The organism is Enterobacter cloacae complex sp. 677-3DZ2D5B, from assembly GCF_004136695.1.
GTDB lineage: Bacteria > Pseudomonadota > Gammaproteobacteria > Enterobacterales > Enterobacteriaceae > Enterobacter > Enterobacter hormaechei_C.
Genome location: NZ_QFLS01000003.1, coordinates 57,672 through 115,099 on the forward strand (window position 1 = coordinate 57,672; position 57,428 = coordinate 115,099).

A 57,428-nucleotide genomic window follows, 5' to 3' on the forward strand; every position below is an offset into this window, starting at 1 on the left:
GCGTGGTCGTGGTTATCTGATGGTTTCCGCTTCATGATAGGCAGCTTAACCGCCCGCATCTTCGCCATCTTCTGGCTGACGCTGGCACTGGTTTTAATGCTCGTTTTGATGTTGCCAAAACTCGACTCACGCCAGATGACGGAGCTACTCGACAGCGAGCAACGTCAGGGCGTGATGATCGAGCAGCACGTGGAAGCGGAGCTGGCAAACGATCCGCCGAACGATTTAATGTGGTGGCGCAGGTTGTTTCGCGCTATCGACAAGTGGGCGCCCCCCGGACAACGTCTTTTACTGGTCACCAGCGAAGGTCGCGTGATTGGAGCCGATCGCAATGAAATGCAGATTATCCGCAACTTTATTGGCCAGGCGGATAACGCCGATCACCCACAGAAAAAGAAATATGGTCGGGTAGAGATGGTTGGTCCTTTCTCGGTTCGGGACGGGGAAGACAATTATCAGCTCTACCTGATTCGCCCTGCGAGCAGTTCCCAGTCCGACTTCATCAACCTGCTGTTTGACCGTCCGCTTTTGCTGTTGATTGTCACGATGCTGGTCAGTTCCCCGCTGCTATTATGGCTGGCGTGGAGCCTGGCGAAACCGGCGCGTAAGCTGAAAAATGCGGCGGACGAAGTGGCGCAGGGCAACCTGAGGCAGCATCCGGAGCTGGAATCCGGGCCGCAGGAGTTCCTGGCCGCCGGAACCAGTTTTAACCAGATGGTCTCTGCTCTTGACCGCATGATGACCGCGCAGCAACGCCTGCTGTCGGATATCTCCCACGAGCTGCGGACGCCGCTCACGCGCTTACAGCTGGGTACCGCCCTGCTGCGCCGCCGCAGCGGTGAGAGCAAAGAGCTGGAGCGTATTGAGACGGAAGCGCATCGCCTGGACAGCATGATAAACGATCTGCTGGTGATGTCGCGCAATCAGCAGAAAAACGCGCTGGTGAGCGAAACGGTGAAAGCCAATCACCTCTGGCATGAGGTGCTGGACAACGCGGCGTTCGAAGCGGAGCAGATGGGCAAATCGTTCACCGTCAACTTCCCGCCGGGCCCGTGGCCGCTCTACGGTAACCCCAACACGCTGGAAAGCGCGCTGGAGAATATCGTGCGTAACGCCCTGCGCTACTCGCACACGAAGATTGAGGTGGCGTTCTCGGTGGATAAAGACGGGATAACCGTCATTGTCGACGACGACGGTCCTGGCGTCAGCCCGGAAGATCGCGAGCAGATTTTCCGTCCGTTCTACCGTACCGACGAGGCACGCGACCGTGAATCGGGCGGTACGGGACTGGGGCTGGCGATTGTGGAAACCGCCATGCAACAGCACCGTGGCTGGGTGAAAGCCGATGACAGCCCGCTGGGCGGGCTCAGGTTAACGCTGTGGCTGCCGCTGTATAAGCGTTCGTAACCGTATGTGCCGGGTGGCGGCTTCGCCTTACCCGGCCTACTTTCTGCGGGAACTATTTCCCCCATAATCTCCGCGAACTGCTCTCGATCTTGCCGCTTATCCGCCGCTTCTGCATCGTTCTGGTCCAGCTGGTGGATAATCCCGCCGCTGACAGCAGACGGTGATACTGATCGTCATCAAACGGCATATGCCAGGCAATTGCGCAGGCCTCGTACACCGACACCTCACTCAAACGCGAAGCCAGCTCAAGCGGCGCATCCGCCGAAACCTGTCCCGCCTGCACAACGCGATACAGCCAGCCGGTTTTACCCGCGTTTTGCAACTGGGCCGACATATCCTGAATGCCGAAATGGTAATTAAGCTTAAAGCACGGTGAGCGCGGCTGGGTGACCTGAATCAAAGCATCGCCCCAGCGGTAAATATCGCCGATAAAGACGTTCTTCTCCGTCAGCCCCTCCGTTGAGAGATTTTCGCCAAACGCGGGGGCGACGAAGAGGTCAGCCTGTTCAGGAAATTCGGTTTTCCAGTGCTGATAGTGCTCGCGCGGATAGTGGCACAGCGCGCGCTCCGGCCCGCCGTGGATCTTCTTTTCGGCCTGCTCGTCACCCGCAAGCCCGAGGTCGGTTAACGTCAGCTCACCGTCGACCTGAATTTTGGCGATGGCGCTCGGGCGGCTGCCGTCGTACTCCCTTACCTTGCCTGTAAATACATTCACCGGATAATGCATCGCTGCCTCCATTACGCAGATACAAAAAAAGCGAGCCATCAGACTCGCTTCTCACAGGCGTCAATGCAACCTTATTTTTTAGCGGCGAAACGCGCTGCTGCTTCGTCCCAGTTCACTACATCCCAGAAGGCTTTGATGTAGTCAGGGCGACGGTTCTGGAACTTCAGGTAGTAAGCGTGTTCCCACACGTCCAGACCCAGAATTGGGAAGCCGGATGCGCCAGAGATAGCTTCACCCATAAGCGGGGAATCCTGGTTAGCGGTAGAAACGACCGCCAGTTTGTCACCTTTCAGAACCAGCCACGCCCAGCCAGAGCCGAAACGGGTTGCAGCGGCTTTTTCGAATTCCGCTTTGAAGTTGTCAACGGAACCGAAGTCACGCTCGATAGCCGCTTTCAGGTCGCCCTGAAGGGTGGTGCCGGTTTTCAGGCCTTTCCAGAACAGGCTGTGGTTAGCGTGACCGCCCGCGTTGTTGCGCAGCACGGTTTTCTTGTCTGCTGGCAGCTGGTCCAGTTTGGTGATCAGCTCTTCAACAGGCAGATTAGCGAACTCTGGCAGGCTTTCCAGCGCAGCATTCGCGTTGTTCACGTAGGTCTGGTGGTGTTTAGTGTGATGGATTTCCATCGTCTGCTTGTCGAAATGCGGTTCCAGTGCGTCGTAGGCATACGGCAGGGATGGCAGTGTATAACTCATAATCCTCTCCATTATTGTCGGGCGGCACAGCTGTTAATGCCGCGTAAGCAGTTGGTTCATTATAGTTAATTAAATGATATTGAAAATGATTATCAATGCCGTAGTTTTTATAAGGTTATTCGGTTTTTGAGAAATGAAGGAATTGTGAGTCTGCTCACGCGGTTAACGTGCTGATTGCCATTCAAAACAAAAGTGCGGCAACCTTCTGAAGGTTCCCAAACCGCCTCATTTTTACACTCATCAAGTCGGCGGGAAGCCTCCGGCTATAAAAACGATGAGGATGTAAAAATGAATCATGCGATTACGATGGGTATCTTCTGGCATTTGATAGGCGCGGCCAGTGCAGCCTGTTTCTATGCCCCGTTTAAAAAGGTGAAAGGCTGGTCATGGGAAACCATGTGGTCCGTTGGCGGTACCGTGTCCTGGCTGATTTTGCCGTGGACAATCAGCGCCATGCTGCTGCCCGATTTCTGGGGCTACTTCTCCTCCTTCAACGCCTCCACCCTGCTGCCGGTATTCCTGTTCGGCGCGATGTGGGGCATCGGTAATATCAACTACGGCCTCACCATGCGCTACCTCGGCATGTCGATGGGGATTGGCATCGCGATTGGCATAACGTTGATTGTTGGCACCCTGATGACGCCAATCCTCAACGGCAACTTCGATGTGCTGATCAACACCCAGGGAGGGCGAATGACCCTGCTGGGCGTGCTGGTGGCGGTGATCGGCGTGGGCATCGTCACCCGCGCGGGCCAGCTGAAAGAACGCAAGATGGGCATCAAAGCCGAAGAGTTCAACCTGAAGAAAGGGCTGCTGCTGGCGGTGATGTGCGGCGTCTTCTCGGCGGGCATGTCGTTCGCCATGAATGCCGCCAAACCGATGCACGACGCCGCTGCGGCGCTGGGCGTCGATCCGCTGTACGTTGCCCTGCCAAGCTACGTGGTGATCATGGGCGGCGGCGCGCTGGTAAACCTCGGCTTCTGCTTTATTCGTCTGGCAAAAGTGAACAACCTGTCGGTAAAAGCCGACTTCTCGCTGGCAAAACCGCTGATCGTCACCAACGTCCTGCTCTCCGCCCTTGGCGGCCTGATGTGGTATCTGCAATTCTTCTTCTACGCCTGGGGTCACGCCAGTATTCCGGCGCAGTATGACTACATGAGCTGGATGCTGCACATGAGCTTCTACGTGCTGTGTGGCGGGCTGGTTGGGCTGGTGCTGAAAGAGTGGAACAACGCCGGGCGTCGTCCGGTTGGCGTGCTGAGCCTGGGCTGCGTGGTGATTATCATTGCGGCCAATATCGTCGGCCTCGGCATGGCGAACTGATTACGCTGCCTTTCGACTGCGATGACGCCACTGAACCGGCGTCATCCCCACCTCACGGTTAAACACCACCGAGAAGTAGTTACTGTCCTCAAAGCCGCAGCGCATCGCCACTTCACTCACCATCAGCTCCGTATGCTGTAACAGGTACTGGGCGTGGCAGATGCGCAGCTGGCGCAGATAGTGGTTTACCGTCATCCCCGTCTGGGTGCGGAACTGCTGGCGCAGCGCGCGCTCGCTGCACTGCTCCTGCTCGCAGAATTTTTCCAGCACGAAACTCTTGTTCAGACTGCCCGCAAGCCGGGTGATGAGCTTATCCAGCAGCGCTTCCTGCATGGTGGCAGAGGGATTATCCGTAGCGTAACGATGGCGCTTCAGGGTCATCACCAGCTGGGCGAAAAGCAGCTCCGACATCTGGTTAGCCGCCGGATCGCTCTTCTGGCTCTCCTGCTCCAGCTGGGAAATCGTCTGGCGCACCTGAGCCATGCCGTTGCTGCTTAAGCGCCAGTGCGGTTCGCCTCTGGCATTATGAAAACCGGGGATATTGCCCGCCCAGTCGACATTCAGTTTAAGTCTGTCGGGGCAATAGATGACGTTCTGCAACACCAGATCGTTAACCGAGGCGTAGGAGTGTTTGTCTTCAGCGCGGATGTAGAACAGGTCTCCGCGCGTGATGCGGTAGGGACGGTCGTTGAGGACGTGCAGGCCATTGCCCCGCCACACCAGCACCAGCTCGCAAAACTCGTGGGTGTGCTCGGCGAAGACGTTTTGCGGGTAGCGGTCGGCCACCGCGACGGCCTGACTCGCGGAGGCAAAAAAATCATCTTTGCGAAGAATGAGCTGAGCAGCCACACCACAACCTCTACGGCGAATAACCGGACATTATTAGCCTTTTTGCAGCAAAAAAACGGTGACTGCCCTCGCGTTACTGAAGCAACGCGTCTTTCCCCTGACGAATATCGCGCGGCGACCAGCTAAACTCCCGGCGAAACAGCGTCGAAAAGTGGTTACTGTCGCCGAAACCGCAGCGATAGGCGATATCGGTGACGCTTTCGTCGGTATGACGTAAAAGGTGACGCGCTTTGATCAGGCGCAGACGGTTAAGGTAACGCTGCGGCGTCAGGCCGGTATGCTGCTTGAGCTGACGATGCAGCGTGCGCAGCGAGAGCGAAAAGTCATCCGCCAGCGTTTCCCAGCAGACATCTTCGGCGAAATGATCTTCCAGCCATGCCATCAGCTGATTCAGGCGCGCGTCGTTATTTTCCAGCCCTTCCACCAGGCTGCTGCGCCGCAGCAGCACCAGCAGCTGCATAAACAGCAGCTCGCGGGTAGCAATGGCGTGCGTTTCCTGTCCATCCTCGCTCTGCTCCATCTGGCTCACCAGCTGACGCACCTGCTGCAACGTGGACTGATTCACCCGCCAGTGCGACGGATAATGGCCGTCCTTCTCCTGCGGCAACAGCTGATTCAGCCCGGAAAGAAACTGGAACGCATCCGGAGAACGATAGAGCACATTGGTCAGGCACAGGTTGTCGGTATGTTCATACAGGTGCCTGTCGTGATCGCGCACGAAGCACACCGTACCGCCGCTGATGGTATACGGCTGACCGTTAAACACGTGGATGCCCGTTCCGTGCTCAACAATCACAATTTCATGAAAATCATGATGATGCTCCGGGAACGCAGCCTGAGGCAGCCGTGGCTCAATCGCGACCGGCGAAGCCCCCGTAGGAAAAAAATCGACGCTGTGCAGTACGGTCATAACGGCCCCCACCAATGAGAAAAGTTCTCAAAATAGTAATTAAGGCCTTTCACGCTCACCTTAAATTTTTGACAGCAAACCGCGCAAAAGCTGTCGGTTTTTCAAGAAACAGGCGGAAAGATCGGGAAATGCGGTCAGCGTCACACTGCCTGCAAACCCCGCCATTACTGGAAACTGTGAACTCCCTCACGTTCATCTTTGCTTTCTTGCCAGCGCGAGATTTGGGCTGTCAGTGGCGAGAAGGTGGCTATTTCTTCCCTTTCTTACACTCCTCGCTAATGACTTAAGAAAGGACCCGACCATGACTTTTCGCCATTGTGTGGCTGTCGATTTAGGCGCATCCAGCGGCCGTGTAATGCTCGCCACCTGGGACTGCGACCTGCACACCCTTACGCTTCGCGAAATGCACCGTTTCGCCAATTGTCTGCAAAAACAGGACGGTTTTGTTACCTGGGATATCGACGCCCTGGAAGCAGAGATCCGCACCGGACTTCACAACGTCTGCGAAGACGGTATTCGCATCGACAGTATCGGCATTGATACCTGGGGTGTGGATTACGTACTGCTGGACCGTCACGGCGAACGCGTCGGCCTGCCCGTCTCCTACCGCGACAGCCGCACCGATGGGCTAATGGCGCACGCCATCGCCCAGCTTGGCAAGGAGAACATCTATGGTCGCAGCGGCATTCAGTTTCTGCCGTTTAACACGCTGTATCAGCTGCGCGCGCTGGTTGAGCAACAGCCAGAGCTGGTCGAAAAGGTGGCGCATGCGCTGCTGATCCCGGACTACTTAAGCTACCGTCTGACCGGCAACATGAACTGGGAATACACCAACGCCACCACCACGCAGCTGGTCAACATCAACACCGATAACTGGGATGAACATCTGCTGGCCTGGACGGGCGCCTCGCCGTCCTGGTTTGGCGCGCCAACCCATCCGGGCAATGTGATCGGCCACTGGCTTTGCCCGCAGGGGAATAAAATCCCCGTTGTCGCCGTCGCCAGCCACGACACCGCGAGCGCGGTCATTGCCTCGCCGCTCGCCGGCAAAGATGCGGCCTACCTCTCATCCGGCACCTGGTCGCTGATGGGCTTTGAGAGCAAAACGCCCTACACCAGCGATGCCGCGCTGGCCGCGAACATCACCAACGAAGGCGGTGCCGAAGGGCGCTACCGGGTGCTGAAGAACATCATGGGCCTGTGGCTGCTCCAGCGGGTGCTGAAAGAGCAGAACATCACCGACCTGCCCGAGCTTATCGCCGAAACCGAAACGCTGAAGGCCTGTACCTTCCTGATTAACCCGAACGATGACCGCTTTATCAACCCGGCGCACATGAGCGCCGAAATCCAGGCCGCCTGTTTTGAAGCGGGGCAGCCGGTACCTTCCCGCCCCGCCGAGCTGGCACGCTGCATTTTTGACAGTCTCGCCCTGCTGTATGCCGACATCCTGAGCGAGCTGGCTGACCTTCGCGGCAAACCGTTCACACAACTGCATATCGTGGGCGGCGGCTGCCAGAACCAGCTGCTGAACCAGCTCTGCGCGGATGCATGCGGCATTACCGTGGTGGCAGGTCCGATTGAAGCCTCCACGCTCGGCAATATCGGCATTCAGCTGATGACCCTGGACGAACTGTCCAACGTCGACGATTTCCGTTCGGTGGTGACGGCGAATAACAGCCTGACCACCTTCACCCCCCATCCCTGCCATGAAATTGCCCGCTACCGGGCGCAGTTTCAGCAAAAACGACTGACTAAGGAGCTTTGCGCATGACCACTCAACTTGAACAAGCCTGGGATCTGGCTAAACAGCGTTTCGCCGCCGTCGGCGTGGATGTCGAAGAGGCGCTGCGCCAGCTCGATCGTCTGCCCGTCTCCATGCACTGCTGGCAGGGTGATGATGTCGCCGGTTTCGAGAACCCGGGCGGTTCCCTGACGGGGGGTATTCAGGCCACGGGTAACTATCCTGGCAAAGCGCGCAACGCCACCGAACTGCGTGCGGATCTGGAGCTGGCGCTGAGCCTGATCCCCGGGCCAAAGCGCCTGAACCTGCACGCCATTTATCTCGAATCCGATGAGCCGGTCGCGCGTAACGAAATCAAACCGGAACACTTTACGAACTGGGTGGCGTGGGCGAAAGCCAACCGGCTGGGTCTGGATTTTAACCCGTCCTGCTTCTCGCACCCGCTGAGCGCGGACGGGTTTACCCTTGCGCATGCCAACGATGAAATCCGCCAGTTCTGGATCGACCATGTCAAAGCCAGCCGCCGCGTCTCGGCTTATTTTGGCGAGCAGCTTGGCACGCCATCGGTAATGAATATCTGGATCCCGGACGGCATGAAGGACATCACCGTAGACCGACTGGCCCCGCGTCAGCGCCTGCTGGCCGCGCTGGATGAAGCCATCAGCGAGAAGCTGGACCCGGCGCACCACATCGACGCCGTCGAGAGCAAGCTGTTCGGCATTGGCGCAGAGAGCTACACCGTGGGCTCAAACGAGTTCTACATGGGTTATGCCACCAGCCGCCAGACCGCGCTGTGCCTGGATGCCGGCCACTTCCACCCAACGGAAGTCATCTCCGACAAGATCTCCGCCGCCATGCTCTACGTGCCGCGCCTGCTGCTGCACGTCAGCCGCCCGGTGCGCTGGGACAGCGACCACGTGGTGCTGCTGGATGACGAAACCCAGGCCATTGCCAGCGAAATCATCCGCCACAACCTCTTTGACCGCGTACATATCGGCCTCGACTTCTTCGACGCCTCCATCAACCGCATCGCGGCGTGGGTTATCGGCACCCGTAACATGAAGAAAGCCCTGCTGCGCGCGCTGCTGGAGCCTGTCGCCGCCCTGAAACAGCTGGAAGAAAACGGCGACTACACCGCGCGCCTGGCGCTGCTGGAAGAGCAGAAATCCCTGCCGTGGCAGGCGGTGTGGGAGATGTACTGCCAGCGTCACGATGCACCTGCGGGCAGCCAGTGGCTGGATAACGTGCGGGCGTATGAGAAAGAGGTTCTTGCCGCTCGTCAGTAAAAAACATCGCCCGGCGGCGCGTTGCTTTCCGGGCCTACAGATAAGACCAGGCCGGGTAAGCGTAACGCCACCCGGCATTTTCAAAGGAACTATAGTATGCAGACCATTACCACTTCCTGGTTCGTCCAGGGCATGATCAAAGCCACCTCTGACGCCTGGCTCAAGGGCTGGGATGAGCGCAACGGCGGCAACCTGACGCTACGCCTGGACGACGCGGATATCGAGCCATTTGCCTCCGATTTCCACCAGAAGCCGCGCTATATCGCCCTGAGCCAGCCGATGCCGCTGCTCGCCAACACGCCGTTTATCGTCACCGGTTCTGGGAAGTTTTTCCGCAACGTACAGCTGGACCCGGAAGCCAACCTCGGCGTGGTGAAGGTGGACAGCGACGGCGCGGGTTACCACATTCTCTGGGGGCTGACGGATGAGGCGGTGCCAACCTCTGAGCTGCCGGCGCACTTCCTCTCCCACTGCGAGCGCATCAAGGCGACCAATGGCAAGGACCGCGTGATCATGCACTGCCACGCCACCAACCTGATCGCCCTGACCTACGTGCTGGAAAACAATTCTGATTTCTTCACCCGCAAACTGTGGGAAGGCAGCACCGAGTGTCTGGTGGTGTTCCCGGACGGCGTCGGCATTCTGCCGTGGATGGTGCCGGGTACCGACGAAATCGGCCAGGCGACCGCGACGGACATGCAGAAGCACTCACTGGTGCTGTGGCCGTTCCACGGCGTCTTCGGCAGCGGCCCGACACTGGATGAAACCTTCGGCCTGATCGACACCGCCGAGAAATCCGCGGAGGTGCTGGTGAAGGTCTATTCCATGGGCAGCATGAAGCAGACCATCACCCGGGAAGAGCTGATTGCCCTGGGCAAACGCTTTGGCGTCACCCCGATGCAGTCGGCGTTAGATCTGTACCAATAACAACATCGCGCCCCGCTCACCGAGACGGGGCGAAAACCACCTGCAATCCCTACAACTAACTCAAGTCAGTGGAGTAAAAGCAATGAAAATAAAAGCAAGCTTGATCCTCACCGTTGCCGCTCTGGCGTTGTCCGGTTCCGCTTTAGCAGAAGTGAAAATCGCCCTGGTGGCGAAGTCCTTAGGGAATGGATTCTTCGAGGCAGCGAACGTCGGCGCGCAGGAGGCGGCCAAAGAGTTAGGCGATGTAAAAGTGATTTATACCGGCCCGACCACCACCACGGCGGAAGCGCAGATCGAGGTGCTGAACGGGCTGATCGCCCAGGGCGTGGATGCGATCGCAATTTCCGCGAACGATCCGGACGCCGTCGTGCCGGTGCTGAAAAAAGCGATGCAGCGCGGCATTAAGGTTGTGTCGTGGGATTCCGGGGTGGCGAAAGCCGGGCGTCAGATCCATCTCAACCCGTCCAATAACGCCCTGATTGGCGAAACCAACGTCAAGCTCGCCGCCGATGCCCTGAAAGCGCTGAACGTGGAGAAGGGCGAAGTAGCGGTGCTGAGCGCCACGCCAACCTCCACCAACCAGAACACCTGGATTGCGGAGATGAAAAAGGTGCTGCCGAAGTACCCGTCCGTCAATCTGGTGACCGTGGCCTACGGAGACGATCTCTCTGACAAAAGCTACCGCGAAGCGGTCGGCCTGCTGAAAACCTACCCGGAGCTGAAAGTCATCGTCTCGCCGTCGTCCGTGGGCATTGTGGCTGCCGCGCAGGCGGTGAAGGACCAGGGCAAGATTGGCAAAGTGTACGTCACCGGTTTAGGCCTGCCGTCTGAGATGGCGGGCGCGGTGAAATCCGGCGCGAGCAAGAGCTTTGCCATCTGGAACCCGATTGACCTGGGCTATGCCGCGACTTACTTAGCGGACGATCTGGTGAAAGGCACGGCCACGAAAGGTGAGGCCAGCATGGGCAAACTGGGCAAAGTGAAGCTGGATGCGGACGGCAACGGCGCGATGGCCGAGCCGTTCGTCTACGATGCCAGCAATATTGATAAGTTCTCGAAAATCTTTTGATCCTTTCCCCCCTCACCCTAGCCCTCTCCCAAAGGGAGAGGGTCGGGGTGAGGGTGAACCAAACGGAGAACTATCATGACCCCATTGCTACAGCTTTCTGGCATCACCAAGGTGTTCCCCGGCGTACGTGCTCTTGAGAACGTGCAGCTTGCGCTGTGGCCCGGCAAAGTGACGGCGCTTATCGGCGAAAACGGCGCGGGCAAGTCGACGCTGGTCAAAGTGATGACCGGCATATACCAGCCCGACGAGGGCGAAATTCTCTACAAGGCGATCCCCGTTCACCTTCCAACGCCGGAGTCGGCGCATAAAATGGGTATCACCGCCATACACCAGGAAACCGTCCTGTTTGATGAACTCTCGGTCACCGAAAATATCTTTGTTGGTCAGTACCTTCACAAAGGCTTCCTGAAAAAGCTCGACTGGCCGGAAATGCACCGCCGGGCGCAGGCTATTCTCGCCCGCCTTGAGGTGCAAATCGACCCGCGCGCAACGCTGAAAACCCTGAGCATCGCCCAGCGTCACATGGTGGCGATTGCCCGCGCGCTGTCGTTTGAGGCGCAGGTGGTGATCCTCGACGAACCCACGGCGGCGTTGTCGCAGCATGAAATCCTCGAGTTTTGCCAGATTGTGGAGCGCTTAAAGCAGGAGGGAAAAGCCATCCTGTTTATCTCCCACAAGTTCGACGAGATTTTTGAGCTGGCCGATCACTACACCATTTTGCGCGACGGCGTGTTCGTCGGTGCAGGGGCAATAAATGAGATCACCGAGGAGCGGATGGTGTCGATGATGGTCGGGCGCGCCATTACCCAAACCTTCCCGAAAATCGACTGCGAAAAAGGCGAGACGGTGCTGGAGGTGAAAAACCTCTGCCATCCGACCGAGTTTGCGCATATCTCGTTCTCCCTGCGTAAAGGGGAAATCCTCGGCTTTTACGGGCTGGTGGGTGCCGGGCGTACCGAATTGATGCAGGCGCTTTCCGGCGTCACGCGGCCATCGTCCGGGGAAATTATCCTCAACGGACAGCCCCGGCGCTTCCGCCAGCCTGCGGATGCGATCAAAGCCGGTATTGTCTGCGTGCCGGAAGAAAGGCAGAAACAGGGGGCGATTATCGCCCTGCCGATTGCCCAGAACATCAGCCTGCCTCAGCTTAGCACGCTCAATCCGAACGGCGTGCTGCATGACGACCGTGAATGGAAACTGGCGAACGAGTACGCCAAACGCCTGCAAGTGAAAGCCTTCAGCTGGAAGCAGGCGGTGGAGACCCTCTCTGGCGGCAACCAGCAAAAGGTGGTGATCGGCAAATGGCTGGCGACGCACCCTGACGTGATCATCCTCGATGAGCCAACAAAAGGCATCGATATCGGCTCAAAGGCAGCCGTTCATCAGTTTATGTCCGAGCTGGTCAGTCAGGGGCTGGCGGTGATTATGGTCTCGTCCGAACTACCGGAAGTGATGGGCATGGCGGATCGCATTATCGTCATGCACGAGGGGCTGATGGTGGCCGAATACCAGGCGGGAGACGCGACGGCGGAAACCATCGTCAGCGCCGCCAGCGGTGCAAAACAGGAGGCGGCATAAATGCTTAGCTCACTCTTAAAACACCGCGAAGCCCTGCTGGGCGCGGTGATTATCCTGATGATCGTCGCCATTGGCAGCCGCGTGCCATCGTTTATCGCGCCGGGCAACCTGGTGGAGATGTTTAACGACACCGCCATTCTGATCGTCCTCGCGCTCGGGCAGATGATGGTGCTGCTCACTAAAGGCATCGACCTGTCGATGGCGGCCAATCTGGCCCTGACCGGGATGATTGTCGCCCTGATTAACTTCCATTACCCGGACGTGCCCGTCTGGGCGCTGCTGATCCTCGCCAGCGCGCTTGGGCTGCTGATGGGCGCGATAAACGGCCTGCTTGTGTGGAAGCTGGGCATTCCGGCGATTGTGGTAACACTCGGCACCATGAGCATCTACCGCGGAATGATCTTTTTGCTCTCCGGCGGCGGCTGGGTGAACTCCAACCAGATGGGTGCAGACTTCCTCGGCCTGCCGCGTGCGTCAGTGCTGGGCCTGCCGGTGCTGAGCTGGTGCGCCATCGCCGTACTGCTGCTGGTGGGCTACTTCCTGCGCTACAGCCGCACCGGACGGGCGCTCTACACCGCAGGCGGTAACGCCACGGCAGCGTACTACACCGGGATCAACGCCGGGAAAATGCAGTTCATCAGCTTCTGCCTTTCCGGTCTGCTGGCCGGGTTCTGCGGCTACCTGTGGATATCGCGCTTTGCCGTTGCGTATGTTGACGTCGCTAACGGTTTTGAATTGCAGGTGGTGGCAGCCTGCGTGATTGGCGGGATCAGCACCATGGGCGGCACCGGTCGCGTGCTCGGCTGTCTGTTCGGGGCGCTGTTCCTTGGCGTCATCAACAACGCCCTGCCGGTGATCGGCGTCTCCCCGTTCTGGCAGATGGCGATTTCCGGCTCGGTCATTGTCATCGCTGTGCTGCTGAACGAGCGCGGCAACAAACGCAAAGGCAGGCTGATCCTGCGCGACGCGGCGCTGGCACGTCAGAAACTGGCGGTGAAACCATGAGCAAAATGATGACATCTGAAGAGTTCAAACCCACTTCTGCGCCGGGCATCTTCCAGCGTCTGCTGTGCTGGGAGGGCTTCCTGCTGGCGGTGACGCTGGCGGTGTTTGTGGTGAACGCGCTCGCCTCGCCCTACTTCCTCAATATCTGGAACCTCTCCGACGCGACGTTCAACTTCACGGAAAAAGCGATCATTGTGTTGCCGATGGCGATGCTGATTATCGCCCGGGAAATTGACCTGTCGGTGGCCTCCACCATCGCGCTCAGCTCGACGGTGATGGGCTTTTGCGCGGCGGCGGGCGTCGATACGCCACTGCTGGTGTGCGTGGGATTAGGCGTCGGGCTACTGTGCGGGTTGTTCAACGGCATTCTGGTGACGCGCTTTAACCTGTCGTCCATCGTCATCACCATCGGCACCATGAGCCTGTACCGCGGGATCACCTACATCCTGCTCGGGGACCAGGCGCTGAACAGCTACCCGGAGAGCTTTGCCTGGTTCGGCCAGGGCTACGTCTGGGGCGCGTTGTCGTTTGAGTTCGCGCTGTTTATCGTCCTGGCCACTCTGTTTGCCTTTGTGCTGCACCGCACCAACTTTGGCCGCCGCACCTACGCCATCGGCAACAACCCGACCGGCGCGTGGTACTCCGGCATCAACGTGAAGCGCCACAACCTGATCCTCTTCGCGCTGGTGGGGCTGATGTCCGGCCTGGCGTCGGTGCTGCTCACCTCGCGTCTGGGCAGCACCCGTCCGACCATCGCGATGGGCTGGGAGCTGGCGGTGGTGACGATGGCGGTGCTCGGCGGCGTCAATATTCTCGGTGGGTCCGGCAGCATGGTGGGCGTGATTATCGCCGCCTTCCTGATGGGGCTGGTGACCTTCGGCCTGAGCCTGCTCAACGTGCCCGGCATTGTGATGTCGGTGATTATCGGCGCGATGCTGATCGTGGTGATTTCGCTGCCGATTATTACCCGCCGGATTATGCAGCGAAGACGGATCTCATAGCCGGGTGGCACTGCGTTTACCCGGCCTGCTTAACCGTAGGCCCGCGCAAGCGCAGCGCCGCCGGGCATAAAATTCACAGTAATTAAGGAGAATTATCATGAGCTTTATGTTGGCACTCCCCAAAATCAGCCTGCACGGCGCGGGCGCGATCGGCGATATGGTCAATCTGGTGGCAAACAAACAGTGGGGAAAAGCGCTGATTGTCACCGACGGTCAGCTGGTGAAGCTGGGCCTGCTCGACAGCCTGTTTACCGCGCTCGACGCCCATCAGATGTCGTATCACCTGTTCGATGAGGTATTCCCGAATCCGACGGAAGCGCTGGTGCAAAAAGGCTATGCGGCATATCAGGATGCGGAGTGTGATTACCTGATTGCCTTTGGCGGCGGCAGCCCGATTGATACCGCCAAGGCAATCAAAATCCTCACCGCCAACCCCGGTCCGTCAACCGATTACTCTGGCGTCGGCAAGGTGAAAAACGCGGGCGTGCCGCTGGTGGCGATCAACACCACCGCAGGCACGGCAGCGGAGATGACCAGCAACGCGGTGATCATTGACGCCGCACGACAGGTGAAAGAGGTGATTATCGACCCGAACATCATCCCGGATATCGCCGTGGACGATGCCAGCGTGATGCTTGATATTCCGGCCTCCGTGACCGCCGCAACCGGCATGGATGCCTTGACTCACGCCATTGAAGCTTACGTGTCCGTCGGCGCGCACCCGCTGACCGATGCCAACGCGCTGGAGGCGATTCGCCTGATCAACCTCTGGCTGCCGAAAGCGGTCGACGACGGTCACAACCTGGAAGCGCGCGAGCAGATGGCTTTTGGTCAGTATCTGGCGGGCATGGCGTTTAACAGCGCCGGTCTGGGGCTGGTGCATGCCCTGGCGCACCAGCCGGGCGCGACGCACAACCTGCCGCACGGCGTGTGCAACGCCATTCTGCTGCCGATCATCGAAAACTTTAACCGCCCGAACGCGGTTGTCCGATTTGCCCGCGTGGCGCAGGCGATGGGCGTTGACACGCGCGGCATGAGCGATGAAGCGGCCAGCATGTCAGCCATTCAGGCGATTCGCGACCTGAGCGCCCGGGTCGGCATTCCGTCCGGATTTAGCCAGCTCGGCGTGACCAAAGCCGATATTGAAGGCTGGCTGGATAAAGCTCTCGCCGACCCGTGCGCGCCGTGTAACCCGCGCACCGCCAGCCGCGATGAGGTCCGCGAGCTGTACCTGGAGGCTTTATGATCCGCAAAGCGTTTGTGATGCAGGTAAACCCGGACGCGCACGAGGAGTACGCGCGTCGCCACAACCCGATCTGGCCCGAGCTGGAAGCGGTACTGAAAGCCCACGGTGCGCACCACTACGCCATTTACCTCGACAAAGCCCGCAACCTGCTGTTTGCAACCGTGGAGATTGAATCGGAGGAACGCTGGAACGCGGTGGCAAACACCGATGTCTGCCAGCGCTGGTGGAAACATATGGCTGACGTTATGCCGTCGAACCCGGATAACAGCCCGGTGAGTGCGGCGCTGGAAGAGGTGTTTTACCTGGACTGATGAATACTCCCCCTGGAGGCCGCTCTACGGGGAGGCATTTTTCAGAATTAGACATGCATTTCATCCGTTTACAGCATCTCTTCTTCATGTAACCATCCTGATTAACCTTAAGATAAATCAGGTTTTAATGATGGATTACTGGCGAAAGCATTTCAACGGACAACCTCGCGTGACTAAATTATCCGATCACGTCAGATTCTCCGCATTTTGTGGCAGGGTAACCCTGCCACTTGCCTTTAGATGAACCATACATTTTTCCGGGCTGCCCCATTACAGGGTGGTACTGAGTTAGCGTATGACACTGCTTTACGACTTCTTGATTAACAACCCCCAACATCATGGATGAATGCACAGAATGGGATTTTTCAGTGTGTATAAAAAAATAGACGGCGCGGTTAACCGGGGTTATGCCCGCTGGGGAAAATGGCTCTGGGGAACACTTATACTGCCGGTGGTGGTTTATCTTGGCTGGTCGGTGTGGGCTGCGGTCTGGGGACCACCGTCAGGGCCGGTAACGCTGATTATTCACAGTGAAATTGACAGACCTATCCTGGGGTTTAGCGTAAATGGCGTGGCGGGGGCGAATGCCTTTGCGCAAGGGGGGGGAGGGGCAACCTGCTGTGGGAATATTAGCGGGGATAAGGCTGAAATAATCTGGACGCTGGATATTACTCATGAACAATATCTTAAAGGTATGCGTCTCGAAACTCGTCGCACAGAAATGCCTATGCCAGTACGGAAGCAGGGCGAAAATGATTTACACGTTCATTTCCTCCCGGGCGATAAAGTCCTGTTGGGATGGAGTGATAACGCATGGTCGCCTTATGAAACGCATCAGGAGAATGCTAATAACAGGGAAACAGAATAATGGGATGGTTCGGTAAATATCAAAATATAGACAGCGCCGTGAATCGCGGTTATGCCCGCTGGGGAAAATGGCTCTGGGGAGCACTGATACTGCCGGTGGTGATTTATCTTGGCTGGTCGGTATGGGCTGCGGTCTGGGGACCACCGTCAGGGCCGGTAACGCTGATTATTCACAGTGAAATTGACAGGCCAATAAGAGAGTTTAGCGTAAACGGCGTGGCGGGGGCAAATGCATTTGCTTATGGTGGCGGTGGAGCAACCTGCTGCGGCAGCATAAGCGGGGATAAGGCAGAAATTATCTGGACTGTAGATTACACACTTGCGCAATACAAGGCGGGGGTGCGATCAGAAGTCCACAAAAAAATATTGCCCATGCCGCAACGTCAGTGGGGAGAAAATTACCTTCATACCTATTTCCTGCCTGAAGAAAACGTCCGGTTATGGTGGAGTACCGGTTTTAATCATCCTGATTCTCGCGATATTAAAGACCAAACCTCAGAATTAAAAAAGGATAAATAATATATGGATATTGAAAGCCTTATCGCCGCGGCAAATCGGGCCCAGCAGGCAGAAGATGCTGGTTTAGGGAACTGTTCGCGGATATGGCATGTTGGCTTCTTCTTTGACGGTATTCACAGGAATATAGAACAGGACGCAGCAGAACGTCGACTTAGCAATATTGCTCGTTTGTTTCGTGCATTTCCTGATGATGCGCAAAAAACAAGTAAAGAGTACTACTCAAAGTTTTACATTTCTGGCCTGGGTACCCCTTTCCATGAAACCATTGCTGAAAAGCTTCACACCATCATGGATGGCGGCCTGGACAGCATAACGGATAATTTAAAAGATCAGCCCGGTGAAATGGCCAAAGAATCGGGTGTGGATTTTTTAAAAGGCAACAGCTGGTACGAGATTTTAAAACATCAGGGTAAGAAACTCCTTAACCCTGTGGAATGGAAATATCTGGCCTTCGACACTGCAAAAAATGCGGCCAAAAAAGTCAGTATCGAAGCCACCCCCTGGCTGCGCGATAACCCCACAATAGCGGATATGCTGGTGACTGGCGCCGATACCCGTATTGTATCGACCAAAATAACGTTTGAAGAGGGATACAAAGAAGCCGTTAAAAAAAGCCCGGTCCCCGTTAAACTCATTTCTGTCTCCCTTTTCGGTTTTGACCTCGGCGCTACCCTGGCACGTAAATTCCTGGACAGTCTGCTGAAAGATATCTGTAAGAAAGAGGGGGATAAATACACCTACCAGGGCATACCCGTCGATATCGTCTTTACCGGCCTGTTTGACTGCTCGCGACGCACGTCGGCCAGCAACAACAACGGCGTGGATTACTTTATCTCTGCGTTTGGCGGGCCGATAAAAGGGATTAGCGTGTTGCTGGGAGACAAGTCCATCGACCAGGATACCCCCTTGCCTGAGTCGGTAAAGAAAAGCCTGCATCTGGTTGCCGCCCATGAAACCCGCGTCTGGCGCTGCCTGTACCGCACCGGCAATAACCCGGCGCACAAGGAAGAACTCTATCCCGGATGCGCGGAGGATATCGGCGGGGGCCTGAAACCTGACGAACAGAAGCCCAGTGCGGAGCTTTGTCGCGTGGCGCTCCACAGGATGTACCGTGAGGCGGCCATGGCGGGCGTGCCTTTCCCTGATTTTCAGTCGTTAAATGAAAGCAACCCTGTTGTTGCCGAGTATTTCATCGTCCAGGACAACGTCAAAAACCAGTCCGTCCTGCAGTGGGCAGAGGCGTACCAGAGCGCACTACCCTTTACTTCATTAAGCACCGCATGCCAGAACCGTCATCTGGACAGCTATATCGACTGGCTGGGCCGTCAGTACTATCAGTACCGCACGGAATGCATGAAATATGAAAAACATCGCGGTGATACGCTGGCCGCAGCTGGCGCATCGGCAGGGTTTGCTGGCATCACGCAGGAGGCGAAAGAGACCGCCGAGCAGTACGCCAGTGAACTGGCCGTATTGCAGCAAAACTGGGGCTGGCTTGATGACGTGAAGGATGCCGCCATAAGAATGCGAAACAGTATGGAACAGGACCCCAGGGACAAACGCAGGGATATCGTTCCAAACGTATATGGACCCGCGCTGTGGCGTGCGAAGCGGTTTCTGGAATACTTCCACGCGGCAAATCTCGGTAAGCCCCGGCCATTACCCCTGGATACCGCACCGCCAGAAATATACGCATGGTTCGTTCACGATCTGCAGACGGTCGACAAAGGGGCGGGTATTTCGCAGGACTTTTTTGCGATCCGCTCAATGGAGATGCCTGAAGCCTAAGTCATGCTGCCGCATTCGCGGCAGCACCCTTCCCTAATTCACCTCCACCGCGCCCCTGCTAGCAGCAATCTCCCGCCTGCCACTCAGCGTAAACGCCGACACCACCGTGATCGCCAGCACGAAACAGCCCAGTATCAGATACGTCTCCTGGAAGCCGACCCGGTCATACATATTTCCGGCAAAGGCGGAGAGGAAGATCGCCGCCGACTGTTTGGCAAACTGGAAGCCAATCAGGTAGATGGTGGCCGACAGGCGCGTATCAAACACCCCGGTGATGTACTTGAATGCCCCCACCAGCAGGAACGGGACTTCCAGCGCGTGCAGCATCTTCAGGGCAATCACCTCCACGGCGGTGGTGGCAAACGACGATCCGATAATGCGCGTCGCCATGATCACCCCGGCAATCAGCAGCGTGTTTTTCGCACCGATGCGGTTAATGATCCACGGCGAGCAGAACATGATGATCGCGTTACAGATTTCCCCCGCTGTGGTGGCGAAACCAAAGGCGCGGGTCCCCTCCTGCGGCGTGGCGAAGAAGGTTTTGAAGAAGGTAGCAAACTGCTGGTCGAAGACGTCATATACGCAGGCCACGCCAATCACGTACAGGATGAACATCCACATTCTGCGCTGGCGGAACAGGTTGAACACGGTTTTGGCAGTGATCTGCGGCTGATTCGCGCCCAGGGCGTTCATTACCTGCGCCGTCTGGTTGGGCTTCGGTTTCGCGACCACCAGCAGCAGCATTAGCAACAGCGCTGCCGCCGACCCCATCCAGAAAACATACGACGGATCGATGCCGAACAGGATGCCGCCCGTTGAGGCGCACAGCCCCCAGCCGAGACAGCCGAACATGCGCGCCTTGCCGTACTCAAAAAAGCTGTTGCGGCTCACGCGTTCAATGTAGGCCTCAATCGCCCCCGAACCCGCTGAGAAGACAAAGCCGATATACAACCCACCGCTCAGCGCCCCCAGCCAGATATTGGTTTTCAGCAGCGGGGCGAAGACGTACAGGAAGAACGGCGCGAACAGGAACAGCAGCACCGAAATGATCCAAAGCAAATGTTTTTTCAGCCCCAGCTTGTCCGAAATGACCCCTAGCACCGGCTGGAAGGCAATGGCCGACAGCGAGATGCAGGAGAAAACAATCCCCGTATGGGTTTTGTTCAGGCCGATGATGTCCGACAGCCAGATCGGCAGGAACGGAAAACAGGTGGCCATGATGAAGAAGTAGAGAAAGAAGAACAGCCCGAAGATCCAGAAGTTAGGGTTGTTTTTGTGGGTACAGGTTGTTGTGTTCATTATTTTTATCCTCAACGGAGGGCCGGTTGCCCGGCCCGTCACCCTTACACGCGTTCCACACCAATCAGAATGGTGGTTTCCGGATCCAGAATCGGCAGCGCAATACCCGCCTGCATCAGCCATTCACCGCTTACCGTTTGCGGCGCGTCCATCCACGCCGGCAGCTTGCGCATGGTGTGCCCGCCCTCGCCCGTAATCTGAATGTTCGGGTGATCGAGCAGCGTGATGCGGTACTGCGCGCTGGCGTCTAACCCCGGCATGCGCAGCGGCATCATCAGGGTGTAATCCGCCATCGCGAGCTGGCTGACCAAAAACAGCCCCTGCGTCTTGTCTTCGCTCACTATACCCTGCGCCAGGGTGGTGGCGTCCGGCATATCCACGCGCCACTGGGTGCCGTGATGAATGACCTCGCGCCACCGCTTATACAGCGCGGCGTAATGTCGATAGCCTTCACGCTCCTGCGCGACGACGGTGAGCGGATCCAGCTCCAGCCCCATGTGACCAAACAGCGCCGTCAGCCCGCGGAACTGAATGCTGTGCTGGCGGAAGGTAGCGTGACACTTATGATGACCTATATGCGCCCCCATCACCTCCGGCGGGAAGAAGTAGCTCATGCCGCGCTGGATAGTGTTGCGCTCCAGCGCGTCGTTATTGTCGGACGCCCAGAAGCGGTGGCAGCGGGTCAGCACTTCATAATCGATTCGCCCGCCGCCGGAGGAGCAGGATTCAAACTCAATGTGCGGGAAACGCTCGCCCAGCACGTCCAGCAGGCGATAAAACTGGCGCGTCTGGGCATCGGCGGCGGCTTTGCCCTTGTGCCCTGGCTGCACCAGCTCGCGGTTCATGTCCCATTTCACGTAGTCGACCGCGTGTTCACCCAGCAGCCAGCTCATGCGCTCGACCAGATAATCAAAGGCCTGAGGAATATTAAGATTGAGCACCAGCTGATGTCGCCCGGTCGCCTGGGCGTAGCCCGGCAGCGCCAGCACCCAGTCAGGGTGCGCGCGGTACAGATCGGAATCCGGGTTAATCATCTCCGGCTCAACCCAGATACCAAACTCCATGCCGAGCTGTTTAACGTGATCGATCACCGGCTTAAGGCCGTTCGGGTATTTTTTCTCGTCCAGATACCAGTCGCCCAGCGCGGCGTGGTCGTCGTTGCGGCCTTTGAACCAGCCGTCGTCAATGATAAAGCGCTCCACGCCCAGCGCTGCGGCCTCGTCGGCCATGCGCATGATGTAGTCCGGATCGTGGTCGAAGTAGATCCCCTCCCAGGTGTTGAGATGCACCGGGCGCGGTTTATCTTCCGGGAAGCGGATAACGTTATCGCGCAGGTAGCGGTGGAACTGCTGGCTCATGCCGTTCAGCCCGTGCGGGGAGTGGCTGGCATACAGGCGCGGCGTCCAGAGCGTTTCCCCCTCTTCAATCGCCATTTCACCCGGCAGGTAGAGCGCTTCGGCCTGCATATAGCGGCGGCCATCGGTTTTCGCCTCTGCGCGCAGGCGATGGTTGCCGCTCCAGCCCAGATGCACACCCCAGACGTGGCCGTGCATTTCACTGAATGACGGCGTACCTGAAATCAGTGCCGGGAAATGTTCGTGGGAGGTTTTACCCCGGCGGTTTTCAATCACGAAGCTGTCGTGCTCAAGCGTAACGCGGTGCGGCTGAAACTCCCTGATCCAGCGTCCGTGGAAGGCCATCACCTCCTGCGCGCGTTCGGCCACCGGCAGCGTAACGGCAAAGCGATCCACCTGCCACGCCAGCGTTTTCAGGTTGGTTAACCCATGGCGCACCACCAGTACGCCGCTGGCATCCAGCGTTATTTCACTGGTCAGGCGCAAGCCTGCATGCTCGTCTTCAGCAGTGATTGTCAGGGCGTTTAACGCCTGCTGCACCTGCGTGGTTTTAAATACCGGCGATCCGTCCAGCCCCTGACGATGCCCCTCGATGCCCGGCGAGCCAAACAGCCCATGCCCCAGCTCTGCCATCAGCGTGACGGGGGAGTCGACGTCCAGCCTGCCGTTAGCAACCGGGCGCGCAATACTCAGGACATCCTGCGGCGAGAAGTGCTGAAGGTGCGGCCCCCAGTAGAGAATTTCGGCGAACGGGTGAGTTTTTAGCACCACGTCAACCGTATTGCTTTCAAGTCGAAAAATGGCATCTTGCATCGGACATCTCCTGTCATCGGGATGTCCTGAGTTTTGATCCGAAACGTTTCGGATACAAACCAAAACGTTTCGGATCTGTGATCGGGTTTGGAATTTTTGGTGTGATTAGGCCGTCTGGCCTGGGGAGAATTCTGGCTGCCAGAGCACCTGAAGGGTGTCAATGTCGTCGCCGTTAATCAACTGGCGCACCATATCGGCAATCTGTTTCCCGACGCCCTGACGGGTAGACTGGATCACCGCCGCGACGTCGATATCGACAATGCTGTCCTGCGGTAAGCCGTCATAGACCACCAGCGAGACGGCATTTTCACCGGTTAAGCGTCCCATCTGCGCCAGGGCCATCGCTGCGCCGTCGCCGTGGGTGTTGCAGTCGGTAATGATGGCCGTGGGCGGCTGCGGCAGGGAGAGAAGTTCTTGCGTGGTGGCATAACCCACGCGGCGCGAAGGAGGCATGGCGCGCAGCCATTCGCTGGAAAGTCCGGCTTCCCGCAGCGCGTCCAGGTAGCCCTGGCGGCGCTGGGTGATGAATGCCTGGTTGTTGCTTTCGCCCAGCAGCGCAATGCGCTGATGGCCTTTCTCGATCAGCCAGCGGGTGGCCTGATACGTACCGGCATAGTTGTCGAAATCGAACCACGCGTACGGCTGCGGGAGCTGGCTGCGGCCGAGCGCCAGGAACGGAAACCCGGCGGCCTGAAGCTGCTCAAGACGCGGATCGTGATCCAGCGTATGCGCCACTATCAGCGCATCCACGCGTCGGCTCTGCACCATGCGCATATAGCTGTGTTTGTCCGCCAGATCGTCGTCAGCGATGAGCAGCAGGTCAATCTCATGTCGCGCCAGTTCGTGGCTAATTTCGCCGACCATGTCCATAAAAACGCTGTTATTGAGCGGAACAGGATGCACCGGAAATACCAGCCCGACGGCGTCGATTTTGCCCATCTTCAGGCGACGGGCAAAGGTATTTGGTCGGTAGCCACGGCGCTGGGCCTCCGCTTCCACGCGGGCGCGCGTCTCAGCAGAAACGTCGTCATATCCGTTGAGGGCGCGGCTGACGGTGGTAACAGACAGCCCCAGTTCTTTGGCAATGGCTTTAAGCGACATGATTTTCCGTATCTTCTTTAGTTTTGTTCCGCCACCAGCAGCGCGTGCGTATCGGGCTCCAGCGCCTTAAAGATATGCGGCTGGTCAGCAGGGTAGCAAATGTAATCTCCCGGGCCGAGTTCTTCCGCCGCGTCGATCAGACCGACCATCGCCCGCCCCTGGGTCACGATAATATGCTCAACCGAACCAGGCGGATGGGGCTGGGAAATACGGTCTGCCCCCGGCTGAGTCAGCAGCAGATAGATATCACGACGCGCGCCCGGCGGACACGCCGCGAGCAAAATCGCCTCGTAGTTCGCCTGCCCGGCGACGACTTTTGTGCCCTCGCCGCGGCGGATCACCTGCGTGACGGGTTGCTGCGGCTCCAGTAACCGGGCAAACGGAATATCCAGCGCCACGCAAAGCGACCACAGCGTTTCCAGGCTAGGATTGCCGTTGCCAGACTCCAGTTGTGAAAGCGTGGATTTGGCGATCCCGGCACGGCGGGCAATTTCCGCCAGTGAGAGCCCGGTTCGCAGGCGTTCTCGTACCAGGCTTTTGGCGATCACGCTGATTGGCTGCGTCATAATAACGGCCTCTTTCTCTCTATAACGAACGAATCGTTCGTCTTGTAAAACGTTTCTGATGCGTTCATTATAATGGAAATACGTTCGATATGGCTAAAATGGTATGAAGAAACACCTCTCCTGTCTGAAAGGCGACACGATAAAAGCGATCGTCCTGGTCTGCCTCGCGGTGGGCGTAGTCGGCATGTCTTATGGCTCACTGGCGATGGCCTACGGTTTCCCGCTGTGGGTGCCGTTTGTCCTCTCCCTCACGGTGCTGGCAGGCGCATCCGAGTTTATGTTTATTGGCATCGTGGCAAGCGGCGGCAATCCGCTGGCAGCGGCCGCGGCCGGTTTACTGGTAAACGCGCGCCATGTGCCGTTCGGCGTAACGGTGCGTGACCTGGTGGGCAAGCGCGGCCTGAGCTTTCTGGGCTGTCATATTATGAACGATGAAAGCGTGGTGTTCGGCCTTTCGCAAAAAACCGCCGAGCAGCGTAAAGCGGCCTACTGGCTGTGCGGCCTGGGCGTGGCAATTATCTGGCCGCTGGGGGCGGTACTGGGGGCGATGGTCGGCAAGCTGCTGCCAGACCCGGAAACCATCGGGCTGGACGCGGTGTTCCCGGCGATCCTGCTGGCGTTAGTGGTGCCGGCATTTAAAAACCGTACCACGCTGATCCGCGCCTGTAGCGGCGCAGTGTTGTCGCTGGCCGCCGTACCGTTTGCGCCGGTGGGTCTGCCGGTGCTGCTCTCTTTGCTCGGCCTTGCCGCGAGGAAAAAATAATGGAAAACATGACGGTCTTTATTCTCGGCATCGCCATTCTTTCTGCCGGAACCTATCTGATGCGTCTTGGCGGAGCGAAGCTTGGCAACCGGCTGGCGCTTTCAGAACGGTCGCAGGCGCTGCTTTCAGACGCGGCTACCGTTTTGCTGTTCTCCGTCGCGCTGGCGACAACGTTTTATGAAGGGGACCATTTTGCCGGGATGGCACGTGTGCTGGGCGTGGGGTTCGCGGTGTTTCTGGCCTGGCGCAAAATGCCGTTAATTGTGGTGATCGTCGCGGCGGCGGTGGTGACCGCACTGCTGCGTCTGGCAGGCATAAACTAAAAAGCGCCCCAGGGGCGCTCTTTCGACGGTATAGCGGAATTATTTGTTCAGTTCAGCGGTCATGTGTACGCGGTTACCGGTGAATGCCTGGGTAATTTTGTACGATGACGCGCCCGCTTCCTGAGCCTGTGCAGCGATTTTAGCTTCTGCACCATCCAGGGTAGAGGCGGATGCGGTCACTGTCTGCGCAGCGAAAGAACCAAAAGAGGTAGCCAGAGCGATTACTGCGACAAAAGTTTTGATGCTTTTCATGAGGTAAACCCTTTCGTTAAGTTGTTTAGATAAGGCGCCGTGCCTTGATGAGATAAATATTAGACCTCATCATGAACAACTAAAAGCGGAAGGATTTGCTATACTCATTCAAAATTACTGATCAACTATCAATCGCTGCGGATGGGTGTAAATAGTTGCTCTACCCGGCTTGCAGAACCCCACCAGCGTCAGGTTGCAGCGCTCCGCCACTTCCACCGCCAGCGTGGTTGCCGCTGACACCGCAAACAGAATTTCCACGCCGCACATGGCGGACTTTTGCACCATCTCATAGCTGGCGCGGCTGGAGACTAACGCCGCGCCCTGCTGCCAGACGTTGCTTTCCCGAGCGCGGCGACCTAACAGCTTATCCAGCGCGACGTGGCGGCCCACATCTTCATGACCGCCGGCAATGTTGCCTGACGGCAATATCCATGCCGCCGCGTGGGTACAGCCGCTGAGCTGACCGATGGGTTGCACGTCGTTCAGGTGCTCAAGCGCCCGATCAAGGTGCGCCAGATTGAACGTCTGGGTGAACGGCAGCGGGATAATGGGTTTGCCGATATCGTTAAGCTGTTCAACGCCGCACACGCCGCAGCCGGTACGTCCGGCCAGCGCCCGGCGGCGCTCTTTCAGCCCCATAAAGCGGCGGCTGGAGAGTTCGATTTGCACTTCAAGACCATTACAGGCATGAACCACATCCATGCCGTAGATCTCCTGCGGATGCGCAATGATGCCTTCCGAGAGGGAAAAACCTATGGCGAACAGCTCCAGATCTTTCGGCGAGGCCATCATCACCACATGCGAAATACCGTTGTAAACCAGGGCAACGGGGACCTCTTCCGCCAGAAAATCCGGCGTGGCATGTGAAATGTGAGGCGGTCTGTGTACCGACAGTTCCACAATACCCGCAGGCAGTGGCGACGCGTGGGCAACACGGTTTTGTTTAGACACAACGGTATTCCTGAACAACCACGGAAGTGAGCCTGCTATTGCAACACAAACGGCAGGCCTTACGCATAGTATGGATCAACTTTTCAGCAACCATTCTCCTACTCAATACGGAGGGGTGCAACCGATCACCTGCTACACCTCTTTAACATGCACAGGGTAAAATGTGGTTGATATCACATTTTATAATCAATGCCGTGATAATACGTTCACTTTGTTTTAACCCCGTTGGAACAGGCGTACCGACATTGTGGTATTCTGGGCTTATCCCTCGGAGAAATGAGGGATTAACGCAAATTTTTCTCCTTTGCGGTTAATTCTCAACCGCAAAGTAAAACTACATAGCAATGTCGTAATGAACCAAGGAGTGACCCATGCAGGTCAGCAGAAGGCAGTTCTTTAAGATCTGCGCTGGCGGTATGGCAGGCACCACGGCGGCGGCACTGGGCTTTGCGCCCGGTGTAGCGCTGGCGGAAACACGGCAGTATAAACTGCTGCGCACCCGCGAAACCCGTAACACCTGTACGTACTGCTCCGTCGGCTGTGGGCTGTTAATGTATAGCCTCGGCGACGGTGCGAAAAACGCCAAAGCATCTATTTTCCACATCGAAGGCGATCCGGATCACCCGGTAAACCGTGGTGCACTCTGTCCGAAAGGGGCCGGTCTGGTAGATTTTATCCACTCCGAAAGCCGCCTGAAGTTTCCTGAGTATCGCGCTCCCGGCTCTGACAAATGGCAGCAAATCAGCTGGGAAGAAGCGTTCGATCGCATCGCTAAGCTGATGAAAGAAGACCGCGATGCCAACTTTATCGCGAAGAATGCCGAAGGCACCACCGTTAACCGTTGGCTCTCCACCGGCATGCTGTGTGCTTCAGCGTCCAGTAACGAAACCGGCTATTTAACCCAGAAATTTACGCGCGCACTCGGTATGCTCGCGGTCGACAACCAGGCGCGTGTCTGACACGGACCAACGGTAGCAAGTCTTGCTCCAACATTTGGTCGCGGTGCGATGACCAACCACTGGGTCGACATCAAGAACGCCAACCTTATTGTGGTGATGGGCGGTAACGCCGCTGAAGCGCACCCTGTCGGGTTCCGCTGGGCGATGGAAGCCAAAATCCACAACGGCGCGAAGCTGATTGTGATCGATCCCCGCTTTACGCGTACAGCGTCAGTGGCGGATTTCTACACCCCGATTCGTTCAGGTACTGACATCACTTTCCTGTCAGGCGTACTGCTGTACCTGATGACCAACGAAAAATATAACCGCGAGTACACCGAAGCCTATACCAACGCCAGCCTGATCGTGCGTGAGGATTACAGCTTCGACGATGGCCTGTTCAGCGGTTACGACGCCGAAAAACGCAAATACGATAAAACCAGCTGGAACTACGAGCTGGACGAAAACGGCTTTGCGAAGCGCGACACCACCCTGCAACACCCCCGCTGCGTGTGGAACCTGCTGAAAGAGCACGTTTCCCGCTACACGCCGGAGGTTGTCGAAAACATCTGTGGGACGCCGAAAGCGGATTTCCTGAAGGTGTGCGAGTTGATTGCGGAAACCAGCGCGAAAGATAAAACCGCGTCGTTCCTGTATGCGCTCGGCTGGACGCAGCACTCCATCGGCGCGCAGAACATCCGCACCATGGCGATGGTTCAGCTGCTCCTCGGCAACATGGGGATGGCAGGCGGCGGCGTGAACGCCCTGCGCGGTCACTCCAACATTCAGGGTCTGACCGACCTCGGCCTGCTGTCTCAGAGCCTGACGGGTTACATGAACCTGCCGAGCGAGAAACAGACTGACCTGCAAACCTACCTGACGGCCAGCACGCCAAAACCGCTGCTCGAAGGCCAGGTGAACTACTGGGGCAACTATCCGAAGTTCTTCGTCTCGCTGATGAAAGCCTTCTACGGCGACAAGGCGACGGCGGAAAACAGCTGGGGCTTTGACTGGCTGCCGAAGTGGGACAAAGGTTACGACGTACTTCAGTACTTCGAAATGATGCACCAGGGCCAGGTCAACGGCTATATCTGCCAGGGCTTTAACCCGGTGGCATCGTTCCCGAACAAGAACAAGGTTGTCGAGTCTCTGTCGAAGCTGAAGTTCCTGGTGACGATTGACCCGCTCAATACCGAAACGTCGACGTTCTGGCAGAACCACGGTGAGTCGAACGACGTCGATCCGTCGAAGATTCAGACCGAAGTGTTCCGTCTGCCGTCCACCTGCTTCGCGGAAGAGAACGGGTCTATCGTCAACTCCGGCCGCTGGTTGCAGTGGCACTGGAAAGGCGCAGACGCCCCGGGCATCGCCCTGAACGACGGCGAGATCCTGGCCGGCATCTTCTTACGCCTGCGTAAGATGTACGCCTCTGAGGGCGGCGCAACGCCTGAGCCAGTACTGAACATGACCTGGAACTACTCGACGCCGGAAAACCCAGCGCCGGAAGAAGTGGCCATGGAGAGCAACGGTAAAGCGCTGGCGGACGTTATCGACCCGGCGACCGGTGCGGTGCTGGCGAAGAAAGGCGATCAGCTCAGCACCTTCGCGCACCTGCGCGATGACGGTACGACGTCAAGCGGCTGCTGGATCTTTGCCGGGAGCTGGACGCCGAAAGGCAACCAGATGGCCAACCGCGATAACGCCGACCCGTCGGGCCTCGGTAATACGCTGGGCTGGGCATGGGCGTGGCCGCTTAACCGCCGCATCCTCTATAACCGTGCCTCCGCTGATCCGCAGGGCAACCCGTGGGATCCGAAGCGTCAGCTTCTGAAGTGGGACGGCGCGAAATGGGGCGGCGTGGATATTCCGGACTACAGCACTGCCGCACCAGGCAGCGATGTCGGGCCGTTTATCATGCAGCCTGAAGGGATGGGCCGTCTGTTTGCTATCGATAAGATGGCGGAAGGGCCATTCCCGGAACACTACGAGCCGTTTGAGACGCCGCTGGGTACTAACCCGCTGCACCCGAACGTGGTCTCTAACCCGGCAGCCCGTATCTTCAAGAGCGATTTTGAAGCGCTGGGTAAAAAGGACAAGTTCCCGTATGTCGGCACCACTTACCGTCTGACCGAACACTTCCACTACTGGACCAAGCACGCGCTGCTGAATGCCATCGCGCAGCCGGAACAGTTTGTGGAGATCGGCGAGAAGCTGGCGAACAAACTCGGCATTGCCCATGGCGATACCGTGAAGGTCTCCTCTAACCGCGGCTACATCAAAGCCAAGGCGGTGGTGACCAAGCGTATTCGCACGCTGAACGTTCACGGTCAGCAGGTGGATACCATCGGCATCCCGATTCACTGGGGTTATGAGGGCGTGGCGAAGAAAGGGTTCATTGCGAACACCCTGACGCCGTTCGTCGGTGATGCGAACACGCAGACGCCGGAGTTTAAGGCCTTCCTCGTGAACGTGGAAAAGGTGTAACGGAGACGACTTATGGCTTATCAATCTCAAGACATTATCCGTCGTTCCGCGACTAACGGTTTCACGCCCGCGCCTCAGGCGCGGGACCACCAGCAGGAAGTGGCGAAGCTTATCGACGTGACCACCTGTATCGGCTGTAAAGCCTGTCAGGTGGCCTGCTCTGAGTGGAACGACATCCGTGACGAAGTGGGTCACAACGTCGGGGTGTACGACAACCCGGCGGACCTGACCGCCAAGTCCTGGACGGTAATGCGTTTCTCGGAAGTGGAGCAGAACGACAAGCTGGAATGGCTTATTCGCAAAGACGGCTGTATGCACTGTGCGGATCCGGGCTGCCTGAAGGCGTGTCCGTCAGAAGGGGCTATCATTCAGTATGCCAACGGCATCGTCGACTTCCAGTCCGAGCAGTGCATTGGCTGCGGCTACTGCATCGCGGGCTGTCCGTTTGACGTGCCGCGCCTGAACCCGGAAGACAACCGCGTCTACAAATGTACGCTGTGCGTTGACCGCGTAAATGTCGGCCAGGAGCCAGCGTGCGTGAAGACCTGTCCAACCGGCGCTATCCACTTTGGCTCCAAAGAGGATATGAAAACGCTGGCGGCAGAGCGCGTGGGCGAGCTGAAAACTCGTGGTTACGATAACGCGGGCCTGTACGATCCGGCCGGGGTTGGCGGTACGCACGTGATGTACGTGCTGCACCACGCCGACAAGCCGAACCTGTATCACGGCCTGCCGGAGAACCCGGAAATCAGCGCGACCGTGAAGTTCTGGAAAGGCATCTGGAAACCGCTGGCCGCGGTCGGTTTTGCGGCCACCTTCGCAGCGAGCATCTTCCACTACGTCGGCGTTGGTCCGAACCGTGCGGAAGAGGAAGACGACAACCTGCATGAAGAGAAAGACGAGGTGCGCAAATGAGAAAACGTGACACCATCGTGCGCTACACCGCGCCGGAACGCATCAACCACTGGGTCACCGCCTTCTGCTTCATGCTGGCGGCGATAAGCGGGCTGGGGTTCTTCTTCCCGTCCTTCAACTGGCTGATGCAGATCATGGGGACACCACAGCTGGCGCGTATACTGCACCCGTTTGTGGGCGTCATCATGTTCGCGTCGTTCATCATCATGTTTTTCCGTTACTGGCACCATAACCTAATCAATCGGGATGATATCTTTTGGGCGAAGAATATTCGTAAGATCGTCGTCAACGAGGAAGTGGGTGATACCGGGCGTTATAACTTCGGCCAGAAATGCGTATTCTGGGCGGCGATTATCTTCCTGGTCCTGTTGCTGGTGAGCGGCGTGATCATCTGGCGTCCGTACTTTGCGCCTGCTTTCTCAATCCCGGTGATCCGATTCGCGCTGATGCTGCATTCATTTGCCGCAGTAGCGTTAATTGTGGTTATCATGGTGCATATTTACGCCGCCCTTTGGGTGAAAGGCACCATTACCGCGATGGTGGAAGGCTGGGTCACCAAAACGTGGGCGAAGAAACATCACCCGCGCTGGTACCGTGAAGTCCGCCAGAAACAGGAAAAGTCATCTGAATGAGTATTCGCATAATCCCGCAAGATGAGCTGGGGTCGAGCGAGAAACGTACGGCGGAGTATATTCCGCCGTTGTTATTCCCCAGACTCAAGAACCTCTACAACCGCCGCGCAGAGCGTCTGCGCGAGCTGGCAGAGAACAACCCGCTGGGCGATTTTCTGCGTTTTGCCGCGCTGGTCGCCCATGCGCAGGAAGTGGTGCTGTACGACCATCCGCTGCAAATGGACCTGACCGCACGCATCAAAGAAGCCAACGAACAAGGCAAGCCGCCGCTGGACATTCACGTTCTGCCGCGCGACAAGCACTGGCATAAGCTGCTGCATTCGCTGATTGCCGAGCTGAAGCCCGAGATGAGCGGCACGGCGCTGGCGGTCATTGAGAACCTGGAAAAAGCCTCAGAGCAAGAGCTGGAAGAGATGGCGAGCGCGCTGTTTGCCTCCGACTTCTCGCTGGTGAGCAGCGATAAAGCGCCGTTCATCTGGGCTGCGCTGTCGCTCTACTGGGCGCAAATGGCGAGCCTGATCCCAGGCAAAGCCCGCGCCGAATACGGCGAAGCGCGCCAGTTCTGTCCGGTGTGTGGTTCAATGCCGGTCTCCAGCATGGTACAGATTGGTACGACACAGGGGCTGCGCTACCTGCACTGCAACCTGTGTGAAACCGAATGGCACGTGGTGCGCGTGAAGTGCAGCAACTGCGAGCAGACCCGCGATCTGAACTACTGGTCGCTGGAAAACGAAGACGCGGCGGTGAAAGCCGAAAGCTGCGGCGACTGCGGGACTTACCTGAAGATTCTGTATCAGGAAAAAGACCCGAAAGTCGAAGCGGTGGCCGACGATCTCGCCTCGCTGATTCTGGACGCGAAGATGGAGCAGGAGGGCTTTGCCCGCAGCTCGATCAACCCGTTCCTGTTCCCGGGGGAAGGGGAGTAATCTCCTGTGAGAATGCCGGGCGGCGCGAGTTTGCCCGGCCTACACCTCGACAGCAATACCTGCCGTCTTATATGCCAGATGCTCTTCAGCCCGTAGTCCAGGATCCGTCTAAAGACGCGTTATCGCTTTAGCATCGCTTCCACGGCAAATCTCAGGCAACATCCGCACTTTATGTCTGTGACGAAAGCAGATAATAAAAAAGCTCTCGCCTTTGCGAGCAGCTTTCAAGACTTTTCCCCTCAATAATATTCTTGTTTTCTTTTGAATCAAACCAGGCTATAAAGCTGTACATTCATACAGTTAAAAGGTGTTTTCATGGCACTGGAAAAGGGTATTGAACGGCTGGTTCAAGGATTTATCGCTGCAGGTCGCCCCTCATCGCGTCGCCAGACAATTGAGGTACGACGAGCAGGCTATATTGCCAGCACGGAGCTTGCCGGGAAGACCGAAACGCGCGTTCAGCTGGAGACGCTTGTTCTTGAGGGTCTTACCATTCGGGTATTTTCACCTCTCAATGCGCCTGAAATATTGCCTGCTGCCATCTACTACCACGGCGGATGTTTTATCAGCGGCGGCTTTGATACCCATGACAACCAGCTCCGTCAGTTAGCCTACTACGGCAATTGCCGGGTGATTGCGATTCAGTACAGACTGGCGCCGGAGCATACCTTCCCCGCCGCACATGACGATGCTGAAAGAGGTGCGAATCTGGTCTGGCAGTATGCAGACGAATTAGGCGTGGATAAGAACCGACTCACCCTCTGTGGAGACAGCGCAGGAGGGCATTTGGCGCTGGTAACGGCGCTGCGGCTTAAGGTTAAAGGGCTGTGGCAACCTGCGCAGCTTATTCTTATCTATCCCATGCTCGACGCCACGGCCAGTTTTGAAAGCTATACCCTCAACGGCATGGATTACGTGATTACTAGCGATACCCTGCTGAGCGGCTATGAAATATATCTGGCTGGAGCCGACCTTCAGCATCCTGAAGCTAGCCCACTGTGGCGGGAAGACTTCAGCGGCCTGCCGAAGGTCCATATTGTTACCGCTGAGTATGATCCGTTACGTGACGAAGGCGAGGCGCTTTATCAGCGCCTCACGGCGCAAGGCGTGAAGTGTACCGCTCAACAATGGCGGGGTGTAATTCACGGCTTCTTCCAGTTGGGTGGAATTAGCCAGTCAGCGCGAGACATTATGCGAGATATTGCCTGGCGCATTAACCATGCCGGGCGAGAGTGAGAAGGAGACTACTCCTCCTCGTTCCCACCCTCTTCATACGCGCCATACGGCTTCGCAGGCAGAACGATATAGGTGCCTTCAAACACCGCGCCTGGCGTTTCATCGCCGAACAGCTCAACCTGCATCTGTACGCGTGCTTTACGTCCACGCGCCAGACGGTCGAGATCGCCGCCCAGTGCGCCCAGGTCAGCTACCGCGCTCGGCTTGCCGCTGATCGGCGCGCTGTAGCGGATATGGGCATCGGCCAGAATAATGGTGCCGCCGAGATGACGTTCGCGCAGCATCAGCCAGATCAGTCCCCATCCGGTGAGCGTGGCGAGTGAAAACAGGCTGCCGGCAAACAGGGTATGGTGCGGGTTCTGGTTGCCGGTTTCCGGCATGGTGGTGATAAATTTTTGTCCGGTATACTGCTGAATACGCACGCCCATTTTTTCACTGAGCGGAATGTGCTGATACCACGCCTGCTGGAGCTGCCCGCACCAGTCGGCGCGATGGAGAATATCGTCCAGCGTGGCGATGGGTTTGATCATCAAAAAGTGACGAATCGGCGTAGTTTGCGGGGCGGTGATTTCCCCCTGATTCACGAAACCAAGCTTGGCAAAGAACTCAACGGCATCTTCGCGGGCGCTACAGGTGACGCGCTTGACCCCTTCCTGACGGGCAACGGATTCCAGCGTCATTGCCATCAGCGTTCCAAGGCCTTTGTCCTGCACGGAGGGATGAACGGCCATAAAGCGGATTGAAGCTTCGTTGTCGGCATTGATGTACAGACGTCCCACGGCAACGAGGTTGCCCTCTTCATCAACCACCATCTGGTGGTGCGCCATCGCGTCCCAGGCGTCGCGTTCAGAGCCTTTCGGTTGATGCAGTGGTTTGCGCAGCATTTCCCAGCGGAAATGGTAATAAGCGTCTAATTCTTCTTCCGTTTGCGGTACTCGAAGGTGATACATAGCTGTACTCTCTCTTGTTACCCGCGGCCATACCGCCAGTTGGCTCATACCTGGAGCCAGAATGTGACGGGGCCATCGTTCACCAGCGAAACCTGCATATCCGCAGCGAATCGTCCGGTTTGTGTATTCATGTCCTGTTGGCGACAGCGCTCAACAAAGTACTCGTATAGGGCTTCTGCGCGATCCGGTGCCGCGCCCTTCGAAAAACTCGGCCGCATGCCGCGTTCGGTATCCGCAGCCAACGTAAACTGGGAAACCACCAGCACGCTGCCGCCCGCCTGCTGAACGTTCAGGTTCATCTTGCCTTCCGCATCGCTGAAAATGCGGTAGCCCAGCACGCGCTCACATAAGCGGTTAGCTTTTTGTTCGTCGTCATCTTTTTCGACACCCAGGAGCACCAAAAGTCCTGGGCCAATTTCACCCGTCACCTCATCCGCCACGGTGACGCTGGCACGGGTTACGCGCTGAATCAATGCAATCATGGTTGGTCTGCTTCTTGTTGTTTTTCAGCTTCTGCTGCTTTTTTGAGTTCGCGGTAGACTCCGAGAGTGACAGTTATTTCGGCGCCAAGCAAGACGATACACCACGTCCAGTAGACCCAGACAAACAAAATGGGGATCACCGCCAGCACACCGTAAATCAGCTGATAAGAGGGGAACATGGTGATATAAAGCGCGAATCCTTTCTTGCCCAGCTCAAAGAGCAACGCCGCGACCAGCGCACCCACCACGGCATCCCGGTTGGGTACGCGCGTGGTTGGTACCACGCTGTAGAGCAGCCAGAACGAAAGCCACGATAAAATCAGCGGGAAGATACGCAGCACGTTATCGATCACGCTGTTTAAGTCGGTCGCCCAGCGCAGCGAAAGAAGGTAGGAGCTGATCGCCAGGCTTGCCCCCGCCAGCAATGGGCCAAGGGTTAAAATCATCCAGTAGACGGCAAAGGAGTAAACCTTCGGGCGGACTTTTTTGCTCCGCCAGATGGTGTTGAGCGCACTGTCGATGGAGTACATCAGCAGCAGCGCGGTAACAATAAGCCCACACGCCCCCACCGCCGTCATCTTGCTGGAGTTTGCGACAAACTGCTCAATGTAGTTCTGGATCACATCGCCGGTGGCAGGAATAAAGTTTGCGAAAACAAAATGGCGAAGCTGCATGCTCACATCGGCAAACATTGGAAATGCCGAAAAAAGCGCAAAAATCACCGCCACCAGCGGCACCAGCGAGAGCAACGACACGTAAGCGAGATTGCCCGCCAGCGTGGTCATGTTGTCCTCATCAATGCGATGCCAGAGGAGTTTCAGCCACGCCCTCAGCGGGCGCGTGTGGTGATTGGCTTTTTGATGAACGGTTTTTAGCATAACTGCTTCGCAAAGTAGTTCGGTATCGTCTCTTTTCCGGTCACCAGAATGGAGGTGATACCTAACTGATTAGCCCCTTCTATATTATCGGCGTTGTCGTCAAAAAAGACCGCATCCGCTGCCGTGAATCCTTCTTCCTGCAATACTGCCTGATAGATGCGCGCCTCAGGTTTACGCATCCCCATCTCCTGGGAGAGATACACTTTATCTGCCGCCGCGTGAATTTCCGGGTATTCATCCGGCCAGAAGGTGGTATGCAGGCGGTTAGTATTAGACAGCACGACAACACGATGCCCCTGCTCGCGCAGCTTGTGCATGATGTCGATCACTTCCGGGCGGATCGCGACAAATATGGCCTGCCAGCCGTGGGAAAACTGCTCGTAGCTTAACGAAAGACCCATTTCCTGGTAGAAACGCTCTGCGAACGCTTCGTCGCTGATCTCACCTCGCTCGTGCAGATGGAAAGTCTCACCCATCGCGAAATTCTGCTTTAACGTCGCCAGCGGAACACGGCTAAAATCGCTCCATGCGCCCAACACCCGGTTAAAATCGATATCGACGATTACATTTCCTAAGTCAAAGATATAAAGCATGTTTATCTCCTTTCGCCGTGGAGAAGTAACTGTAGCGGGAAAGAGAAACTTTAGCTATGCGCCAGATTCAGCTTAGAGAAAGGAAAGGCCCGAATCGCAATATCGGGCCATAGGATGATCAGCCAGCCTGCTGCTCTTCTCCGGAATTGACTTCGACAACCTCAACCTTGCTGGATTTGAGGTGATTTTGCAGCGCCGGGCCGGGCAGCTCATCGGTGAACAGCGCCGTCGCCTGCGCCACGTTGCCGATTTCAACCGCCGCGGAGGCGTGGTATTTCGTATGATCGGCCGCCAGTAAAATGTGGCGGGAGTGGGCAATCATGGTTTTCACCACGCTGGCTTCGTTAACGTCAAATTCCATCATCGCGCCGTCGTGCTCTATCGCCCCGACGCTGGTGACCAGGTAATCTGCGCGAAATCCTGACACGAACGCCGTTGCCGCAGGACCGATAATGCCGCCGTTATGCGGGCGCAGCGTACCGCCGGGCACCATCACCTCAAAGCGCGGGTTCTTATAAAGAATGTGCGCCACCCGCAGGCTGTTAGTGATGATGCGCAGATGATTATGGTTGAGCAGCGCCCGGGCAACGTGCTCCACGGTCGTCCCGATAGTGATAAAGATGGTCGAACCATCGGGAATATAGTCCGCAATGGCCTCGGCAATCGCCCGCTTCTCTTCGGTAAGCGAGACTTCACGCTGCTCGAACGCCGTGTTCACCACGCTGGATGCCCTGCCCGCCCCGCCATGATGACGCGTGATCAGCCCCTGCTCGCTGAGCTTACGGATATCCCGGCGCACGGTTTGCGTGGAGACATCCAGCAGCTGCGCCAGTTCATCAATGTTCATATAGCCGCGATCGGCAATCAGCGTCAGCAGCTGATCGTGACGCGGGTTGCCGGTCAGTTCGGTAAGGCTCATGGGCTGTCCTCTGAAAACCATCACGCCCCGCATTTTATACAAAAAGTGACAAAAAAGAGCGGGTTTGATCACAGTCGGGTATACCCGCGCGTCCACCGGGCTTTGTGCATTTCAGTGCTGCGACGGCGCTGGCAAAACGCACGGCGTCTGCGGCGGGTAATTTCTGCCCCAGGCTGACCGCCAGCGCACCGTGGAACACGTCGCCCGCCCCGGTGGTATCAATGACGTTCACTTCAAAACCGGGCTGATGACACAATGCGCCGTTTTCCAGCCAGAAGCAGCCGTCTCGCCCCTGCGTAACATACACATGTCCATTTGTGAGCGTTTGTGCTTTTTTCAGCGCGTCTTCGGTGTCATCCCGCTGCGTTAAACGCCGCAATCCCGGCGCGGAGAAGGCCGCGTGGTCGCTTAGGGCGATCAGCTCCGCGATGTCCTGCGGGGTGACATCCGCATCAAGCAACGTCGGTACGCCCTGCTGACGGGCCAGGGTAAATGCCTGTTTTGCCCCGTCATGCCAGCGCACATCGGCTAAGACAATATCCCACTGCGAGAAGTCGATTTCTTGCAGCCAGTCTGCCACCGCAGGGAGATCGGGGCTGGAATAGTTCGCTATAACACGCTCCCCGCTGCCGTCCACCAGCACCGCCGATTGCGACGATCGGGCTCCCTTAACTACGCGCGTGTAGCGGGTATTCACCCCCAGGGATTCCAGCTCCGCGAGCAGCCGTCTGCCGGTATCGTCGTCCCCCACCCGGCCAATAAAATCCACTTCCGCGCCCAGTTTCGCGGCTGCCACTGCCGCCGTTGCCGCCGGGCCACCGCCCACTTCCGTATAGTCTTTTGCGACATATTTCCCACCTTCTTTCGGTAAATCATCGAGATACCAGATGCGATCCAGCACGGTAATGCCGACACAAACGATGCGAGTCATGGTGATTCCTTCTGCGATTTCTGATGCCTTCATTTTAATTTCACCAAATGTTTAAAAAGTGACTCGTGTCAATTTTTTGACTATAAATTACAAATACGATCAAAAACAGACAACATAAACGCGCAAAAATTGACACGATGTGACAGAAGAAAGGCATGTCAGCAATCGCATTTATCGGCTTAGGACAGATGGGCGCGCCCATGGCGAAGAATCTGTTGAAACAGGGCCACCAGCTTAACGTTTTTGATGTGAACCCGCAGGCGGTTCAGGCGCTGGTAGAGAGCGGCGCTCGGGCGGCGGCTACGCCAGCACAGGCAGCAACGGACGCGGAATTCGTAATTACCATGCTGCCAAACGGCGACCTGGTACGCAGCGTCCTGTTCGGCGAGCACGGCGTGTGCGAAGGATTATCCCGCGACGCGCTGGTCATTGATATGTCCACCATTCACCCGCTGCAAACCGACGCGCTGATACGCGACATGGCTGAGCAAGGCTTCAGCCTGATGGACGTGCCCGTCGGACGCACCTCTGACCATGCCATCGCCGGCACGCTGCTCCTGCTGGCAGGCGGCACGGCCCAGCAGGTTGAGCGCGCCACCCCGGTCTTAATGGCGATGGGCAATGAGCTGATTAACGCCGGCGGGCCAGGCATGGGCATCCGCGTGAAGCTTATCAATAACTACATGAGCATTGCCCTGAACGCCCTTTCCGCCGAGGCCGCCGTGCTGTGCGAAGCGCTTGGCCTCTCCTTTGACGTGGCGCTCAAGGTCATGAGCGGTACGCCTGCGGGTAAAGGCCACTTCACGACATCCTGGCCGAACAAGGTGCTGAAAGGGGATCTTTCTCCCGCCTTCATGATCGACCTTGCGCATAAAGACCTGGGGATCGCCCTCGACGTGGCCAACCAGCTCCACGTTCCGATGCCGCTGGGCGCGGCCTCCCGCGAAGTTTACAACCAGGCTCGCGCCGCCGGGCGCGGGCGCGAGGACTGGACGGCCATTCTTGAACAGGTTCGCGCATCTGCCGGGCTGAAAAAATCACACTGATACGAAAGGACTGAGGAATGACGATGTACACCCTGAAAGATATCACCCGACCTTCCGGCGGTTTTGCGATGCTGGCCGTGGATCAGCGCGAAGCGATGCGCCTGATGTTTGCGGCGGCAGGCGCGCCGGTACCGGTAACCGACCAGCACCTGACCGATTTTAAAGTCAACGCGGCAAAAATTCTGTCGCCGTACGCCTCTGCCATTCTCGTCGACCAGCAGTTCTGCTATCGCCAGATTGTCGAGCAGCAGGCCGTGGCCAAAAGCTGCGCGATGATTGTGGCCGCCGACGAGTTTATTCCGGGGAACGGTATTCCGGTCGACAGCGTGGTGATCGACAAGAACGTCGACGCGCAGGCGGTCAAACGCGATGGCGGCAAAGCACTGAAGCTGCTGGTGCTGTGGCGCAGCGATGAAGATCCGCAGCAGCGCCTGGAGATGGTGAAAGCGTTCAATACGCTGTGCCACGATAACGGTCTGCTGAGCATTATCGAGCCGGTGGTGCGTCCACCGCGTCGCGGTGCCGCGTTTAACCGCGAACAGGCGATTATCGACGCGGCCAAAGAGCTGGGCGACAGCGGTGCCGACCTCTACAAAGTGGAGATGCCACTGTTTGGCAAGGGCACGCAGCAGGAGCTGCTGGCGGCCTCGCAAAAGCTTAACGAGAACATCGCCATGCCGTGGGTGATCCTCTCGTCCGGCGTTGACGATAAGTTATTCCCGCGCGCGGTGAGCGTGGCGATGCAGGCGGGGGCATCGGGCTTTTTAGCCGGTCGCGCCGTCTGGTCCTCTGTGATTGGCCTGCCGGACACCGAGCTGATGCTGCGTGATATTTCCGTACCAAAACTTCAGCGTCTGGGTGAGATCGTCGACGAAATGATGGCTCGCCGTTAAGAAAGGATCCGAACATGAAATGGTTTAACACCCTGAGCCATAACCGCTGGCTCGAACAAGAGACCGACCGCATTCTCGATTTCGGTAAAAACGCCGCCGTACCGACCGGCTTTGGCTGGCTGGGCAATAACGGGCAGGTGCGTAGCGATATGGGCACACATCTGTGGATCACCGCCCGCATGCTGCATGTGTACGCGGTGGCGGCGAACATGGGGCGCCCCGGCGCGTACGCCCTGGTTGAGCACGGCATTAATGCCCTGAACGGTCCGCTGCGCGACAAGCAGCACGGCGGCTGGTACGCCTGCGTAAACGATGAAGGCGTGATTGATGCGTCCAAGCAGGGCTATCAGCATTTCTTCGTTCTGCTGGGCGCGGCGAGCGCCGTCACCACCGGCCATCCGCAGGCACGCAAGTTGCTGGACGACGCCATCGAGGTGATTGAGCGCTACTTCTGGAGCGAACAGGAGCAGATGTGCCTGGAGTCCTGGGACGAAGCCTTCAGCAAAACGGAAGACTATCGCGGCGGTAACGCCAACATGCACGCCGTGGAAGCTTTCCTCATCGTTTATGACGTGACCCACGACCGCAAATGGCTCGACCGCGCCCTGCGCATCGCCTCGGTGATTATTCACGACGTGGCGCGCAAAGGGGAGTACCGCGTTAACGAGCATTTTGACACCAACTGGAACCCGATCCGCGACTATAACATCGATAACCCCGCCCACCGCTTCCGCGCCTATGGCGGCACGCCTGGGCACTGGATTGAGTGGGGCCGCCTGATGCTGCACCTGCGCGCCGCCCTGGAAGCGCGCTTTGAAACCCCGCCGGAGTGGCTGCTGGAAGATGCGAAAGGACTGTTCCACGCCACCATCCGCGACGCCTGGGCACCCGACGGGGCGGACGGCTTTGTCTACTCCGTGGGCTGGGACGGCAAGCCAATCGTGCGCGAACGCGTGCGCTGGCCAATCGTCGAGGCGATGGGCACGGCCTATGCCCTCTATACCGTGACCGGCGAGGCGCAGTACGAAGCCTGGTATCAGAAATGGTGGGATTACTGCATCAAGTATCTGATGGATTACGAAAACGGATCCTGGTGGCAGGAGCTGGACACCAATAACGAAGTGACCACCAAAGTCTGGGACGGCAAGCAGGATATTTACCATCTGCTGCACTGCCTGGTGATCCCCCGCCTGCCGCTGGCGCCGGGCTTAGCGCCTGCCGTCGCCGCCGGATTACTGGATAGCCAGGCCAAATAATTAAGACGGAGTTTTTATGCGTACCCTACACAATATTGACCTGAAAAATAACGAAAGTGGCTTCACCCTGCGCTGGCAGGACCGTCTGATTTTATCCCACACCGCGGATGCCCCTTGCCTGTGGATTGGCGCAGGTGAGGCGGATATCGAGATGTTTCGCGGCAACTTCAGCATCAAAGACAAGCTCAACGAAAAGATTGCCCTGACGAACGCGACCGTTACGCAGCAAAGCGCGGGCTGGGCAATCCGCTTTACCCGCGGCGATGCGGTAAGCGCCACGCTGCTGGTGGGCGTGGATGCGGAAGGCCGTCTGGAGCTGAAACTGAAAAATGATGCTCCCGGCCATAACCGCATCTGGCTGCGGCTGGCGGCGCAGCCAGAAGATCATATTTACGGCTGCGGCGAGCAGTTCTCGTACTTCGATCTGCGCGGCAAGCCGTTCCCGCTGTGGACCAGCGAGCAGGGCGTGGGCCGCAACAAGCAGACCTATGTCACCTGGCAGGCCGACTGCAAAGAGAACGCAGGCGGTGACTACTACTGGACCTTCTTCCCGCAGCCCACCTTCGTGAGCACCCAGAAGTACTACTGCCACGTGGATAACAGCTGCTATATGAACTTCGACTTCAGCGCCCCTGACTTCCACGAGCTGGCGTTCTGGGAAGATAACGCCACGCTGCGCTTCGAATGTGCGGAAACGTACGTCGATCTGCTGGAAAAACTGACCGGCCTGCTGGGACGCCAGCCGGAGCTGCCGGACTGGGTGTACGACGGCGTGACGCTGGGCATCCAGGGCGGCACCGAGGTGTGCCAGCAGAAGCTCGACACCATGCGTAACGGCGGCGTAAAGGTGAACGGCATCTGGGCGCAGGACTGGTCCGGCATCCGCATGACCTCCTTCGGCAAACGCGTAATGTGGAACTGGAAGTGGAACAGCGCGCTCTATCCGCAGCTTGATACGCGGATTGCGCAGTGGAAAGAAGAAGGCGTGCAGTTCCTCTCCTATATCAACCCGTACGTCGCCAGCGATAAAGATCTCTGCGAAGAGGCCGCGAAACGCGGCTATCTGACCAAAAACGCCGACGGCAAGGACTACCACGTCGAGTTCGGCGAGTTCTACGCGGGCGTTATCGACCTGACCAACCCGGCAGCCTACGACTGGTACAAAGAGGTCATTAAAAAGAACCTGATCGAACTGGGCTGCGGCGGCTGGATGGCCGATTTCGGGGAGTACCTGCCGACCGATACCTTCCTGCACAACGGCGTGAGCGCGGAGATCATGCATAACGCCTGGCCTGCCCTGTGGGCGAAATGTAACTACGAAGCGCTGGAGGAGACCGGCAAGCTCGGGGAGATCCTGTTCTTCATGCGCGCAGGCTACACCGGTAGCCAGAAGCACTCGGTGATGATGTGGGCGGGGGATCAGAACGTCGACTGGAGCCTGGACGACGGTCTGGCTTCCGTCGTACCGGCGGCGCTGTCGCTGGCGATGACCGGGCACGGCCTGCACCACAGCGACATTGGCGGCTATACGACGCTCTTCGAGATGAAGCGCAGCAAAGAGCTGCTGCTGCGCTGGTGTGATTTCAGCGCCTTTACGCCGATGATGCGTACCCACGAGGGCAACCGCCCTGGCGATAACTGGCAGTTCGACGGCGACGCGGAAACCATCGCGCACTTCGCGCGCATGACCACTGTCTTCACCACTCTGAAGCCGTACATCAAAGCCGCGGTCGCGCAGAACGCGAAAAGCGGCCTGCCGGTGATGCGTCCGCTTTTCCTGCACTACGAGGACGACGCGCGCGCCTACACGCTGAAATACCAGTATCTGTTTGGCCGCGATCTGCTGGTGGCGCCGGTCCATGAAGAGGGACGCCGCGACTGGTCGCTCTATCTGCCGCAGGACACCTGGGTCAATGCGTGGACCGGAGAAACCTGCCAGGGCGGTGACATCACCGTTGATGCCCCGCTCGGCAAACCGCCGGTCTTCTATCGCCAGCAAAGCGAATGGGCTGATCTGTTTAGCACCTTACGTCATATCTGATAAGGCTCGCCCGCGGGAAAACCTGCGGGCAGACGGAGAACAATAATGAGTCAACATACTTCTGATCCGGCAACCCTGCGCCTGCCGTTTAAAGAAAAACTCGCCTACGGGATGGGCGATCTCGGCTCTAACATCCTGCTTGATATCGGCACGCTGTATCTGCTGAAGTTCTACACCGACGTGCTGGGGCTGCCGGGCACCTACGGCGGGATTATCTTCCTGATTGCGAAGTTTTTTACCGCCTTCACCGATATGGGCACCGGGATCATGCTCGATTCCCGGCGCAAGATCGGCCCGAAAGGGAAATTCCGCCCGTTCGTGCTGTATGCAGCCTTCCCGGTAACGTTGCTGGCGATTGCCAACTTCGTCGGCACACCGTTTGAAATCACCGGTAAAACGGTGATGGCGACGGTGCTGTTCATGCTGTACGGCCTGTTCTTCAGCATGATGAACTGCTCTTACGGCGCGATGGTGCCCGCCATCACCAAAAACCCGGACGAGCGCGCCTCGCTGGCGGCCTGGCGCCAGGGCGGCGCCACGCTCGGCCTGCTGCTCTGTACGGTGGGCTTTGTCCCGGTGATGAACCTGATTGAGGGTAACGACCAGCTTGGCTACATCTTTGCCGCCACCCTCTTCTCGCTGTTCGGGCTGTTCTTTATGTGGTGGTGCTATAAGGGCGTTACCGAGCGTTACGTCGAGACGCAGCCTGCTAACCCGGCGCAGAAACCGGGGCTGTTGCAGTCGTTTCGCGCCATCGCCGGGAACCGTCCGCTGTTTATCCTGTGCATCGCTAACCTGTGCACGCTGGGCGCCTTTAACGTCAAACTCGCCATTCAGGTCTACTACACGCAGTACGTGCTGAAAGACCCGATCCTGCTGTCGTATATGGGCTTCTTCAGCATGGGCTGTATTTTTATCGGCGTCTTTATGATGCCCGGCGCGGTGCGGCGCTTCGGCAAGAAAAAGGTCTACATCAGCGGGCTGATGATTTGGGTGGCGGGCGATCTGCTTAACTACTTCTTCGGCGGCGGCTCGGTGAGCTTTGTGGCGTTCTCCTGCCTGGCGTTCTTCGGTTCCGCGTTCGTGAACAGCCTGAACTGGGCGCTGGTGTCCGATACCGTGGAATACGGCGAGTGGCGCACCGGCGTGCGCTCCGAGGGAACGGTCTACACCGGCTTTACCTTCTTCAGGAAGGTCTCGCAGGCGCTGGCGGGCTTCTTCCCGGGGATCATGCTCACCCAGATCGGCTATGTGCCGAACGTGGTGCAGTCCGCCGGGACGGTTGAAGGGCTGCGGCAGCTGATATTTATCTACCCGAGCCTGCTGGCGGTCATCACCATCGTGGCGATGGGCTGCTTCTACAACCTCAACGAGAAGATGTATGTGCGCATAGTGGAAGAGATCGAACTGCGCAAACGTACGGCATAAATGACGTGATTGAGCGCCCTGCGGGGCGCTTTGAGGATCGACCATGACACATAATACTGATCCGTTAACCCTGAAATTGAGCCTGCGAGAGAAGTGCGCCTACGGGATGGGCGATTTTGGCTCGAATCTGATGCTGTGTATTGGCACGCTGTACCTGCTGAAGTTTTACACCGATGAACTGGGCATGCCGGCGTTCTATGGCGGCATTATTTTCCTCGTCGCGAAGTTTTTCACCGCGTTTACCGACATGCTGACCGGGGTGCTGCTGGACTCCCGGCGTAACATCGGCGCGCGGGGGAAATTCCGGCCATTCATTCTCTACGCCTCCGTTCCTGTGGCGCTGGTGGCCACGGCGCAGTTTATGGCCAACGACTTTAGCCTGACGGTGAAAACGGCCCTCGCCACCGTGCTCTTCATGATGTTTGGCCTCTGCTACAGCCTGATGAACTGTGCCTACGGTGCAATGGTTCCGGCCATCACCAAAAACCCGAACGAGCGCGCGCAGCTTGCGGCGTGGCGTCAGGGCGGCGCAACGGTAGGGCTGTTGCTCTGCACCGTCGGCTTTATGCCGATCCAGGCGCTGTTCGTCAGCCAGCCCTCACTCGGCTATCTGGTGGCCGCGCTGGTGTTTGTCACCGGGGGGCTGTTCTGCATGTGGTGGTGCTACAGCGGGGTGAAAGAGCGCTACGTCGAGCTTACGCCCGATCACCATAAGCCCGGCATTCTGAAATCGTTCTGCGCGATTTTCCGTAACCCGCCGCTGCTGGTGCTGTGCATCGCCAACCTATGTACCCTCGCCGCGTTTAACATCAAGCTGGCGATTCAGGTCTATTACACCCAGTACGTGCTGAACGATGTGCATCTCCTGTCGTGGATGGGCTTTTTCAGCATGGGCTGCATTCTGATTGGCGTGTTTCTGGTGCCTGGCGCGGTGAAGCGCTTTGGCAAGAAACCGGTCTATCTGGGCGGGCTGACGCTGTGGGCGGTGGGCGACGTGCTGAACTTCGTCTGGGGGACCAGTTCCCTGCTGTTCGTGCTCTTTTCCTGCATGGCCTTTTTCGGCACCGCGTTTGTGAACAGCCTGAACTGGGCGCTGGTGCCGGATACGGTTGATTACGGCGAGTGGAAAACCGGGATACGCGCCGAAGGGTCGGTGTATACCGGCTATACCTTCTCGCGCAAAATCTCCGCGGCGCTGGCCGGTTTTCTGCCCGGTATTATGCTGACCCAGATTGGCTACGTTCCCCATGCCGTGCAGAGCGCGGGCACGCTGCTTGGGTTGCGTCAGCTTATTTTCCTCTGGCCGTGCGGCCTGGCGATCGTTGCCGCCGTGACCATGGGGCTGTTTTATAAACTCAACGAAGCGCGCTTCGCCTTTATTATCGAGGAGATTGGAAAACGGAAAAAACAGACCGCGAATACCCCTGAGATAACCACCAACAATAAAGCGTCAGCAGTCACTTTATAACAATAAATCCGGCCAGTATGTCCTTCCTGTTTATCAGGAGGGAGGCCTTTCTGTACCTGATACATGGACAAATTATGAAAAGAATCATCACCGTACTGATCGTGTCGTCTGTGTCCTGCCCGGTTTTTGCCGGGGCCTATGTCGAAACGCGCGAAGCCTACAACACCGCCTCTGAGCTGCACGAAGTGATCCTGCGTGCGGGCTATAACTTCGATATGGGCGCGGGACTGATGTTCACCAACGCTTATAACGTGGGGAAATGGGACGAACTGAAACACAGCTATAACGAAATCGAGGGGTGGTATCCGCTCTTCAAACCGACCGACAAACTGACCTTCCAGCCCGGCGGCTTAATTAATGACAGCAGCGCAGGATCAGGTGGCGCGGTTTATTTAGATACCAATTACAAATTTACGGACTGGTTTAATCTGACGTTCCGCTATCGCTATAACCATAACAATTACGATACGCCGGACTATAACGGGCAGATGGATAAGAACGACACGCATGAATTCGCCAACTACTGGAATTTCAAAGTGACGGATGCGTTTTTCTACACCTTTGAGCCGCACTTTTTCCAGCGGGTGAATGATTACCACAGCAAAAATGGCAAAGATCATCACTGGGAAATTACCAATAAATTCAGCTATAAGATCGACAGAAACTGGCTGCCGTATCTTGAGCTACAGTGGCTGGACCGATGGAATGATTACAACCGCGAGCAGTACCGGATCCGTTTAGGGTTGCGGTATTCGTTCTAATAAAAAAAGCCGCTGATCGCTCAGCGGCTTTTTCGTTGCCGGGTGGCGCATGCGCTTACCCGGCCTACGGCATAACCGAATTACTCTTCTTTCGCACCGCGCATTGCACGTTTACGATCGTTCTCAGTCAGGTGACGTTTACGGATACGAATTGACTGAGGCGTCACTTCGACCAGTTCGTCATCATCGATGAATTCCAGAGCCTGCTCCAGCGTCATCTTGATCGGTGGAACCAGAACCGTTGCTTCGTCAGTACCGGACGCACGCATGTTGGTCAGTTTCTTACCGGTCAGGCAGTTTACCGTCAGGTCGTTAGAACGGCTGTGAATACCGATGATCTGGCCTTCGTAAACTTCAGCACCGTGACCCAGGAACAGCTTACCGCGATCCTGCAAACCGAACAGCGCAAACGCAACCGCTTTACCCTGACCGTTAGAGATCAGCACGCCGTTGTTACGCTGGCCCACTTCGCCCGGACGAACGTCGTCGTAGTGGCTGAAGGTGGAGTACAGCAGACCGGTACCGGAAGTCATGGTCATGAACTCAGAACGGAAGCCGATCAGGCCACGGCTTGGGATCACGTAGTCGAGACGTACGCGGCCTTTGCCATCTGGATTCATGTTTTTCAGGTCGCCTTTACGCTCACCCAGTGCCTGCATCACAGAACCCTGGTGCTGCTCTTCAACGTCCAGCGTTACGTTTTCGAACGGCTCTTGTTTACGGCCATCGATTTCGCGGAAGATAACTTTCGGACGGGAAACCGCCATCTCGAAACCTTCACGACGCATGTTCTCAATCAGAACAGACAGGTGCAGCTCACCACGACCCGAAACGCGGAATGCATCAGCGTCTTCGGTTTCTTCAACGCGCAGCGCAACGTTGTGCACCAGCTCTTTGTTCAGGCGGTCAAGGATCTGACGAGAGGTAACGAACTTACCTTCTTTACCACAGAACGGAGAGGTGTTGACGTTGAAGAACATGGATACGGTTGGTTCATCAACGGACAGGGCTGGCAGCGCTTCGACGTTCTGCGGATCGCAGATGGTGTCGGAGATGTTCAGTTCACCCAGACCGGTGATAGCGATGATGTCGCCCGCTTCAGCGATGTCGCTCTCGATACGCTCAAGACCCAGGTGAGTCAGCACTTTACCGACTTTACCGTTACGGGTTTTGCCTTCGCTATCGATGATAGTGACCTGCTGATTAGGCTTCACTTTACCGCGCTTGATACGACCAATGCCGATTACGCCAACATAGTTGTTGTAGTCGAGCTGAGAGATCTGCATTTGCAGGGTGCCTTCCAGGTCAACGTTTGGCGCAGGAACGCGGTCAACAATCGTCTGGTACAGCGGAGTCATGTCTTCCGCCATGTCTTCGTGATCCAGACCGGCGATACCGTTCAGCGCAGACGCATAAACGATAGGGAAGTCCAGCTGTTCATCGGTCGCGTCGAGGTTAACGAACAGGTCGAAGACCTGGTCAACAACCCAGTCAGGACGCGCGCCAGGACGGTCAACCTTGTTGATCACAACGATAGGTTTCAGGCCGTGGGCAAATGCTTTTTTGGTCACGAAGCGCGTTTGCGGCATAGGGCCATCAAATGCGTCAACCACCAGCAGCACGGAATCCACCATGGACATCACGCGCTCAACTTCACCACCGAAGTCGGCGTGCCCTGGGGTATCAACGATGTTGATACGGTAGTCATTCCATTTGATAGCGGTGTTTTTGGCGAGGATGGTAATCCCACGCTCTTTCTCCAAATCGTTGGAGTCCATCACACGCTCTTGAGTTTCGGCACGAGCATCAAACGTACCGGACTGCTGTAGCAGCTTATCAACCAGGGTAGTTTTACCATGGTCGACGTGCGCGATGATGGCGATATTACGCAATTTTTCGATCACAACTTTGCCTCAGGCATTTAGAAATAGCGCGTTATTGTACACGGATTAATCGCACTACAAAACAGGATCACAAACATCCCCCGCAAACAAGTATTGCAGAGATGCTTTGTGATCGCTTTCACGGAGCGGTAAAAGGGCACTTTAACGTAAATTGCACCAATATGGTGCTCGATGTTCACACAGAAGCACTATAATGGTGCAACAAATCCAATGTGGTGCAGCCCTTCTGCACTATGGTGCGCATGATAACGCCTTTTTGGGGTGTTTTAAAAGTTGGCACAGATTTCGCTTTACAGAAATACAGTAAAAATATGGCAGCCCAGCCGATTTGAAGACCTCGTTACCACGACGACAATGACCAATCTGGAGAGTTAAGTATGTCCGCTGAACACGTTTTGACGATGCTGAACGAACATGAAGTGAAGTTTGTTGATCTGCGCTTCACCGATACCAAAGGTAAAGAACAGCACGTCACGATCCCTGCTCATCAGGTGAACGCCGAATTCTTTGAAGAAGGCAAAATGTTTGACGGCTCCTCCATTGGCGGCTGGAAAGGCATTAACGAATCCGACATGGTTCTGATGCCAGATGCAACCACTGCGCTCATTGACCCGTTCTACGAAGAACCTACGCTGATCATCCGCTGCGATATTCTGGAACCTGGCACGCTGCAAGGCTATGACCGTGACCCACGCTCCATCGCAAAACGCGCTGAAGAGTACCTGCGCTCTACCGGCATCGCAGACACCGTTCTGTTCGGGCCAGAGCCAGAGTTCTTCCTGTTCGACGACATCCGTTTTGGTGCTTCCATTTCTGGCTCCCACGTCGCTATCGATGACATCGAAGGCGCATGGAACTCTTCCACCAAGTACGAAGGTGGTAACAAAGGTCACCGTCCGGGCGTGAAAGGCGGTTACTTCCCGGTTCCTCCGGTCGATTCTTCACAGGACATCCGTTCTACCATGTGTCTGATCATGGAAGAGATGGGCCTGGTTGTTGAAGCGCACCACCACGAAGTGGCAACGGCTGGCCAGAACGAGATCGCTACCCGCTTCAACACCATGACCAAAAAAGCGGATGAGATTCAGATCTACAAATACGTTGTACACAACGTTGCGCACCGTTTCGGTAAAACCGCGACCTTCATGCCAAAACCAATGTTTGGCGACAACGGTTCCGGCATGCACTGCCACATGTCCCTGTCCAAGAACGGCACCAACCTGTTCTCTGGTGACAAGTATGCGGGTCTGTCTGAGCAGGCGCTGCACTACATCGGCGGTGTTATCAAACACGCTAAAGCGATCAACGCCCTGGCGAACCCGACCACGAACTCCTACAAGCGTCTGGTTCCAGGCTACGAAGCACCCGTGATGCTGGCGTACTCTGCCCGTAACCGTTCTGCTTCTATCCGTATCCCGGTGGTTGCGTCTCCGAAAGCGCGTCGTATCGAAGTGCGCTTCCCGGACCCGGCGGCTAACCCATACCTGTGCTTCGCAGCACTGCTGATGGCCGGTCTGGACGGTATCAAGAACAAGATCCACCCGGGCGAAGCCATGGACAAAAACCTGTACGACCTGCCGCCAGAAGAAGCGAAAGAGATCCCACAGGTTGCCGGCTCTCTGGAAGAAGCCCTGCAAGCGCTGGACGCAGACCGCGAGTTCCTGACCGCTGGCGGCGTGTTCACCGATGAAGCTATCGACGCTTACATCGCGCTGCGTACCGAAGAAAACGACCGCGTTCGCATGACGCCGCACCCGGTTGAGTTTGAACTGTACTACAGCGTTTAATTGTTTTGTTTTACCCGGCGCATACGCGTCGGGAGTAGTTGCCGTGGAAACTTTAGCCCATCTTCGGATGGGCTTTTTTCTCCACCAACAACCTGATCTCACGCGCTTTTTACCTCTAAAACGCTATACTGCACTAAAATAGTGCAACGACTCCAGGAGACTGCTGAATGGCAACTGGCACGCTGCCCGATGCTGGGCAGATCCTCAATTCTTTGATTAACAGTATTTTGCTGGTCGACGACGAGCTGGCGGTGCATTACGCCAACCCGGCGGCGCAACAGCTGCTCGCCCAAAGCGCCAGAAAACTGTTTGGCACGCCGCTGCCGGAACTGCTGAGCTATTTCTCGCTGAATATTGGTCTGATGCAGGAGAGTTTGCAGGCGGGTCAGGGCTTTACCGATAACGAAGTGACGCTGGTGATTGACGGACGCTCGCATATTTTGTCCCTCACCGCACAGCGCCTGCCAGATGGCATGATTCTGCTGGAAATGGCGCCGATGGATAACCAACGTCGTCTCAGCCAGGAGCAGCTTCAGCATGCGCAGCAGATTGCGGCGCGCGACCTGGTGCGCGGGCTGGCCCATGAGATCAAAAACCCGCTGGGCGGCTTACGCGGTGCGGCACAGCTTTTGACCAAAGCGCTGCCTGACCCTGCCCTGGCGGAGTATACCAACGTCATTATTGAGCAGGCGGACCGTCTGCGTAATCTGGTCGATCGCCTGCTCGGGCCACAGCAGCCGGGGATGCATGTTTCAGAAAGCATTCACAAGGTCGCGGAGCGGGTGGTGAAACTCGTCTCTATGGAGCTGCCGGATAACGTCACGCTGGTGCGTGATTACGACCCAAGCCTGCCGGAGCTGGCGCACGATCCGGACCAGATTGAACAGGTGCTGTTGAACATTGTGCGTAACGCGTTGCAGGCGCTGGGCCCGGAGGGTGGCGAAATTATTCTGCGTACCCGCACCGCGTTCCAGCTGACGCTGCACGGCGTGCGTTATCGTCTGGCGGCACGTATTGATGTGGAAGATAACGGGCCGGGGATCCCGCCGCATCTCCAGGACACTCTGTTCTACCCGATGGTCAGCGGTCGCGAAGGCGGCACCGGGCTGGGGTTATCCATAGCCCGAAATTTGATTGACCAACACTCCGGCAAAATTGAATTTACCAGTTGGCCGGGACATACCGAGTTTTCGGTTTTCCTGCCGATTAAAAAATAAAGGTGACGTTTATGCAACGAGGGATAGTCTGGGTAGTCGATGACGATAGCTCCATCCGTTGGGTGCTTGAACGCGCACTCACAGGAGCGGGATTAAGCTGCACGACGTTTGAGAGCGGCAGCGAGGTGCTCGACGCACTCACCACCAAAACGCCGGACGTTCTGCTCTCGGATATTCGCATGCCGGGCATGGACGGACTGGCGCTCTTAAAGCAGATCAAACAGCGCCACCCCATGCTTCCGGTCATCATAATGACCGCCCACTCCGACCTGGATGCCGCCGTTAGCGCCTACCAGCAGGGGGCGTTTGATTATCTGCCAAAACCGTTTGATATCGACGAAGCCGTTGCCCTGGTCGAACGCGCCATCAGCCACTATCAGGAGCAACAGCAGCCCCGCCACGCGCCGGATTTCGGGCCTACGACGGACATCATCGGTGAAGCGCCGGCCATGCAGGACGTGTTTCGCATCATCGGGCGTCTGTCGCGCTCGTCTATCAGCGTCTTGATTAACGGTGAATCAGGGACCGGTAAAGAGCTGGTTGCACACGCCCTGCATCGCCACAGCCCGCGGGCGAAAGCCCCCTTTATCGCCCTGAACATGGCAGCGATCCCTAAGGATTTAATTGAATCTGAGCTGTTCGGCCACGAAAAAGGGGCGTTTACCGGAGCCAATACCATTCGTCAGGGACGCTTTGAACAGGCTGACGGCGGAACGCTATTCCTGGATGAAATCGGCGATATGCCGCTGGATGTTCAGACCCGACTGCTGCGCGTGCTGGCAGATGGCCAGTTTTACCGCGTGGGCGGGTATGCGCCGGTGAAGGTGGACGTGCGTATTATTGCCGCGACGCACCAGAACCTGGAGCTGCGCGTGCAGGAGGGGAAATTCCGTGAGGATTTATTCCATCGTCTGAACGTGATCCGTGTCCACCTGCCGCCGCTGCGCGAGCGTCGGGAAGATATCCCGCGTCTGGCGCGCCATTTCCTGCAAGTGGCGGCCCGCGAGCTGGGCGTGGAAGCCAAGCAGCTTCATCCGGAAACGGATGCCGCCCTCACCCGTCTGGCGTGGCCTGGCAACGTGCGTCAGCTGGAAAACACCTGTCGCTGGCTGACCGTGATGGCCGCCGGACAGGAAGTGTTGATTCAGGATCTCCCCGCCGAGCTGTTTGAAGCCACCGTGCCCGAAAGCACCGCCGGACATGCGCTGCCGGACAGCTGGGCGACGCTGCTGGCGCAGTGGGCAGATCGCGCGCTGCGTTCCGGTCATCAAAATCTGCTCTCCGAAGCGCAGCCTGAGATGGAGCGCACGCTGTTAACTACCGCGCTTCGTCATACCCAGGGCCACAAACAGGAAGCGGCTCGCCTGTTGGGATGGGGTCGAAACACCCTGACGCGCAAGCTGAAAGAGCTGGGAATGGAGTGATCTTACTCCGCTGTGTAAAGGTTACTAATTGAGCGCAAAGTGCCGTTATTTTGCGCTTTACTGTTCCGATGAGTTTTGTATGATCGTGCCCGGAAACAGGGGGGAGCATCATGCTGGAATCATTAGTGACTTTGCTTTCGAGCGGAGCAGCAGAAAGCCACACGCCACAAACTGCCGTTGCGGCGGTGCTGTGTGCGGCGCTGGTTGGGCTGTTTAGCTAACGAGCTGTTGATGAAAAGCCGGGTGGCGCTTCGCTTACCCGGCTTTTCAACTTAAATCACCCGCGAGAACTGCTGTAAACGCGCCTTCTGACGTAGATAGGCATCGAAGCACATGCAGATATTACGAATCAACAGACGTCCTTTCGGCGTGACGACCACCGCGCTTTCCGACACATCCACCAGCCCGTCCTTCGCCAGCGGCGCAAGGAGTTTCAGGTCTTCGGCAAAGTAATCGCTGAATTGCAGATCCCATTGCGACTCCACCTCGCGGAATTCGAGACGGAAGTTGCAGATAAGCGCCTTAATCACATCACGACGGATGCAGTCGTCACGCGTTAACGCAATGCCGCGCCACAATGCGTTACCCGTTTCATCAACCTGCTGGTAGTACAGCTTCAGCTCTTTCTGGTTCTGAGCGTAGCAGTCGCCAATCATGCTAATGGCGGAGACGCCCATTCCGAGCAGATCGGTATCGCCCTGGGTGGTGTAACCCTGGAAGTTACGGTGGAGAACACCTTCGCGCTGGGCAATTGCCAGTTCGTCGTCAGGGCGGGCAAAGTGATCCATCCCGATAAACTGATAGCCGGTTTCGGTCAGCGAGGCGATGGTCTCCTGCAAAATGTCTAGCTTCTGCTGGGCGGAAGGCAGATCCGCATCTTTGATTTTGCGCTGAGCGGCGAACAGCGTCGGCAGGTGCGCGTAATTAAAGACGCTCAGACGGTCCGGGTTAAGCTCAGCCACGCGTTTAAGCGTGTAGGCGAAGCTCTCCGGCGTCTGCTTCGGCAGGCCGTAAATCAGGTCTATATTCGTTGAGGTAAAGCCGATTTCACGCGCATGGTTGAGTAAGGCAAAGATAAACGCTTCGTCCTGCTCGCGGTTTACCAGGCGCTGTACTTCTTTATTGAAGTCCTGTACGCCCATACTCAGGCGGTTGAAGCCTTCAGCGCGTAAATGATCCAGCACATCCAGCTCGATTTCACGTGGATCGACCTCGATCGAAATTTCGGCGTCGTCGTTAAAACTGAAATTGTCGCGCAGCAGCGCCATCAGGCGGCTGATCTGCGCTTTATTCAGATAGGTTGGCGTACCACCGCCCCAGTGAAGCTGGCTAACGTGACGCCCTTTAAACAGCGGTGCGCGGTGCAGAATTTCCTGTTCGAGCGCATCGAGGTATTGATCGGCTTTGTGCTGCTGGCGGGTAACGATTTTATTGCAGCCGCAGAAGTAGCAGAGCTTATGGCAGAATGGAATATGGACGTAGAGCGACAGCGGGCGCTCGGGATAGCGCACCACAGCATGCTGAAAATCCGCCTCGCCGAAAGCGTCAGAAAACTCCAGCGCGGTGGGGTATGAGGTATAACGCGGCCCGGAATAGTTATATTTCTGGATCAGGGCCAAATCCCAGTCGATAGATGGTACAGACATGCTCACTCCTTCCGTTGGTGTCGCGTTCGTATACGGCGGCCCGTTCTGGTCCCGTTGCGGGCCATCATTCGGGTGCGCAGCCACTTCTGTCGCCGCGACAACCGCCGTAGTTTAACGAATAACCACACCAGATAACATATAACCGGAAGGGTTATAAGCAGGACGAGTGTACCTGCCGGGTGCAAATGTTAGTTTCCACCCTTCAGAAGACGCATCATATCTTCCTGCTTTTCGTCTTCTTCTTCGTCGTCTTCGTCATCGTAAGACAGACCCAGCTTCTGCATCAGCTCGTCGATGCGATCCAGTTTGGCATCCACCCATGACTGCTCTTCGGCGGTCAAGGTTTCACCCTCTTCAAGACGTTCCAGCAGCGCGTCCAGGCGCTCATCGTTCTCCAGCAAATCCAGCTCAGCCTGCGGTGAAAGCATAGGTTTCTCGCTCTTTGGTTTGTGCTGCTTAGTGACCGGGGTGTCTGTCACGCCCAGTGGAATGGGAGTTTTACTGCCTATACGAGGATCTTTCTGCTGTTTGCCTTTTGCAGAAGCGCCTGCGGCACCGCCACCGTTAGCACGGCTACCCGCAGCATGGCCACGATGTTTTTTATCGCGTTTGCGATCGCGCGCTTCCTGATTCAGTTCTTCGCGCGTTTTGCGGCGTGCTTTTGCAGGGCGTTTCGCGCCCGCAGCGGAGGTCGGTTTTTTCATGATGTTTTATCTTTAAGTCGTTTTCTTCAGTATAGAATTGCGGCGAAATCTAGCAGAAAGCAAGCAAAGAAAAAAGGCGACAGAGCAATCTGTCGCCTTTTTTCCTGACTCACAACCCTTAACGGGTCAGACATTCCCTGTTTGCCTGCAACAAACCCTGTTTATCCCTTGGCTACTACCGTCCGTGATACGGTTCCGTTTCCTGTTAAAAACGCCTCCAGGCGCCGGTCGTCCTGACAATCCTGAGTCTTCGCCTCCTGGCGCTCCTGACCCTTATCCTTAAGTCGTTATCCTGTTGGCATCCTCGCCGTAGCACACACTTTACCTTGTTCCTTTAAACTAACAAGCAACGAAAAGGTACAAAACCGGATTTTCAGATAATTACTCATTAATAACTCTTTGAATTTTAATATCTTGAGTTTTTTAGCCCCTGCGATTTCTCTTAAATTTCTCATACGCTTAAGGGCAAATCTCTTACATTTCGCAGGGCTTTCACTTACATGTCAATGACGAAGGGAAAAGCCTTTTGCCCGCATTCAGGTATAATCCCCGCAGATTACGATTTTTGGAGACGACCACGTGACTACCTGGAACTACCAACAGACGCATTTTGTCACCAGTGCGCCCGATATTCGCCACCTGCCCTCAGACACAGGGATTGAAGTGGCATTTGCTGGCCGCTCCAATGCGGGAAAATCCAGTGCCCTGAATACGCTGACCAATCAGAAAAACCTGGCGCGTACCTCAAAAACACCTGGCCGTACACAACTGATTAACCTGTTTGAAGTGGCTGAAGGCAAACGCCTGGTCGATTTACCGGGATACGGTTACGCGCAGGTACCGGAAGAGATGAAGATCAAATGGCAGCGTGCGCTGGGTGAATACCTGGAAAAACGCATGTGTCTGAAAGGCCTGGTGGTGCTGATGGATATTCGTCATCCGCTGAAAGATCTCGACCAGCAGATGATTGACTGGGCGGTGGCAAGCGATATTGCGGTGCTGGTACTGCTGACAAAAGCGGATAAGCTGGCGAGCGGCGCGCGCAAGGCACAGGTGAATAAGGTTCGTGAAGCGGTGCTGGCATTCAACGGTGATGTACAGGTTGAACCGTTCTCCTCGCTGAAAAAGCAGGGCGTGGATAAACTGCGTCAGAAGCTCGACAGCTGGTTTAACGATCTGGAACCGGCGACAGAAGCGGAAGCAGAGTAATAACAGGCGCGGCGATGACCGCGCTTTTTTTCGCCTGAAACTTTCTTTGCCGCAATAAAAAACGCCCCAGTCATTACTGACTGGGGCGGCT

The 57,428-nt window shown here is 56.9% G+C and carries 53 protein-coding genes (1 of these 53 only partly in view); 34 read left to right on the top strand and 19 right to left on the bottom strand.

Annotated elements, in window-relative coordinates; all coding sequences use genetic code 11:
• Together cpxR and cpxA are read left to right on the top strand one after the other, a co-directional pair.
• Positions 1 to 37, top strand: partial view of an envelope stress response regulator transcription factor CpxR gene (gene cpxR, locus DD597_RS05490; protein WP_003862004.1) — the 3' portion only. 662 nt of this gene lie to the left of the window's left edge; only the last 37 of its 699 coding nucleotides appear in the window; its start codon lies off the left edge, out of view; the stop codon is at positions 35 to 37.
• Positions 34 to 1,407, top strand: a complete 1,374-nt coding sequence (gene cpxA, locus DD597_RS05495; RefSeq protein WP_015569937.1) for an envelope stress sensor histidine kinase CpxA — start codon at positions 34 to 36, stop codon at positions 1,405 to 1,407. Before cpxR ends, cpxA begins: the two co-directional genes overlap by 4 nt.
• A 52-nt stretch (positions 1,408 to 1,459) precedes the next feature.
• Here cpxA and yiiM read toward each other — a convergent pair whose 3' ends face one another.
• Entirely contained in the window at positions 1,460 to 2,134 is a 675-nt protein-coding gene (gene yiiM / locus DD597_RS05500; protein ID WP_129256010.1) for a 6-hydroxyaminopurine reductase, read from the bottom strand.
• A gap of 71 nt (positions 2,135 to 2,205) precedes the next feature.
• Positions 2,206 to 2,826, bottom strand: a complete 621-nt coding sequence (sodA, locus tag DD597_RS05505; RefSeq protein ID WP_003861999.1) for a superoxide dismutase [Mn] — start codon at positions 2,824 to 2,826, stop codon at positions 2,206 to 2,208.
• Between the two features lie 288 nt (positions 2,827 to 3,114).
• Here sodA and rhaT point away from each other — a divergent pair, with 288 nt between their 5' ends.
• Positions 3,115 to 4,149, top strand: a complete 1,035-nt coding sequence (gene rhaT, locus DD597_RS05510; protein WP_022652066.1) for an L-rhamnose/proton symporter RhaT — start codon at positions 3,115 to 3,117, stop codon at positions 4,147 to 4,149.
• On the opposite strand, the gene rhaR is transcribed toward rhaT, so the two are convergent.
• Both rhaR and rhaS (DD597_RS05520) read right to left on the bottom strand, forming a co-directional pair.
• A complete protein-coding gene (gene rhaR, locus DD597_RS05515; protein WP_022652067.1) occupies positions 4,150 to 4,998 on the bottom strand; it encodes an HTH-type transcriptional activator RhaR in 849 nt (282 codons plus the stop codon).
• Between the two features lie 73 nt (positions 4,999 to 5,071).
• On the bottom strand, positions 5,072 to 5,908 hold the full coding sequence (gene rhaS / locus DD597_RS05520; protein ID WP_022652068.1) for an HTH-type transcriptional activator RhaS: 837 nt from the start codon (positions 5,906 to 5,908) through the stop codon (positions 5,072 to 5,074).
• A gap of 301 nt (positions 5,909 to 6,209) precedes the next feature.
• Here rhaS (DD597_RS05520) and rhaB point away from each other — a divergent pair, with 301 nt between their 5' ends.
• The 12 genes from rhaB to DD597_RS05585 all read left to right on the top strand — a co-directional run bounded on the left by rhaB (position 6,210) and on the right by DD597_RS05585 (position 19,246).
• Positions 6,210 to 7,679: a rhamnulokinase gene (rhaB, locus tag DD597_RS05530; protein ID WP_022652069.1), complete on the top strand. Its 1,470-nt coding sequence runs from the start codon at positions 6,210 to 6,212 to the stop codon at positions 7,677 to 7,679.
• Positions 7,676 to 8,935 (top strand): L-rhamnose isomerase, encoded by a 1,260-nt coding sequence (gene rhaA, locus DD597_RS05535; RefSeq protein WP_003861990.1) that lies wholly within the window; start codon positions 7,676 to 7,678, stop codon positions 8,933 to 8,935. The genes rhaB and rhaA overlap by 4 nt, the downstream gene beginning before the upstream one ends.
• Before the next feature lie 96 nt (positions 8,936 to 9,031).
• Positions 9,032 to 9,862 (top strand): rhamnulose-1-phosphate aldolase, encoded by an 831-nt coding sequence (gene rhaD, locus DD597_RS05540; protein WP_129256005.1) that lies wholly within the window; start codon positions 9,032 to 9,034, stop codon positions 9,860 to 9,862.
• 82 nt (positions 9,863 to 9,944) lie between these two features.
• Positions 9,945 to 10,931 carry a rhamnose ABC transporter substrate-binding protein gene (rhaS, locus tag DD597_RS05545; protein WP_003861987.1) on the top strand — a complete coding sequence of 329 codons (987 nt, stop codon included), beginning with the start codon at positions 9,945 to 9,947 and terminating at the stop codon, positions 10,929 to 10,931.
• 75 nt (positions 10,932 to 11,006) lie between these two features.
• Positions 11,007 to 12,509: a sugar ABC transporter ATP-binding protein gene (locus tag DD597_RS05550; RefSeq protein WP_129256006.1), complete on the top strand. Its 1,503-nt coding sequence runs from the start codon at positions 11,007 to 11,009 to the stop codon at positions 12,507 to 12,509.
• Positions 12,510 to 13,514, top strand: coding sequence for an ABC transporter permease (locus DD597_RS05555; protein WP_022652071.1), 1,005 nt, complete (start codon positions 12,510 to 12,512; stop codon positions 13,512 to 13,514).
• Positions 13,511 to 14,515: an ABC transporter permease gene (locus tag DD597_RS05560; protein WP_032608116.1), complete on the top strand. Its 1,005-nt coding sequence runs from the start codon at positions 13,511 to 13,513 to the stop codon at positions 14,513 to 14,515. Before DD597_RS05555 ends, DD597_RS05560 begins: the two co-directional genes overlap by 4 nt.
• 97 nt (positions 14,516 to 14,612) lie before the next feature.
• A complete protein-coding gene (fucO, locus tag DD597_RS05565; RefSeq protein WP_045331511.1) occupies positions 14,613 to 15,761 on the top strand; it encodes a lactaldehyde reductase in 1,149 nt (382 codons plus the stop codon).
• Positions 15,758 to 16,072 carry an L-rhamnose mutarotase gene (gene rhaM / locus DD597_RS05570; protein WP_063944853.1) on the top strand — a complete coding sequence of 105 codons (315 nt, stop codon included), beginning with the start codon at positions 15,758 to 15,760 and terminating at the stop codon, positions 16,070 to 16,072. The genes fucO and rhaM overlap by 4 nt, the downstream gene beginning before the upstream one ends.
• 355 nt (positions 16,073 to 16,427) lie before the next feature.
• Positions 16,428 to 16,940 (top strand): DUF3304 domain-containing protein, encoded by a 513-nt coding sequence (locus DD597_RS05575; RefSeq protein ID WP_063944854.1) that lies wholly within the window; start codon positions 16,428 to 16,430, stop codon positions 16,938 to 16,940.
• Positions 16,940 to 17,458: a DUF3304 domain-containing protein gene (locus tag DD597_RS05580; RefSeq protein WP_063855752.1), complete on the top strand. Its 519-nt coding sequence runs from the start codon at positions 16,940 to 16,942 to the stop codon at positions 17,456 to 17,458. The genes DD597_RS05575 and DD597_RS05580 overlap by 1 nt, the downstream gene beginning before the upstream one ends.
• A 3-nt stretch (positions 17,459 to 17,461) precedes the next feature.
• Complete coding sequence (locus DD597_RS05585) at positions 17,462 to 19,246, top strand: DUF2235 domain-containing protein (RefSeq protein WP_063855753.1); 1,785 nt, start codon at positions 17,462 to 17,464, stop codon at positions 19,244 to 19,246.
• A gap of 33 nt (positions 19,247 to 19,279) precedes the next feature.
• Here DD597_RS05585 and DD597_RS05590 read toward each other — a convergent pair whose 3' ends face one another.
• The 4 genes from DD597_RS05590 to DD597_RS05605 form a co-directional block, all read right to left on the bottom strand.
• Positions 19,280 to 20,545: an MFS transporter gene (locus DD597_RS05590; RefSeq protein WP_063855754.1), complete on the bottom strand. Its 1,266-nt coding sequence runs from the start codon at positions 20,543 to 20,545 to the stop codon at positions 19,280 to 19,282.
• A 44-nt stretch (positions 20,546 to 20,589) separates the two neighbouring features.
• Positions 20,590 to 22,713 carry an alpha-galactosidase gene (locus DD597_RS05595; RefSeq protein WP_058662827.1) on the bottom strand — a complete coding sequence of 708 codons (2,124 nt, stop codon included), beginning with the start codon at positions 22,711 to 22,713 and terminating at the stop codon, positions 20,590 to 20,592.
• A 105-nt stretch (positions 22,714 to 22,818) separates the two neighbouring features.
• On the bottom strand, positions 22,819 to 23,814 hold the full coding sequence (locus DD597_RS05600) for a LacI family DNA-binding transcriptional regulator (RefSeq protein WP_003861974.1): 996 nt from the start codon (positions 23,812 to 23,814) through the stop codon (positions 22,819 to 22,821).
• A gap of 17 nt (positions 23,815 to 23,831) precedes the next feature.
• Positions 23,832 to 24,380, bottom strand: a complete 549-nt coding sequence (locus DD597_RS05605) for a helix-turn-helix domain-containing protein (RefSeq protein WP_003861973.1) — start codon at positions 24,378 to 24,380, stop codon at positions 23,832 to 23,834.
• A gap of 103 nt (positions 24,381 to 24,483) precedes the next feature.
• Here DD597_RS05605 and DD597_RS05610 point away from each other — a divergent pair, with 103 nt between their 5' ends.
• Entirely contained in the window at positions 24,484 to 25,143 is a 660-nt protein-coding gene (locus DD597_RS05610; RefSeq protein WP_022652076.1) for an AzlC family ABC transporter permease, read from the top strand.
• On the top strand, positions 25,143 to 25,466 hold the full coding sequence (locus DD597_RS05615) for an AzlD domain-containing protein (protein ID WP_003861969.1): 324 nt from the start codon (positions 25,143 to 25,145) through the stop codon (positions 25,464 to 25,466). The genes DD597_RS05610 and DD597_RS05615 overlap by 1 nt, the downstream gene beginning before the upstream one ends.
• 39 nt (positions 25,467 to 25,505) lie before the next feature.
• On the opposite strand, the gene DD597_RS05620 is transcribed toward DD597_RS05615, so the two are convergent.
• Together DD597_RS05620 and fdhD are read right to left on the bottom strand one after the other, a co-directional pair.
• Positions 25,506 to 25,718 carry a DUF1471 domain-containing protein gene (locus tag DD597_RS05620; RefSeq protein ID WP_003861966.1) on the bottom strand — a complete coding sequence of 71 codons (213 nt, stop codon included), beginning with the start codon at positions 25,716 to 25,718 and terminating at the stop codon, positions 25,506 to 25,508.
• 114 nt (positions 25,719 to 25,832) lie between these two features.
• A complete protein-coding gene (gene fdhD / locus DD597_RS05625) occupies positions 25,833 to 26,669 on the bottom strand; it encodes a formate dehydrogenase accessory sulfurtransferase FdhD (RefSeq protein ID WP_003861964.1) in 837 nt (278 codons plus the stop codon).
• A gap of 371 nt (positions 26,670 to 27,040) precedes the next feature.
• On the opposite strand from fdhD, the gene fdnG reads away from it, so the two are divergent.
• The 5 genes from fdnG to DD597_RS05655 all read left to right on the top strand — a co-directional run bounded on the left by fdnG (position 27,041) and on the right by DD597_RS05655 (position 33,800).
• Positions 27,041 to 30,091, top strand: coding sequence for a formate dehydrogenase-N subunit alpha (fdnG, locus tag DD597_RS05635; RefSeq protein ID WP_086623598.1), 3,051 nt, complete (start codon positions 27,041 to 27,043; stop codon positions 30,089 to 30,091).
• Positions 30,092 to 30,103: 12 nt separating this feature from the next.
• Positions 30,104 to 31,006: a formate dehydrogenase subunit beta gene (gene fdxH / locus DD597_RS05640; protein ID WP_014072386.1), complete on the top strand. Its 903-nt coding sequence runs from the start codon at positions 30,104 to 30,106 to the stop codon at positions 31,004 to 31,006.
• Positions 31,003 to 31,638 carry a formate dehydrogenase cytochrome b556 subunit gene (gene fdoI, locus DD597_RS05645; protein WP_003861958.1) on the top strand — a complete coding sequence of 212 codons (636 nt, stop codon included), beginning with the start codon at positions 31,003 to 31,005 and terminating at the stop codon, positions 31,636 to 31,638. The genes fdxH and fdoI overlap by 4 nt, the downstream gene beginning before the upstream one ends.
• Entirely contained in the window at positions 31,635 to 32,564 is a 930-nt protein-coding gene (gene fdhE, locus DD597_RS05650; protein WP_023323896.1) for a formate dehydrogenase accessory protein FdhE, read from the top strand. The genes fdoI and fdhE overlap by 4 nt, the downstream gene beginning before the upstream one ends.
• A 315-nt stretch (positions 32,565 to 32,879) precedes the next feature.
• Complete coding sequence (locus DD597_RS05655; protein ID WP_109949134.1) at positions 32,880 to 33,800, top strand: alpha/beta hydrolase; 921 nt, start codon at positions 32,880 to 32,882, stop codon at positions 33,798 to 33,800.
• An 8-nt stretch (positions 33,801 to 33,808) separates the two neighbouring features.
• On the opposite strand, the gene fabY is transcribed toward DD597_RS05655, so the two are convergent.
• From fabY to DD597_RS05685, 6 genes are all read right to left on the bottom strand, one after another.
• Complete coding sequence (gene fabY, locus DD597_RS05660) at positions 33,809 to 34,750, bottom strand: fatty acid biosynthesis protein FabY (RefSeq protein WP_015569910.1); 942 nt, start codon at positions 34,748 to 34,750, stop codon at positions 33,809 to 33,811.
• A gap of 44 nt (positions 34,751 to 34,794) precedes the next feature.
• Positions 34,795 to 35,232 (bottom strand): D-aminoacyl-tRNA deacylase, encoded by a 438-nt coding sequence (gene dtd / locus DD597_RS05665; RefSeq protein ID WP_015569909.1) that lies wholly within the window; start codon positions 35,230 to 35,232, stop codon positions 34,795 to 34,797.
• Positions 35,229 to 36,110, bottom strand: a complete 882-nt coding sequence (locus DD597_RS05670; RefSeq protein ID WP_003861949.1) for a virulence factor BrkB family protein — start codon at positions 36,108 to 36,110, stop codon at positions 35,229 to 35,231. The genes dtd and DD597_RS05670 overlap by 4 nt, the downstream gene beginning before the upstream one ends.
• Positions 36,104 to 36,703 (bottom strand): glucose-1-phosphatase, encoded by a 600-nt coding sequence (gene yihX, locus DD597_RS05675; RefSeq protein WP_129256007.1) that lies wholly within the window; start codon positions 36,701 to 36,703, stop codon positions 36,104 to 36,106. The genes DD597_RS05670 and yihX overlap by 7 nt, the downstream gene beginning before the upstream one ends.
• A 118-nt stretch (positions 36,704 to 36,821) precedes the next feature.
• Entirely contained in the window at positions 36,822 to 37,622 is an 801-nt protein-coding gene (locus DD597_RS05680) for a DeoR/GlpR family DNA-binding transcription regulator (protein WP_003861944.1), read from the bottom strand.
• A gap of 34 nt (positions 37,623 to 37,656) precedes the next feature.
• Positions 37,657 to 38,553: a sugar kinase gene (locus tag DD597_RS05685; protein WP_060580463.1), complete on the bottom strand. Its 897-nt coding sequence runs from the start codon at positions 38,551 to 38,553 to the stop codon at positions 37,657 to 37,659.
• A gap of 155 nt (positions 38,554 to 38,708) precedes the next feature.
• Here DD597_RS05685 and yihU point away from each other — a divergent pair, with 155 nt between their 5' ends.
• The 7 genes from yihU (at position 38,709) to ompL (ending at position 47,446) form a co-directional block, all read left to right on the top strand.
• The gene (gene yihU, locus DD597_RS05690; RefSeq protein ID WP_023323900.1) at positions 38,709 to 39,599 is read left to right on the top strand and encodes a sulfolactaldehyde 3-reductase; all 891 of its coding nucleotides are present in this window, start codon (positions 38,709 to 38,711) and stop codon (positions 39,597 to 39,599) included.
• Between the two features lie 17 nt (positions 39,600 to 39,616).
• Positions 39,617 to 40,492 carry a sulfofructosephosphate aldolase gene (gene yihT, locus DD597_RS05695; protein ID WP_129256008.1) on the top strand — a complete coding sequence of 292 codons (876 nt, stop codon included), beginning with the start codon at positions 39,617 to 39,619 and terminating at the stop codon, positions 40,490 to 40,492.
• Between the two features lie 14 nt (positions 40,493 to 40,506).
• On the top strand, positions 40,507 to 41,748 hold the full coding sequence (yihS, locus tag DD597_RS05700; RefSeq protein ID WP_003861936.1) for a sulfoquinovose isomerase: 1,242 nt from the start codon (positions 40,507 to 40,509) through the stop codon (positions 41,746 to 41,748).
• Positions 41,749 to 41,764: 16 nt separating this feature from the next.
• The gene (locus DD597_RS05705) at positions 41,765 to 43,789 is read left to right on the top strand and encodes an alpha-glucosidase (RefSeq protein ID WP_003861934.1); all 2,025 of its coding nucleotides are present in this window, start codon (positions 41,765 to 41,767) and stop codon (positions 43,787 to 43,789) included.
• 45 nt (positions 43,790 to 43,834) lie between these two features.
• Complete coding sequence (locus tag DD597_RS05710; protein ID WP_129256009.1) at positions 43,835 to 45,217, top strand: MFS transporter; 1,383 nt, start codon at positions 43,835 to 43,837, stop codon at positions 45,215 to 45,217.
• Between the two features lie 43 nt (positions 45,218 to 45,260).
• Entirely contained in the window at positions 45,261 to 46,685 is a 1,425-nt protein-coding gene (locus DD597_RS05715) for an MFS transporter (protein ID WP_045331508.1), read from the top strand.
• A 74-nt stretch (positions 46,686 to 46,759) separates the two neighbouring features.
• The gene (ompL, locus tag DD597_RS05720; protein WP_003861929.1) at positions 46,760 to 47,446 is read left to right on the top strand and encodes a porin OmpL; all 687 of its coding nucleotides are present in this window, start codon (positions 46,760 to 46,762) and stop codon (positions 47,444 to 47,446) included.
• A gap of 80 nt (positions 47,447 to 47,526) precedes the next feature.
• Here the strand turns inward: ompL and typA are convergent, their stop codons facing one another.
• Positions 47,527 to 49,350, bottom strand: coding sequence for a ribosome-dependent GTPase TypA (gene typA / locus DD597_RS05725; RefSeq protein WP_006808726.1), 1,824 nt, complete (start codon positions 49,348 to 49,350; stop codon positions 47,527 to 47,529).
• 377 nt (positions 49,351 to 49,727) lie between these two features.
• Here typA and glnA point away from each other — a divergent pair, with 377 nt between their 5' ends.
• From glnA to DD597_RS05745, 4 genes are all read left to right on the top strand, one after another.
• Positions 49,728 to 51,137 (top strand): glutamate--ammonia ligase, encoded by a 1,410-nt coding sequence (gene glnA / locus DD597_RS05730; RefSeq protein WP_003861925.1) that lies wholly within the window; start codon positions 49,728 to 49,730, stop codon positions 51,135 to 51,137.
• Between the two features lie 167 nt (positions 51,138 to 51,304).
• Entirely contained in the window at positions 51,305 to 52,354 is a 1,050-nt protein-coding gene (glnL, locus tag DD597_RS05735; RefSeq protein WP_003861923.1) for a nitrogen regulation protein NR(II), read from the top strand.
• Between the two features lie 11 nt (positions 52,355 to 52,365).
• Positions 52,366 to 53,778 (top strand): nitrogen regulation protein NR(I), encoded by a 1,413-nt coding sequence (gene glnG, locus DD597_RS05740; protein ID WP_003861919.1) that lies wholly within the window; start codon positions 52,366 to 52,368, stop codon positions 53,776 to 53,778.
• Between the two features lie 110 nt (positions 53,779 to 53,888).
• Positions 53,889 to 53,999: a YshB family small membrane protein gene (locus DD597_RS05745; RefSeq protein ID WP_017382667.1), complete on the top strand. Its 111-nt coding sequence runs from the start codon at positions 53,889 to 53,891 to the stop codon at positions 53,997 to 53,999.
• A 51-nt stretch (positions 54,000 to 54,050) separates the two neighbouring features.
• Here DD597_RS05745 and hemN read toward each other — a convergent pair whose 3' ends face one another.
• Both hemN and yihI read right to left on the bottom strand, forming a co-directional pair.
• On the bottom strand, positions 54,051 to 55,424 hold the full coding sequence (gene hemN / locus DD597_RS05750; RefSeq protein ID WP_023315061.1) for an oxygen-independent coproporphyrinogen III oxidase: 1,374 nt from the start codon (positions 55,422 to 55,424) through the stop codon (positions 54,051 to 54,053).
• Positions 55,425 to 55,612: 188 nt separating this feature from the next.
• Positions 55,613 to 56,128, bottom strand: a complete 516-nt coding sequence (gene yihI, locus DD597_RS05755; RefSeq protein ID WP_014885763.1) for a Der GTPase-activating protein YihI — start codon at positions 56,126 to 56,128, stop codon at positions 55,613 to 55,615.
• 579 nt (positions 56,129 to 56,707) lie between these two features.
• Here yihI and yihA point away from each other — a divergent pair.
• A complete protein-coding gene (yihA, locus tag DD597_RS05765) occupies positions 56,708 to 57,337 on the top strand; it encodes a ribosome biogenesis GTP-binding protein YihA/YsxC (protein ID WP_003861913.1) in 630 nt (209 codons plus the stop codon).
• The last annotated feature ends 91 nt before the right edge of the window (positions 57,338 to 57,428 follow it).

What these genes read in the sequence shown, in the direction of transcription:
- DD597_RS05715 (WP_045331508.1), top strand. Translation starts at nt 45,261, where the DNA reads ATGACACATAATACTGATCCGTTAACCCTGAAATTGAGCCTGCGAGAG.
- glnG (WP_003861919.1), top strand. Translation starts at nt 52,366, where the DNA reads ATGCAACGAGGGATAGTCTGGGTAGTCGATGACGATAGCTCCATCCGT.
- rhaA (WP_003861990.1), top strand. Translation starts at nt 7,676, where the DNA reads ATGACCACTCAACTTGAACAAGCCTGGGATCTGGCTAAACAGCGTTTC.
- rhaT (WP_022652066.1), top strand. Translation starts at nt 3,115, where the DNA reads ATGAATCATGCGATTACGATGGGTATCTTCTGGCATTTGATAGGCGCG.
- yiiM (WP_129256010.1), bottom strand. Translation starts at nt 2,134, where the DNA reads ATGCATTATCCGGTGAATGTATTTACAGGCAAGGTAAGGGAGTACGAC.
- DD597_RS05560 (WP_032608116.1), top strand. Translation starts at nt 13,511, where the DNA reads ATGAGCAAAATGATGACATCTGAAGAGTTCAAACCCACTTCTGCGCCG.
- glnL (WP_003861923.1), top strand. Translation starts at nt 51,305, where the DNA reads ATGGCAACTGGCACGCTGCCCGATGCTGGGCAGATCCTCAATTCTTTG.
- DD597_RS05710 (WP_129256009.1), top strand. Translation starts at nt 43,835, where the DNA reads ATGAGTCAACATACTTCTGATCCGGCAACCCTGCGCCTGCCGTTTAAA.
- DD597_RS05705 (WP_003861934.1), top strand. Translation starts at nt 41,765, where the DNA reads ATGCGTACCCTACACAATATTGACCTGAAAAATAACGAAAGTGGCTTC.
- DD597_RS05615 (WP_003861969.1), top strand. Translation starts at nt 25,143, where the DNA reads ATGGAAAACATGACGGTCTTTATTCTCGGCATCGCCATTCTTTCTGCC.
- DD597_RS05585 (WP_063855753.1), top strand. Translation starts at nt 17,462, where the DNA reads ATGGATATTGAAAGCCTTATCGCCGCGGCAAATCGGGCCCAGCAGGCA.
- fdhE (WP_023323896.1), top strand. Translation starts at nt 31,635, where the DNA reads ATGAGTATTCGCATAATCCCGCAAGATGAGCTGGGGTCGAGCGAGAAA.
- yihT (WP_129256008.1), top strand. Translation starts at nt 39,617, where the DNA reads ATGACGATGTACACCCTGAAAGATATCACCCGACCTTCCGGCGGTTTT.
- dtd (WP_015569909.1), bottom strand. Translation starts at nt 35,232, where the DNA reads ATGATTGCATTGATTCAGCGCGTAACCCGTGCCAGCGTCACCGTGGCG.
- fabY (WP_015569910.1), bottom strand. Translation starts at nt 34,750, where the DNA reads ATGTATCACCTTCGAGTACCGCAAACGGAAGAAGAATTAGACGCTTAT.
- yihX (WP_129256007.1), bottom strand. Translation starts at nt 36,703, where the DNA reads ATGCTTTATATCTTTGACTTAGGAAATGTAATCGTCGATATCGATTTT.
- rhaS (WP_003861987.1), top strand. Translation starts at nt 9,945, where the DNA reads ATGAAAATAAAAGCAAGCTTGATCCTCACCGTTGCCGCTCTGGCGTTG.
- DD597_RS05655 (WP_109949134.1), top strand. Translation starts at nt 32,880, where the DNA reads ATGGCACTGGAAAAGGGTATTGAACGGCTGGTTCAAGGATTTATCGCT.
- fdoI (WP_003861958.1), top strand. Translation starts at nt 31,003, where the DNA reads ATGAGAAAACGTGACACCATCGTGCGCTACACCGCGCCGGAACGCATC.
- DD597_RS05680 (WP_003861944.1), bottom strand. Translation starts at nt 37,622, where the DNA reads ATGAGCCTTACCGAACTGACCGGCAACCCGCGTCACGATCAGCTGCTG.
- fdxH (WP_014072386.1), top strand. Translation starts at nt 30,104, where the DNA reads ATGGCTTATCAATCTCAAGACATTATCCGTCGTTCCGCGACTAACGGT.
- sodA (WP_003861999.1), bottom strand. Translation starts at nt 2,826, where the DNA reads ATGAGTTATACACTGCCATCCCTGCCGTATGCCTACGACGCACTGGAA.
- cpxA (WP_015569937.1), top strand. Translation starts at nt 34, where the DNA reads ATGATAGGCAGCTTAACCGCCCGCATCTTCGCCATCTTCTGGCTGACG.
- rhaS (WP_022652068.1), bottom strand. Translation starts at nt 5,908, where the DNA reads ATGACCGTACTGCACAGCGTCGATTTTTTTCCTACGGGGGCTTCGCCG.
- yihU (WP_023323900.1), top strand. Translation starts at nt 38,709, where the DNA reads ATGTCAGCAATCGCATTTATCGGCTTAGGACAGATGGGCGCGCCCATG.
- DD597_RS05670 (WP_003861949.1), bottom strand. Translation starts at nt 36,110, where the DNA reads ATGCTAAAAACCGTTCATCAAAAAGCCAATCACCACACGCGCCCGCTG.
- rhaD (WP_129256005.1), top strand. Translation starts at nt 9,032, where the DNA reads ATGCAGACCATTACCACTTCCTGGTTCGTCCAGGGCATGATCAAAGCC.
- DD597_RS05685 (WP_060580463.1), bottom strand. Translation starts at nt 38,553, where the DNA reads ATGACTCGCATCGTTTGTGTCGGCATTACCGTGCTGGATCGCATCTGG.
- DD597_RS05550 (WP_129256006.1), top strand. Translation starts at nt 11,007, where the DNA reads ATGACCCCATTGCTACAGCTTTCTGGCATCACCAAGGTGTTCCCCGGC.
- rhaB (WP_022652069.1), top strand. Translation starts at nt 6,210, where the DNA reads ATGACTTTTCGCCATTGTGTGGCTGTCGATTTAGGCGCATCCAGCGGC.
- DD597_RS05620 (WP_003861966.1), bottom strand. Translation starts at nt 25,718, where the DNA reads ATGAAAAGCATCAAAACTTTTGTCGCAGTAATCGCTCTGGCTACCTCT.
- rhaM (WP_063944853.1), top strand. Translation starts at nt 15,758, where the DNA reads ATGATCCGCAAAGCGTTTGTGATGCAGGTAAACCCGGACGCGCACGAG.
- ompL (WP_003861929.1), top strand. Translation starts at nt 46,760, where the DNA reads ATGAAAAGAATCATCACCGTACTGATCGTGTCGTCTGTGTCCTGCCCG.
- yihI (WP_014885763.1), bottom strand. Translation starts at nt 56,128, where the DNA reads ATGAAAAAACCGACCTCCGCTGCGGGCGCGAAACGCCCTGCAAAAGCA.
- DD597_RS05595 (WP_058662827.1), bottom strand. Translation starts at nt 22,713, where the DNA reads ATGCAAGATGCCATTTTTCGACTTGAAAGCAATACGGTTGACGTGGTG.
- glnA (WP_003861925.1), top strand. Translation starts at nt 49,728, where the DNA reads ATGTCCGCTGAACACGTTTTGACGATGCTGAACGAACATGAAGTGAAG.
- DD597_RS05600 (WP_003861974.1), bottom strand. Translation starts at nt 23,814, where the DNA reads ATGTCGCTTAAAGCCATTGCCAAAGAACTGGGGCTGTCTGTTACCACC.
- DD597_RS05590 (WP_063855754.1), bottom strand. Translation starts at nt 20,545, where the DNA reads ATGAACACAACAACCTGTACCCACAAAAACAACCCTAACTTCTGGATC.
- fucO (WP_045331511.1), top strand. Translation starts at nt 14,613, where the DNA reads ATGAGCTTTATGTTGGCACTCCCCAAAATCAGCCTGCACGGCGCGGGC.
- DD597_RS05575 (WP_063944854.1), top strand. Translation starts at nt 16,428, where the DNA reads ATGGGATTTTTCAGTGTGTATAAAAAAATAGACGGCGCGGTTAACCGG.
- yihS (WP_003861936.1), top strand. Translation starts at nt 40,507, where the DNA reads ATGAAATGGTTTAACACCCTGAGCCATAACCGCTGGCTCGAACAAGAG.
- hemN (WP_023315061.1), bottom strand. Translation starts at nt 55,424, where the DNA reads ATGTCTGTACCATCTATCGACTGGGATTTGGCCCTGATCCAGAAATAT.
- DD597_RS05610 (WP_022652076.1), top strand. Translation starts at nt 24,484, where the DNA reads ATGAAGAAACACCTCTCCTGTCTGAAAGGCGACACGATAAAAGCGATC.
- DD597_RS05580 (WP_063855752.1), top strand. Translation starts at nt 16,940, where the DNA reads ATGGGATGGTTCGGTAAATATCAAAATATAGACAGCGCCGTGAATCGC.
- DD597_RS05605 (WP_003861973.1), bottom strand. Translation starts at nt 24,380, where the DNA reads ATGACGCAGCCAATCAGCGTGATCGCCAAAAGCCTGGTACGAGAACGC.
- DD597_RS05555 (WP_022652071.1), top strand. Translation starts at nt 12,510, where the DNA reads ATGCTTAGCTCACTCTTAAAACACCGCGAAGCCCTGCTGGGCGCGGTG.
- DD597_RS05745 (WP_017382667.1), top strand. Translation starts at nt 53,889, where the DNA reads ATGCTGGAATCATTAGTGACTTTGCTTTCGAGCGGAGCAGCAGAAAGC.